At 57.7% G+C, this 56736-nt stretch carries 50 protein-coding genes, 1 tRNA gene and 5 pseudogenes (2 of these 56 running past the window's edge); 35 read left to right on the plus strand and 21 right to left on the minus strand.

Going from position 1 to position 56736, the window contains the following annotated elements; translation table 11 throughout:
• A protein-coding gene (locus ACZ1GM_RS02835; protein ID WP_472677672.1) for a TonB-dependent receptor crosses the window boundary here: on the plus strand, nt 1–1903 show its 3' portion. It extends 290 nt beyond the left edge of the window; only the last 1903 of its 2193 coding nucleotides appear in the window; its start codon lies off the left edge, out of view; the stop codon is at nt 1901–1903.
• Nucleotides 1904–1954: 51 nt separating this feature from the next.
• On the opposite strand, the gene ACZ1GM_RS02840 is transcribed toward ACZ1GM_RS02835, so the two are convergent.
• The 6 genes from ACZ1GM_RS02840 to ACZ1GM_RS02865 all read right to left on the minus strand — a co-directional run bounded on the left by ACZ1GM_RS02840 (nt 1955) and on the right by ACZ1GM_RS02865 (nt 9937).
• Nucleotides 1955–3130 (minus strand): saccharopine dehydrogenase family protein, encoded by a 1176-nt coding sequence (locus tag ACZ1GM_RS02840; protein WP_472677673.1) that lies wholly within the window; start codon nt 3128–3130, stop codon nt 1955–1957.
• A gap of 191 nt (nt 3131–3321) precedes the next feature.
• Nucleotides 3322–3876: a dCTP deaminase gene (gene dcd, locus ACZ1GM_RS02845; protein WP_472677674.1), complete on the minus strand. Its 555-nt coding sequence runs from the start codon at nt 3874–3876 to the stop codon at nt 3322–3324.
• Between the two features lie 56 nt (nt 3877–3932).
• Complete coding sequence (locus tag ACZ1GM_RS02850) at nt 3933–4466, minus strand: hypothetical protein (protein WP_472677675.1); 534 nt, start codon at nt 4464–4466, stop codon at nt 3933–3935.
• A 41-nt stretch (nt 4467–4507) separates the two neighbouring features.
• Entirely contained in the window at nt 4508–7753 is a 3246-nt protein-coding gene (gene putA / locus ACZ1GM_RS02855; RefSeq protein ID WP_472677676.1) for a bifunctional proline dehydrogenase/L-glutamate gamma-semialdehyde dehydrogenase PutA, read from the minus strand.
• A gap of 99 nt (nt 7754–7852) precedes the next feature.
• On the minus strand, nt 7853–8740 hold the full coding sequence (gene mtnP / locus ACZ1GM_RS02860) for an S-methyl-5'-thioadenosine phosphorylase (RefSeq protein WP_472677677.1): 888 nt from the start codon (nt 8738–8740) through the stop codon (nt 7853–7855).
• Nucleotides 8741–8773: 33 nt separating this feature from the next.
• A complete protein-coding gene (locus tag ACZ1GM_RS02865; RefSeq protein ID WP_472677678.1) occupies nt 8774–9937 on the minus strand; it encodes an acyl-CoA dehydrogenase family protein in 1164 nt (387 codons plus the stop codon).
• 90 nt (nt 9938–10027) lie between these two features.
• Between ACZ1GM_RS02865 and ACZ1GM_RS02870 the strand changes: the two genes are divergently transcribed.
• Both ACZ1GM_RS02870 and ACZ1GM_RS02875 read left to right on the plus strand, forming a co-directional pair.
• The gene (locus ACZ1GM_RS02870; RefSeq protein WP_472677679.1) at nt 10028–11101 is read left to right on the plus strand and encodes a Gfo/Idh/MocA family protein; all 1074 of its coding nucleotides are present in this window, start codon (nt 10028–10030) and stop codon (nt 11099–11101) included.
• 5 nt (nt 11102–11106) lie between these two features.
• Nucleotides 11107–12018 (plus strand): TauD/TfdA family dioxygenase, encoded by a 912-nt coding sequence (locus tag ACZ1GM_RS02875; RefSeq protein WP_472677680.1) that lies wholly within the window; start codon nt 11107–11109, stop codon nt 12016–12018.
• Between the two features lie 4 nt (nt 12019–12022).
• On the opposite strand, the gene ACZ1GM_RS02880 is transcribed toward ACZ1GM_RS02875, so the two are convergent.
• Nucleotides 12023–13726, minus strand: a complete 1704-nt coding sequence (locus tag ACZ1GM_RS02880) for a solute:sodium symporter family transporter (RefSeq protein ID WP_472677681.1) — start codon at nt 13724–13726, stop codon at nt 12023–12025.
• A 202-nt stretch (nt 13727–13928) separates the two neighbouring features.
• Between ACZ1GM_RS02880 and ACZ1GM_RS02885 the strand changes: the two are divergent.
• The 3 genes and pseudogenes from ACZ1GM_RS02885 to ACZ1GM_RS02895 all read left to right on the plus strand — a co-directional run.
• A pseudogene (locus tag ACZ1GM_RS02885) lies at nt 13929–14198 on the plus strand (flagellin); the annotation flags it as partial.
• A 227-nt stretch (nt 14199–14425) separates the two neighbouring features.
• Nucleotides 14426–15736, plus strand: coding sequence for a FecR family protein (locus ACZ1GM_RS02890; RefSeq protein WP_472677682.1), 1311 nt, complete (start codon nt 14426–14428; stop codon nt 15734–15736).
• A gap of 46 nt (nt 15737–15782) precedes the next feature.
• A complete protein-coding gene (locus tag ACZ1GM_RS02895; protein ID WP_472677683.1) occupies nt 15783–17966 on the plus strand; it encodes a CHASE2 domain-containing protein in 2184 nt (727 codons plus the stop codon).
• Between the two features lie 10 nt (nt 17967–17976).
• On the opposite strand, the gene ACZ1GM_RS02900 is transcribed toward ACZ1GM_RS02895, so the two are convergent.
• A complete protein-coding gene (locus ACZ1GM_RS02900; RefSeq protein ID WP_472677684.1) occupies nt 17977–18378 on the minus strand; it encodes a hypothetical protein in 402 nt (133 codons plus the stop codon).
• A 134-nt stretch (nt 18379–18512) separates the two neighbouring features.
• A complete protein-coding gene (locus ACZ1GM_RS02905) occupies nt 18513–19217 on the minus strand; it encodes a response regulator transcription factor (RefSeq protein WP_472677685.1) in 705 nt (234 codons plus the stop codon).
• 241 nt (nt 19218–19458) lie between these two features.
• On the opposite strand from ACZ1GM_RS02905, the gene ACZ1GM_RS02910 reads away from it, so the two are divergent.
• Complete coding sequence (locus ACZ1GM_RS02910) at nt 19459–20613, plus strand: hypothetical protein (protein WP_472677686.1); 1155 nt, start codon at nt 19459–19461, stop codon at nt 20611–20613.
• A gap of 48 nt (nt 20614–20661) precedes the next feature.
• Here ACZ1GM_RS02910 and ACZ1GM_RS02915 read toward each other — a convergent pair whose 3' ends face one another.
• From ACZ1GM_RS02915 to pyk, 3 genes and pseudogenes are all read right to left on the minus strand, one after another.
• Nucleotides 20662–20820, minus strand: a complete 159-nt coding sequence (locus ACZ1GM_RS02915; RefSeq protein ID WP_472677687.1) for a DM13 domain-containing protein — start codon at nt 20818–20820, stop codon at nt 20662–20664.
• A gap of 33 nt (nt 20821–20853) precedes the next feature.
• Complete coding sequence (locus tag ACZ1GM_RS02920) at nt 20854–21324, minus strand: DM13 domain-containing protein (RefSeq protein WP_472677688.1); 471 nt, start codon at nt 21322–21324, stop codon at nt 20854–20856.
• A gap of 12 nt (nt 21325–21336) precedes the next feature.
• Nucleotides 21337–22792: pseudogene (pyk, locus tag ACZ1GM_RS02925) on the minus strand (pyruvate kinase).
• Between the two features lie 53 nt (nt 22793–22845).
• Here pyk and ACZ1GM_RS02930 point away from each other — a divergent pair.
• From ACZ1GM_RS02930 to ACZ1GM_RS02940, 3 genes and pseudogenes are all read left to right on the plus strand, one after another.
• Nucleotides 22846–23148, plus strand: a complete 303-nt coding sequence (locus ACZ1GM_RS02930; protein ID WP_472678614.1) for a DUF1244 domain-containing protein — start codon at nt 22846–22848, stop codon at nt 23146–23148.
• A gap of 105 nt (nt 23149–23253) precedes the next feature.
• Nucleotides 23254–23490 carry a DUF2312 domain-containing protein gene (locus tag ACZ1GM_RS02935; RefSeq protein ID WP_152433016.1) on the plus strand — a complete coding sequence of 79 codons (237 nt, stop codon included), beginning with the start codon at nt 23254–23256 and terminating at the stop codon, nt 23488–23490.
• Nucleotides 23491–23597: 107 nt separating this feature from the next.
• A pseudogene (locus ACZ1GM_RS02940) lies at nt 23598–23916 on the plus strand (heavy metal-binding domain-containing protein).
• A 330-nt stretch (nt 23917–24246) separates the two neighbouring features.
• On the opposite strand, the gene ACZ1GM_RS02945 reads toward ACZ1GM_RS02940, so the two are convergent.
• Nucleotides 24247–24528, minus strand: a complete 282-nt coding sequence (locus tag ACZ1GM_RS02945; protein WP_472677689.1) for a hypothetical protein — start codon at nt 24526–24528, stop codon at nt 24247–24249.
• A 169-nt stretch (nt 24529–24697) separates the two neighbouring features.
• On the opposite strand from ACZ1GM_RS02945, the gene ACZ1GM_RS02950 reads away from it, so the two are divergent.
• The 5 genes from ACZ1GM_RS02950 to ACZ1GM_RS02970 all read left to right on the plus strand — a co-directional run bounded on the left by ACZ1GM_RS02950 (nt 24698) and on the right by ACZ1GM_RS02970 (nt 27431).
• Nucleotides 24698–25444: a YebC/PmpR family DNA-binding transcriptional regulator gene (locus ACZ1GM_RS02950; protein ID WP_472677690.1), complete on the plus strand. Its 747-nt coding sequence runs from the start codon at nt 24698–24700 to the stop codon at nt 25442–25444.
• A gap of 4 nt (nt 25445–25448) precedes the next feature.
• Nucleotides 25449–25931, plus strand: a complete 483-nt coding sequence (ruvC, locus tag ACZ1GM_RS02955; RefSeq protein ID WP_472677691.1) for a crossover junction endodeoxyribonuclease RuvC — start codon at nt 25449–25451, stop codon at nt 25929–25931.
• A gap of 120 nt (nt 25932–26051) precedes the next feature.
• Nucleotides 26052–26399 (plus strand): arsenate reductase, encoded by a 348-nt coding sequence (locus ACZ1GM_RS02960; RefSeq protein ID WP_472677692.1) that lies wholly within the window; start codon nt 26052–26054, stop codon nt 26397–26399.
• Nucleotides 26378–26977: a glycerophosphodiester phosphodiesterase family protein gene (locus ACZ1GM_RS02965; RefSeq protein WP_472677693.1), complete on the plus strand. Its 600-nt coding sequence runs from the start codon at nt 26378–26380 to the stop codon at nt 26975–26977. Before ACZ1GM_RS02960 ends, ACZ1GM_RS02965 begins: the two co-directional genes overlap by 22 nt.
• A gap of 34 nt (nt 26978–27011) precedes the next feature.
• Nucleotides 27012–27431 (plus strand): glycerophosphodiester phosphodiesterase family protein, encoded by a 420-nt coding sequence (locus ACZ1GM_RS02970; RefSeq protein ID WP_472677694.1) that lies wholly within the window; start codon nt 27012–27014, stop codon nt 27429–27431.
• Between the two features lie 3 nt (nt 27432–27434).
• Here the strand turns inward: ACZ1GM_RS02970 and ubiG are convergent, their stop codons facing one another.
• Nucleotides 27435–28217, minus strand: coding sequence for a bifunctional 2-polyprenyl-6-hydroxyphenol methylase/3-demethylubiquinol 3-O-methyltransferase UbiG (gene ubiG / locus ACZ1GM_RS02975; protein ID WP_472677695.1), 783 nt, complete (start codon nt 28215–28217; stop codon nt 27435–27437).
• 92 nt (nt 28218–28309) lie between these two features.
• On the opposite strand from ubiG, the gene ACZ1GM_RS02980 reads away from it, so the two are divergent.
• From ACZ1GM_RS02980 to ACZ1GM_RS02995, 4 genes are all read left to right on the plus strand, one after another.
• Nucleotides 28310–29575: an aspartate kinase gene (locus ACZ1GM_RS02980; RefSeq protein ID WP_472677696.1), complete on the plus strand. Its 1266-nt coding sequence runs from the start codon at nt 28310–28312 to the stop codon at nt 29573–29575.
• An 8-nt stretch (nt 29576–29583) separates the two neighbouring features.
• Nucleotides 29584–30765 (plus strand): formate-dependent phosphoribosylglycinamide formyltransferase, encoded by a 1182-nt coding sequence (gene purT / locus ACZ1GM_RS02985; RefSeq protein ID WP_472677697.1) that lies wholly within the window; start codon nt 29584–29586, stop codon nt 30763–30765.
• Nucleotides 30766–30930: 165 nt separating this feature from the next.
• Nucleotides 30931–31785, plus strand: coding sequence for a formyltetrahydrofolate deformylase (gene purU, locus ACZ1GM_RS02990; RefSeq protein WP_472677698.1), 855 nt, complete (start codon nt 30931–30933; stop codon nt 31783–31785).
• Nucleotides 31786–31859: 74 nt separating this feature from the next.
• Nucleotides 31860–32591 (plus strand): SDR family NAD(P)-dependent oxidoreductase, encoded by a 732-nt coding sequence (locus ACZ1GM_RS02995; protein ID WP_472677699.1) that lies wholly within the window; start codon nt 31860–31862, stop codon nt 32589–32591.
• Here ACZ1GM_RS02995 and ACZ1GM_RS03000 read toward each other — a convergent pair.
• Nucleotides 32581–33039, minus strand: a complete 459-nt coding sequence (locus tag ACZ1GM_RS03000) for a protein tyrosine phosphatase family protein (protein ID WP_472677700.1) — start codon at nt 33037–33039, stop codon at nt 32581–32583. The genes ACZ1GM_RS02995 and ACZ1GM_RS03000 overlap by 11 nt on opposite strands.
• Nucleotides 33036–35199 (minus strand): annotated as a pseudogene (locus tag ACZ1GM_RS03005) (PQQ-dependent dehydrogenase, methanol/ethanol family). The gene ACZ1GM_RS03000 and the pseudogene ACZ1GM_RS03005 overlap by 4 nt, the downstream one beginning before the upstream one ends.
• A gap of 110 nt (nt 35200–35309) precedes the next feature.
• Here ACZ1GM_RS03005 and ACZ1GM_RS03010 point away from each other — a divergent pair.
• The 3 genes from ACZ1GM_RS03010 (at nt 35310) to ACZ1GM_RS03020 (ending at nt 37805) form a co-directional block, all read left to right on the plus strand.
• Nucleotides 35310–36200, plus strand: coding sequence for a dienelactone hydrolase family protein (locus tag ACZ1GM_RS03010; RefSeq protein ID WP_472677701.1), 891 nt, complete (start codon nt 35310–35312; stop codon nt 36198–36200).
• 114 nt (nt 36201–36314) lie between these two features.
• Entirely contained in the window at nt 36315–37307 is a 993-nt protein-coding gene (locus tag ACZ1GM_RS03015) for an SPFH domain-containing protein (RefSeq protein WP_472678615.1), read from the plus strand.
• Nucleotides 37308–37319: 12 nt separating this feature from the next.
• A complete protein-coding gene (locus ACZ1GM_RS03020) occupies nt 37320–37805 on the plus strand; it encodes an NfeD family protein (protein ID WP_472677702.1) in 486 nt (161 codons plus the stop codon).
• A 54-nt stretch (nt 37806–37859) separates the two neighbouring features.
• On the opposite strand, the gene ACZ1GM_RS03025 is transcribed toward ACZ1GM_RS03020, so the two are convergent.
• Nucleotides 37860–38804 carry a complex I NDUFA9 subunit family protein gene (locus ACZ1GM_RS03025; RefSeq protein WP_472677703.1) on the minus strand — a complete coding sequence of 315 codons (945 nt, stop codon included), beginning with the start codon at nt 38802–38804 and terminating at the stop codon, nt 37860–37862.
• A gap of 200 nt (nt 38805–39004) precedes the next feature.
• On the opposite strand from ACZ1GM_RS03025, the gene ACZ1GM_RS03030 reads away from it, so the two are divergent.
• Together ACZ1GM_RS03030 and ACZ1GM_RS03035 are read left to right on the plus strand one after the other, a co-directional pair.
• Nucleotides 39005–39091 (plus strand) — tRNA-Leu (locus ACZ1GM_RS03030).
• A gap of 166 nt (nt 39092–39257) precedes the next feature.
• A pseudogene (locus tag ACZ1GM_RS03035) lies at nt 39258–40476 on the plus strand (tyrosine-type recombinase/integrase).
• A gap of 25 nt (nt 40477–40501) precedes the next feature.
• Here the strand turns inward: ACZ1GM_RS03035 and ACZ1GM_RS03040 are convergent.
• Nucleotides 40502–41074 (minus strand): lytic transglycosylase domain-containing protein, encoded by a 573-nt coding sequence (locus ACZ1GM_RS03040; protein ID WP_472677704.1) that lies wholly within the window; start codon nt 41072–41074, stop codon nt 40502–40504.
• 238 nt (nt 41075–41312) lie between these two features.
• Here ACZ1GM_RS03040 and ACZ1GM_RS03045 point away from each other — a divergent pair, with 238 nt between their 5' ends.
• The 6 genes from ACZ1GM_RS03045 to ACZ1GM_RS03070 all read left to right on the plus strand — a co-directional run bounded on the left by ACZ1GM_RS03045 (nt 41313) and on the right by ACZ1GM_RS03070 (nt 47841).
• Nucleotides 41313–42128 carry a DUF7146 domain-containing protein gene (locus tag ACZ1GM_RS03045; RefSeq protein ID WP_472677705.1) on the plus strand — a complete coding sequence of 272 codons (816 nt, stop codon included), beginning with the start codon at nt 41313–41315 and terminating at the stop codon, nt 42126–42128.
• 69 nt (nt 42129–42197) lie between these two features.
• On the plus strand, nt 42198–44168 hold the full coding sequence (locus tag ACZ1GM_RS03050) for a ParB/RepB/Spo0J family partition protein (RefSeq protein WP_472677706.1): 1971 nt from the start codon (nt 42198–42200) through the stop codon (nt 44166–44168).
• A 170-nt stretch (nt 44169–44338) separates the two neighbouring features.
• A complete protein-coding gene (locus ACZ1GM_RS03055; RefSeq protein WP_298336020.1) occupies nt 44339–45268 on the plus strand; it encodes an ArdC family protein in 930 nt (309 codons plus the stop codon).
• A 366-nt stretch (nt 45269–45634) separates the two neighbouring features.
• Entirely contained in the window at nt 45635–46567 is a 933-nt protein-coding gene (locus ACZ1GM_RS03060; RefSeq protein WP_472677707.1) for a DUF2493 domain-containing protein, read from the plus strand.
• Nucleotides 46568–46891: 324 nt separating this feature from the next.
• Nucleotides 46892–47161, plus strand: a complete 270-nt coding sequence (locus tag ACZ1GM_RS03065) for a hypothetical protein (protein ID WP_472677708.1) — start codon at nt 46892–46894, stop codon at nt 47159–47161.
• A gap of 281 nt (nt 47162–47442) precedes the next feature.
• Entirely contained in the window at nt 47443–47841 is a 399-nt protein-coding gene (locus ACZ1GM_RS03070; protein ID WP_472677709.1) for a single-stranded DNA-binding protein, read from the plus strand.
• 69 nt (nt 47842–47910) lie between these two features.
• On the opposite strand, the gene ACZ1GM_RS03075 is transcribed toward ACZ1GM_RS03070, so the two are convergent.
• Nucleotides 47911–48171 (minus strand): DUF6437 family protein, encoded by a 261-nt coding sequence (locus ACZ1GM_RS03075; protein ID WP_472677710.1) that lies wholly within the window; start codon nt 48169–48171, stop codon nt 47911–47913.
• 343 nt (nt 48172–48514) lie between these two features.
• On the opposite strand from ACZ1GM_RS03075, the gene ACZ1GM_RS03080 reads away from it, so the two are divergent.
• The 5 genes from ACZ1GM_RS03080 to ACZ1GM_RS03100 all read left to right on the plus strand — a co-directional run bounded on the left by ACZ1GM_RS03080 (nt 48515) and on the right by ACZ1GM_RS03100 (nt 55016).
• Entirely contained in the window at nt 48515–48736 is a 222-nt protein-coding gene (locus ACZ1GM_RS03080; protein WP_298336030.1) for a hypothetical protein, read from the plus strand.
• A gap of 671 nt (nt 48737–49407) precedes the next feature.
• Nucleotides 49408–49737, plus strand: coding sequence for a hypothetical protein (locus tag ACZ1GM_RS03085; protein WP_472677711.1), 330 nt, complete (start codon nt 49408–49410; stop codon nt 49735–49737).
• Nucleotides 49727–52054: a type IV secretion system DNA-binding domain-containing protein gene (locus ACZ1GM_RS03090; protein ID WP_472677712.1), complete on the plus strand. Its 2328-nt coding sequence runs from the start codon at nt 49727–49729 to the stop codon at nt 52052–52054. The genes ACZ1GM_RS03085 and ACZ1GM_RS03090 overlap by 11 nt, the downstream gene beginning before the upstream one ends.
• A 50-nt stretch (nt 52055–52104) precedes the next feature.
• On the plus strand, nt 52105–53298 hold the full coding sequence (gene mobF, locus ACZ1GM_RS03095) for a MobF family relaxase (RefSeq protein ID WP_472677713.1): 1194 nt from the start codon (nt 52105–52107) through the stop codon (nt 53296–53298).
• A gap of 227 nt (nt 53299–53525) precedes the next feature.
• Complete coding sequence (locus tag ACZ1GM_RS03100; RefSeq protein WP_472678616.1) at nt 53526–55016, plus strand: ATP-dependent DNA helicase; 1491 nt, start codon at nt 53526–53528, stop codon at nt 55014–55016.
• 107 nt (nt 55017–55123) lie between these two features.
• Here the strand turns inward: ACZ1GM_RS03100 and ACZ1GM_RS03105 are convergent, their stop codons facing one another.
• On the minus strand, nt 55124–55654 hold the full coding sequence (locus tag ACZ1GM_RS03105; protein WP_472677714.1) for a hypothetical protein: 531 nt from the start codon (nt 55652–55654) through the stop codon (nt 55124–55126).
• Between the two features lie 238 nt (nt 55655–55892).
• On the minus strand, nt 55893–56736 hold the 3' end of the coding sequence (locus ACZ1GM_RS03110; RefSeq protein ID WP_472677715.1) for a hypothetical protein. It continues 1583 nt past the right edge of the window; the window shows 844 of its 2427 coding nt (coding positions 1584–2427); the start codon falls outside the window, past its right edge — the gene reads right to left on this strand; its stop codon occupies nt 55893–55895.

Raw genomic sequence — 56736 nt, forward strand, 5'->3', positions numbered from 1 at the left:
GTTGCCGGGGGTATCCGCAACGAGCTTCTCACCCGGTGCATCGCGCCCGGTTTTGCGTGGCTTTCAAGGTGAACGCGTTCGGGTGCTGATCGACGGGCTTGGCACCGCTGACGTATCCAATACATCGGTGGACCATGCGACGACGATTGACCCTCTGACCGCCGAACGTATTGAGGTGCTGCGCGGCCCTGCCGTTCTCCTTTATGGTAGCCAGGCGATTGGCGGTGCAGTGAACGTGATCGATAAACGCATTCCGCGCCGTGTCCCTGACAAGCCTGTCCATCTTGATGCCTTGGCGGCATACAACACGGCCTATGATCTCCGCCAGGCCGGTGCGTCGATAGACATCGCGGCTTCTGAGAATTTCGTGATCCACCTCGATGGCTCATTCCGCGAAACAGACGATGTGGAGATTGGCGGCTTTCAGGTGAGCCCCGCCTTGCGACAGGCCTTGTTTGACGAGGCGAATGAAGAAGAGGCTGAGGGCGAGCTGGAGGAGGCAGACGAGCTTCGCGAGGCTGCCGAACAGCGCGGTTTTGTACCCAACAGCGCGACTGAAACCTGGACCGTGAATGGCGGCTTTGGTGTCTTTGTTGGCGAGAGTGTCTTCGGCGCTTCCATAGGATATTACGACACTAATTACGGCGTGCCCGGTCGCCCCGGCGCAGGCGAGCACCACGGCGAAGAGGGTGAGGAAGGCGAAGAAGGGGGCGAAGAGGAAGAAGGCGAAGAAATCGTTTCCATCGACCTTGAGCAAGTCCGTGCTGACTTCCTTGGCGATATCGTGCTCGGCACAGGCTTCTTCTCCGATCTGAAGCTGCGTTTCGGCTATTCCGACTACACCCACACCGAATTTGAAGGTGACGAGGTCGGGACGGTGTTCGACAGCGAGTCCATAGAGGCACGGCTGGAGCTGGTTCAGAAAGATACCGAGAGCTGGCGCGGGTCTATCGGCGCGCAGTACACCCATCGAGATTTCTTCGCAGAGGGGGCGGAGGCCTATGTTCCGCCAAACATAACCGATCAATTCGCGCTGTTCGCGCTACAGGAATTTGGCAATGGCCCGTTTCAGGTTGAGGCGATCGGACGGATCGAGCTGACCGATGTGGAGAGCCAGCCTATTGCCACTGAGCGCGATTTCGAGACGTTTTCTGGCGCGCTTGGTTTCATCTATGAAGGTGATGAGGCGTTTCGCGCTGGCATCAATCTGTCGCGGGTTGAACGTGCGCCGAGCGCGGAAGAGCTGTTCTCTGACGGCCCCCACATTGCGACACAGGCGTTTGAGATCGGTGATCCAAACCTGAGCACAGAGAGTGCATGGGGCGTTGAAGGGTTCGCGCGCGGACGTTTAGGCCGTGCGGAGTTTAGCGTCGCCGTCTTTCAGCAATGGTTTGACGATTATATCTATCTGATCGACACGGGCGATGAGGAGGATGGCCTGCCCGTCTTCCAGTATCTCCAGCAGGATGCAGATTACTTCGGCGTCGAGGGCGAGGTAACCTATCCGTTTTTCGACAATGGCGCATTCACACTGATGACCGATGTGCGCGCATCCTATGTGCGGGCAGAGCTGGATGATGGCTCTAGCCGTGCCACGGATCCCGCCATTGTCGCTGCTTGGGGCGCTGGAGGCGCAGACGCTACCGCTTTCGACATCCGCGGCGAGGTGCAATGGTTTGCGGAGCAAGACCGGGTCGCGCGTTTTGAAACCGAGACGAGCGACTTTGCGTTGGTCAATTTCTCGGTTGCATGGCGTCCGCTACCAAGTCGCGAGAACGTAACTGTGTTGGTCGGTGTAGACAATATTTTCGACGTGACGGGCCGTCGCCACGCGAGCTTCACGAAAGACTTCGTGCCGCTGGCTGGTCGCAATGGAAAGGCAAGCGTGCGTTTGAGCTTTTGATTGAGAGGGGGTCCCGGCATGCACCGGGGCCACCCTTCCCAATTGGTCTATTTACTTCTCAACTGCGAAGCTGATTTCGGCATGCTCTTGCAGTCGGTCGACCAGATCTTCGCCCAGGAAAGAGCCCGGTGTTCCGATGCCGCCAGGCCCGTCGCTGTTCGCCAGCGCGATGCCGGTTTCGGCGATCATGCGGCTGGTTGAGCCATAACCCGGATCATACTTGCCTTTGACACCATAATGCAGCGTTTCGCCATCCGGCATGTCGGCAACAAACAGCACATCGTAAAAGCCGTTTTCGCGCTCTTCCTTGCTTGGCCCTTCACCGGGCTTGGGCGGTTTTGCGCCGAACGGGTTCTTCATCATCTCAACCGCCGCATTGGCCATTTTCTTGCCTGCTTCGCCGGGGCTGGTCAGCATCATCTCATCATACTGAAAATCTTCGCCATAAGGGTGACCCAACAGGAAGTTGGTGCGGTGGACATTCTTTGTGTTGATCGGTGCCATCACAAACGGCGCCGCCCATTTGTCGAGATCCTGCTCGAGCTGCGGGACCATGCCGGTCGGTTGGCTCGGCCCGTCAAAGCCCGGCGTCAGCGCAAAGGGATCGCGCAACACATTGATCAGCGAGGGGTTCTTCGCCGCCGCCTTCATGGTTGCACCCAGGCTGGCAGCGGTCCCGCCTGAGAATGTGCCCGCCATCGCGAGTACCCGTCCGCGAATTTTGGGGGCAGGCTTACCAAACCGTTCCTGCGCGGCCTTTTGTGTCATCAGCACCCCAAGATCGAAGGGGATGGAGTCAAATCCACTGGAAAAGCAGATGCGCGCTCCGCTTGTTTTGGCATCTGCCTCATGCGCGGCAATCTTCTCAGCCATCCACCCCGGCTCACCGCAAAGATCCGTATAATGGGTGCCGGTTTTCACGCATGCCTCGAGCAGTTTGTCACCATAAAGCTGATAGGGGCCAACTGTCGTCACGATCACTTTGGCGCGGTTGCACATCGCCTCAAGGCTCGCAGGATCATCGGCGTCAGCAACGACCAGCGGTGTATCGGTTGGTGCGCCGATTTCATCGCGCACAGCCTCCAACTTTTCCTGACTGCGGCCAGCCATCGCCCAGCTGGGGCCATCGTCGCGGCTTCCATAGTGGTTGGACAGATACTCCGCGACCAGACGCCCGGTATAGCCAGTTGCGCCGTAAACGATCAGATCAAATTCGGGGGTTGCCATATATACTCTCCTTCGCCGCTGAAACTTGTGTTCACTTGGGGGCAGCAGGCGATAGAGTCAAAGCCGTTACGGTTTAGGTATTCTCGATTGATATCGAACGCCACCGGCACCCTCTATCCTTCGACCTCAATGGTGTCCCGGTCGACTCCGGATGGAAGGGTGTAGGGCGCGGGTGGTTCGGCGCGCTAATTCTATAGCTTGGGCAATGTCACACCGCGCTGGCCCATATATTTGCCCGCGCGGTCGGCATAGGTAACCTCGGGGCGTTCGTTCCCTTGCAGGAATAGAAACTGGCATGCGCCTTCGTTGGCGTAAATCTTCGCTGGCAACGGTGTGGTGTTCGAAAACTCCAGCGTTACGTGTCCTTCCCAGCCTGGCTCAAGCGGAGTGACGTTCACAATTATGCCGCAACGGGCATAGGTGCTCTTGCCCAGACAGATAACGAGCACATCGTCGGGAATGCGAAAATATTCGACGGTGCGTGCGAGGGCAAAGGAGTTGGGCGGGATGATGCACACATCGGTTTCGCGGTCGACCAGGCTTTCAGAATCGAAGCTCTTGGGATCGACCGTTGCTGAATTCACATTGGTGAAGATCTTGAATTCAGGTGCGACACGCGCGTCATATCCGAAGGATGACACACCGTAGGAGATTACCCCTTCGCGGCGCTGAGCCTCCACAAATGGCTCTATCATGCCGTGTGTCTGCGCCTGTTCCCGAATCCATTTGTCTGAAAGAATCGCCATGTGAGATTGATTCCCGAAGGTGAGTGGCGGGGCTAGTGCGCGCCATCATCTTCCCACTACTTTATCGCCCTAGCGCCCAGTTTCGGGTTCAACCCGGTGATATGGTTCAGCCACTTTTTCGGGCGACGCAGCATCTTTTGTGGGTAGGTCACTTTCAGGCCCACAATCTTGCCAATCTCACCCACGAAGTGGATGCAATTGCGAGTATCGAGATCGTAAAATTTGCCCGGCGCGTTACGCCATTCCTCGACCATCGCCTTCACACGCCAATACTGATCATCGCTGAGTGACAGTGTGAAATGGCGATTGGTTTTGGTCAGCCATTTCTCTTTTTCGATCAGGATCGTGTGCTTCACCGGGCCATTCAGAACCGCAGGCGTCGTGCGTTTTGCCGAAAAGCCGTAATTCTCTTTGACCGCTTTGCCGCTTGCCTCAAGTGTCCCCTCCATCACGATGAAGGTGTGTGGATAGCGACCCCACAAGACTGAGCCATTGAAGCTGTGAAAATGGATCTGCACATCCGCCGCAGCAGGCACGGTCCAGAGCAGCGCCATTGCGGCGAGAACCAATCGAAATACGCGTCCCGTCATGGCTTGACCGTCTATCGCAGCAACACGCTGCGTATCAAGCGCTAGCTTGCCAGCAGCGACGCATTGCCTCCGGCTGCGGTTGTATCAATGCAGACCACACGTTCGGTTGCGAAGCGCGCGACGTAATGCGGCCCGCCTGCCTTTGGCCCAGTGCCAGAGAGGCCTTCGCCGCCGAAGGGCTGGCTTTCGACGACGGCTCCGATCTGATTGCGATTGACGTAGAAATTGCCGACCCGGGCGCGGGCCTCAACCAATTCACGCGTATCCTCGATACGACTGTGGAGGCCGAGCGTCAGGCCATATCCGGTCGAGTTAATGTCGGCGACGACCTGTTCCAGCTGGTCACCGGCGAAGCGCGCCACATGTAGGACCGGGCCGAAATTCTCGCGTTTCAAGTCGAGAATGGAGTCGAGCTCTATGATAGTTGGGGCGACAAAGCAGCCCTTGGCCGCACCGCGCGGCAGTTTCAGGCGTGACACCGGTCGCCCGGCCTTTTTGCGCCGAGCGACATGCCGCTCCAACGCGGCCTTCGCATCAGGATCAATCACTGGGCCAACATCGGTGGCAAGGGCGAGTGGATCGCCAACAGTGAGCGCCTCGAACGCACCACGGATCATGGCGAGCGTGTCGTCCGCGATGTCCTCTTGCAGATAGAGCATACGCAGTGCTGAACAGCGTTGCCCCGCGCTTTGAAATGCGCTGGCCACGACATCGCGGGTGACCTGCTCGGGCAGGGCGGAGCTATCGACAATCATAGCGTTTTGCCCACCGGTTTCGGCGATGAATGTCGCAATCGGTCCTTCGCGTGCAGCAAGCGCGCGGTTAATCGCCTGCGCGGTTTCGGTGGACCCGGTGAACGCTACGCCAGCAATGCGCGGATCGCTGGTGATCATCTGCCCGACATCGCCCGCGCCGGGAAGCAATTGCAAGACTTCCTCGGGTATCCCCGCTTCGTGGCATAGCTTCACAGCGAGGGCCGCGATCAATGGCGTTTGCTCGGCAGGTTTGGTTACGACTGTATTGCCCGCGGCGAGCGCGGCTGCTGCTGGGCCGATGAAGATTGCCAGTGGGAAATTCCACGGCGATATGGTTGCGAAGACGCCGCGTCCGTGGAGTGAGAGACGGTTCTCCTCGCCCGTTGGCCCCGGCAAGGCGAAGGGTCCGCTGAACATGCTGCGCGCCTCGCTGGCATAATAGCGCAGGAAATCGACCGCTTCGCGCAGTTCAAGCACGGCATCGAGCAGCGTCTTCCCCGCCTCGCGCTGGCACAGGCTCAGGAACTCATCCGTATGCGCCTCGAACGCATCTGCGGCAGCTTCGAGCAGCAATGCGCGCTTCTCTCCGCCCAGCATGTCCCAACCGGGCTGGACTGCTTGGGCGCGTCCGATTGCCTGCTCGACTTCTTCCTCGGTTGAATCGCGACGCACGCCCACTTCGTGCGTGAGGTCTTGTGGTGCGTTGATCGGCGCTTCCTCGCCCGCTTCGGTCGCGGGGAAGGTCGGGCCAGCATACCATTGGCGTGATTTCAGCGTCTCCAGTCGCGCCAGCAAAGGCTCGCGCACCAGCGGGTCGGCAAGATCCACACCTGCGCTGTTCGCCCGGCCTGGAAAAATGTTGGTCGGCAGTGGAATATCCGGATTGCGCTTTGGCTCCAGCGCGGCGAGCTCCGCCACCGGATCGGTCGCCAGATCAACGGCGGGCACATCAGCATCAGCCATGCGATTGACGAAGCTGCTATTGGCGCCGTTTTCCAGCAGACGGCGCACGAGATACGCCAGCAAATCCTTGTGATTGCCGACCGGCGCATAAATCCGCACCGGAGTTCGCGTGTTGCCTTCCACCTTGGCAAGCGCGGCATAGACATCCTCGCCCATGCCATGCAGCCTTTGATATTCGTATCTGTGGCCTACCGCTCCGCTCCTTGAGGCCGTTTTCGTCTGGCCTACCGCTCCGCTACTTGAGGCCGGGGTGTCCATCCCATGCTCTGCGGCGAGCGCTTGGATCGCGCCAATCGTATAGGCGTTATGTGTTGCGAAAGCCGGGTAGATCACGTCTTGCGCCTTGAAGAGCGTCTCCGCGCAGGCAAGGTATGACACATCGGTCGCCACCTTGCGGGTGAACACCGGATAATCGGTGTAGCCGCCCACCTGGCTCAGCTTGATTTCTGTGTCCCAATAGGCGCCCTTGACCAGGCGGACGAACAGGCGGCGGTCATGCTTGCGGGCGAGGCGCGCCACCCAATCGCATAGTGGCACAGCACGTTTCTGATAGGCCTGAATAGCCATACCGAACCCTGTCCATCCGCGTTCGGTACCATTGTCGAACAGCGTATCGTCCGCAACCAGAGCCTCGATAATATCCATCGAGAGTTCGAGCCGTTCGGCCTCTTCGGCATCGAGGGTGAAATGAATGTCGGCATCGCGTGCCTGCATCGCGAGATCGCGCAGAATCGGTACCAGATCAGCACAGGCTTGCTCGGCATGCAGAAAATCATATTTCGGGTGAAGCGCCGACAGCTTGACCGAAATACCGGGTTTCTGGCCCAGATCAGCGCCCTTTTCCTTTGCCAGACGGGCAATAGCACTCTCATATGACTGGCGGTAGCGCTCGGCATCGGCATAGGTCATCGCCGCTTCGCCCAGCATGTCGAACGAATGGGTGAGGCCCTTGGTACGCTCAGGCGCAGCGCGTTTCATCGCTTCCTCAATCGTGCGGCCAAACACAAATTGCCCGCCCAGAATACGCATGGCCTGCAACGTGGCCTTGCGGATAACAGGCTCGCCCAACCGGTTCATTGTGCCTTTCAACGTCGCGCTCATCCCGCGCTGATGCTCTTCAGGGCGTTCCAGAACCTCGCCGGTGAGCATCAGAGAGAATGTCGCGGCGTTCACAAAGGTGGAGGAACTCGCACCAAGATGTTCTGACCAATCGATATCGCCGATCTTGTCACGGATCAGCGCGTCAGCGGTGGCATGGTCGGGCACGCGCAGCAGCGCCTCGGCCAGACACATCAGCGCAATGCCTTCCTCGGTCGCGAGGCCAAATTGCTGTAGAAAAGCGTCCAGACCGCTCGCCTTGTGCGCACGCGCTCCTTCGACGAGCGCAATCGCGGTCGCCTGTGCCTTTTCGTGGAGGTGCGACGCCTTGCTCGCCTCTGCCAGTCGCTGACTGACGCACACATCCTCTTCAAGCCGATAGGCCTTGCGCAGAGCCTCTCGGCTTAGCGGGCGCAGAGCAGTGGTTGCGGAGGATCGGGCAATGGGTGCCCGCGCAAGGGTTGTGGCCATACAGACAGCGACTCATAACGGGTTAAACAATGCGCCAACATCTGCACCCGGTTTCAATTGTAATCAAGCGAAGTCGACAGTCGCTGTCTGCGCAGCCGCTTAATCCGCCTCAAACAGGCGCCCTGCAACGGCATCCAGCTTTGCAATCAAATCCTTGTCATGTTTGTCAGGCGCGGTGATCACCGCATCGTTCAGGCACGTATCGATTGGCGAAGGTTCACGTGTGGCGGGAAGCAGCGCGAGAAACTGTTCGATAGACTTGCGGGCCAGATCCCCATTGGCCTGCATCTGCGCGATGATCTCTGCCACATCGACCGCAGCCTCTGCATCGCGCCAGCTATCCCAGTCAGTCACCATGGCGAGCAGCGCATAGGGCAGTTCAGCCTCGCGGGCGAGTTTTGCCTCGGGCATGCCGGTCATGCCGATCACATGCGCGCCCCATTGGCGGTACATTTTGCTTTCGGCACGGGTGGAAAATTGCGGCCCCTCCATCGCAAGATAGGTCGCGCCCTGCATCGGGTCACCGCCCGCCTTTTGTACTGCCTGCCCTGCCAAAGCTGACAGACGCGGACAGACCGGATCGCCCATGCCGACATGCGCGACAAAGCCATTGTCAAAGAAGGTACTGGCGCGCCCCTTGGTATTGTCGATGAACTGATCGACGGTCACGAATTGACCGGGCGGCAGGTCTTCGCTGAGCGACCCAACCGCGCTGACGGCGAGAATATCGGTGCAGCCCGCGCGTTTGAGTGCATCGATGTTGGCGCGCGCATTGAGTTTGCCAGGGAGCACGGTGTGCCCCCTGCCGTGCCGGGGCAGAAAGCGGACCTTCACATGGCCGACACGCCCGCATAGAATTTCATCGGATGGCTCACCCCATGGCGACTGGATCGACAGCCATTGCGCTTCCTCCAGCGTATCTATCTCGTATAGGCCGGACCCGCCGATTATTCCGATGGTCCATTCCTGGTTAGTTGGGGGGCTCATTGGGGGATGTCCTTAATTTAGTAAGATTTTGGCCTAGTATGATTTGGGCAGGCCGAGAATATGCTCGGCGATAAAAGCAAGGATCAAATTGGTTGAGATAGGGGCCACTTGGTACAGCCGCGTCTCGCGATATTTGCGCTCGATATCGAACTCCGCCGCAAAGCCAAATCCGCCATGCGTCTGAATGCAGGTTTCGCCCGCGGCACAGCTCGCATCGGCGGCGAGCATCTTGGCCATGTTTGCTTCGGCCCCGACATTCTCCCCCGCCTCATATTTGCGCAATCCCTCATGCACCATCAGCTCGGCGGCGCGCATGTCGGCATAGGCCTTGGCGAGGGGGAATTGAATTCCTTGGTTCCTGCCAATCGGATTGCCGAAAACGCTACGATCCTTGGCATAATCGGTGGCCCTGCCCAGAAACCATTTGGCATCGCCGACACACTCTGCCGCGATCAGCAGCCGCTCGGCATTCATGCCTGACAGGATATAGCGGAAGCCCTTGCCTTCCTCGCCGATCAAATTTGCGGCGGGCACTTTCAGATCCTCAATGAAAATCTCTGTGCTGGAATGATTCATCATCGTGTGGATCGGGCGAATGGTCAGGCCATTGCCAATCGCCTCGCGCATATCGACGAGGAATACGGAAAGCCCATCGGTGCGCTTGGCCGCCTTCTCGCGCGGGGCGGTGCGGGCTAGCAGCAGCATAAGGTCGGAATATTCCGCGCGGCTGGTCCAGATTTTCTGGCCATTAACGACGTAATGATCGCCTTTTTTCTTCGCGACGGTTTTTAGCGACAGGGTGTCTGTGCCGCTGGTCGGCTCCGTTACGCCAAAGGCTTGCAAGCGCAATTCGCCGCTCGCGATCTTTGGCAGATAGGCCGCCTTCTGTTCGTCCGATCCGTGCCTCAGCAGCGTGCCCATGATATACATTTGCGCGTGGCACGCCCCGCCGTTGCAACCCTGCATCTGTATCTCTTCCAGGATCGCCGCTGCGCCTGATAGAGACAGGCCAGCGCCGCCATATTCCTCGGGGATCAGCGCTGAGAGATAGCCCTCGCGGGTCAGCGCGTCGACGAATTCTGACGGATATTCGCGCTTCTCGTCTTTCGCGCGCCAATACTCGCCGGGATATTGCGCGCAGACCTTCGCAACACCGCGCCGGATTTCATCAAATTGATCGGTCATGGGTGAAGTCATGATGGAGTGCAGGCGCGCTGCCAATACCAAATGTGGCCCGGTGGTCAGATTGGCTTGCTTATGCGCTGATCACAGGACAGAGCGCAATGTGTGAGCAATCAACGAACATATGCGATTATCGGCTGCGGGATGATGGGCCGCGAGCATATGCGCAATATCGCGCTGGTGCCTGATGCTGAGCTGGTTGCGATTGCAGACCTGGACGCGGGGTCACGTGAGGCGGCGGCTGAACTGGCTGAGGAGCTGGGACAGCAGGTGGCGTTGTACGCAGATGCGGCTGATCTTTACGCGGCGCACTCCGTCGACGCCGTAATCATCGCATCGCCGAATTTCACCCATTTCGAAGTGGTGCGCGCGGCGATGACGAATAACGTCGCGATACTGGTCGAAAAACCGTTCTGCACAGAGGTTGCCGATGCTCAGCAGCTTGAGGCTGAGTTGGAGTGCTATGAACCACTGGTCTGGGTCGGCCTCGAATATCGCTATATGCCGCCCGTCGCGCGGTTTGTGGAGCGTGCGCATGCGGGCGAGGCGGGCGACATCCGCATGCTGTACATTCGCGAGCATCGCTTCCCATTTCTGGAGAAAGTCGGCGACTGGAACCGCTTTAACCGTAACACCGGCGGAACTTTGGTGGAGAAATGCTGTCACTTCTTCGATCTGATGCGACATATTTTGCGCGATGAGCCGGTGCGGATTTTTGCCAGCGGTGGGCAGGACGTGAACCATCTCGACGAACGCTATGATGGCGAGACCCCCGACATCATCGACAATGCTTATGTCATGGCCGACTTTGCCGGCGGCGCGCGCGCAGTGCTTGATCTGTGCATGTTTGCGGAAGGGGCCGAGCAGCAGGAAGAGATTTATGTCGTGGGCGAGAAGGGCCGTCTGGATGTGGCCATTCCGGCGGCCACGGTTACCTGGTCTCCGCGTGACAAAAGCGGCGTGACAGTCGAGCATATCGAGACACCTGAGGAGGCGTTGGCCGCTGGCGATCATCACGGCGCGACGTATTTCCAGCTGCGCGACTTTCACGATGCGCTGGTGAATGGCGCGGCACCAAAACTGAGCGCACAGGATGGCACGCGATCGGTTGAAATGGGCGCGGCGGCACAACAATCGATTGCCACCGGACTGCCGATAGAGCTGAACTTTGCGGATTAACGAGTATGTCTGAGAGCACGCCGAATATTATCGAAGGCAAGGGCAGCCTGCCTGCTTTCCTCGCAATGCATAAAGACGCGGTTGATGCCGGGTTAGGCGGCGGCGGTGCGGTGCTGATGCGCGGATTCAATGTGCCCGATGCTGAGGCTTTTGATGCCGTGGTGGAGGCGTATGGCGAGCCGGGTTTTACCTATGAGGAATCGCTATCCAATGCCATGCGGGTGAATGTCACCCCGCGTGTCTTCACCGCCAATGAAGCGCCGCCGACAACCGAAATTCATCTACATCACGAGATGGCACAAACGCCGCTCTATCCCAGCAAGCTGTTCTTTTATTGTGAGATTGCCGCGAAAGAGGGCGGAGCGACCCCGCTGTGCCGATCAGACTTGTTGTTCGCCCGCTTGGTTGAGCAGGATACGCAACTGGCGGAGCAATTTGAGACGCGCGGCGTGCGTTATACCAACACCATGCCCGCCAGCGATGATGCCGGATCGGGGCAGGGACGAAGCTGGCGCAGCACGCTGGGTGTGACGACGCGTGAAGAGGGCGAGGCAAGGCTGAGCGACCTCGGCTATTCGTGGGAATGGCAGGATGACGAGAGCCTGCGTGTTACCACCGCGACGCTGCACGCGGTCCGCGACCTCGGTGATGGGCGGAAGAGCTTTTTCAATCAGCTGATCGCTGCCTTTCGTGGGTGGTCAGACAGCCGCAATGATCCCTCGCGCGCGCTGACATTTGGCGATGGCGAGACGATTGCCGAGGCGCATATGGCACCGGTGATCGCTCTGGCGGAAGAGCTGACGCATGATCATATGTGGCAAGCGGGCGATGTCGTGCTGGTCGATAACTTTGCCATGATGCATGGGCGCAGGCCGTTTGCGGGCAAACGCCGGGTCTTGGCCTCGCTGATTAGTTGAGTGATCAGCTAAGTGCGAGTTTGCGGGCAGACATCGCCCATACGATACCATTCACCAGTGCCAGCCCGGCGATAAGCGTCGCGAGCACCGCACCAGCCCCGCCAATCTGCGCCACCCCGATGGGCGAGAACAGCAGATACAGCGCCACCACGCAGCTAAACAGCGTGAACGCGGTTGGCCGGGCAAAGCGCCACGGTGTCATGTCCACTTCGCTTCTATTTGGCGGCACATAAGCTTGCTCGCGCGGGCGCCAATATCCCGCCGCCAGCATGATCGCGATCTCAATCACAAAAAGTACCGCGTAAAGATGGATGAAGTGCAGCGTGATCACGTCATCGAACACAAATCGGATCAGGCCATAGGCTGTCACGTGGAAGATGATGACCATCTTCGCACCCAATGCTGGCACGCGCCGGGTAAACAGGCCGATGATGACAATCGCGACCGTCGGAATGTTGTAGAAGCCGGTGAAGACGCGCACGACCTGCCATAACCCTTCCTCAGCAAAATAGAGCAATGGCGTGACCCCGAAAGAAAACAGCGCGATAATGACGCTGACGATCTTTGCCGTGCGCACAAGTTGCGCATCGGACAGATTGCCGCCGCGCGCGGGCGCATAGATATCGAGCGTGAAGAGTGTCGCGGCGCTATTCAGCAGCGAGTTGAATGAACTGAACACTGCACCGAGCAACACCGCCAGAAATAGCCCAGTCAGATAGGTCGGCAGAACATCGCGGATCAGGCGCGGATAGGCCTCGTCAATCGAACCCATGCCGGGTCCGTACAGATGGAACGCGATCACGCCGGGGATCATCATCATGAATGGCACCATGATCTTGAAAAACCCGCTGGCAAGGATGCCCTTCTGCCCCTCTGCCAAAGACCGCGCACCCAGCGTGCGTTGAATGACATATTGATTGGTGCACCAGTAAAACAGATTGGCGAAAATCATGCCGGTAAAGATGGTGCCAAACGGTGTTGGATCGTCCGCGCTGCCGATGGCGTTTAGCTTGTCAGGATGGTCGCTGGTTAGCCGGTCAAAGCCCGCGCCAAAACTGCCATCGCCCAACAGCATGATGCCCAGAACAGGCACCAGCATGCCGATAAACAGCAGGCCAATGCCATTGAGCGTGTCGGACACCGCAACGGCTTTTAGCCCGCCAAGGACTGCATACGCCGCCCCGGTCAGGCCGATCACAATCACGGTTAGCAGCAGCGCAGGAAACGTGCTCAACCCGGTCAGCTGGGGCACGTCGAAGAACTGCATCACCGCGAGCGATCCGGAATAGAGGACTGACGGTATCGTCACCAATCCATAGCCGAGCATAAACAGCAGCACGGACATACGCCGGACGGTCGGATCGAACCGATCATTCAGGAACTCAGGCAGAGTGGTGAAAGCCCCCGCGAGGTATCGCGGCAGGAACAGAAACGCCATGGCGATGGTCGCGATGGCGGCAGTGACTTCCCACGCCATGCTCGACAAATTGTGGCCATAGGCCGACCCATTGAGGCCGATCAGCTGCTCTGCCGACAGGTTTGTTAGCAGCAGTGACCCGGCAATAAAAGTTGCGCCAAGCCCTCTGCCGGCGAGGAAATAGCCATCTTTCGTTTCTGTTTGCCCACGCGTTTTGAGCCAGCTGACCCAGGCGACCAGCGCCATCGCAGCGACACAGCTCAGTGCGGTAAAGAGTAACGACCCGTCCATATTCCCCCGACTTTGCAAGGAGGATGGACCAGCGGGCGGTGCGGATCAATCCTCAAGAATGATCGAGACCCCGACAGTGACAATCCAGACTGGGTCAAACTCAGCCGATACGGTCGCTTTGACGATGGCTAACCTCACCACGCTCGCGGCAAACGGCGGCGCAGCCGGATCGTATGACGTATCAACAGCGGCTGCAGCCAACACGCTGCTGGGCACGATCGGGACAGAGATCGACGCGATCTCAACCGCCCGAGCGACGCTGGGCGCCGGTCAGAGCCGGCTGGATTCAGCCGTCAATAACCTGACAAGCACAGTGACAAATCTGTCCGACGCACGTTCGCGGATCATGGATACGGATTACTCCGCCGAAACTACCGCTTTGGCGAAGTCCCAAATTCTGAGCCAGGCTTCTACGGCGATGCTCGCTCAGGCGAACCAGAGCCAGCAGAATGTACTCTCACTGCTGCGGTAAGACCGCCTCGGTCAACATTGGCGTACAAGCAAGCCCGTCTCGCATAATGCGGGGCGGGCTTTTGCATGTGCATGTGTGGGCGCAGGTCCATCGCGATGGGCGCATCGATGGATGATGTTACCGACCAAGAGAAATTTCTGTAAAATCACGTTGCCCAAGGGGTTAAAGTGCTGGGCGAACGGACGACAAATAGACTAGCGTAGCGCACGATGATGGGAGATTGACCGATGCAGCCACGTTCACATGCTCTGAAAGCGCTCGCTTTGGGCGTCGGGTTTGGCTTCGCAAGCGCGCCAGCCTTAGCCGCACCAGAAGGTTCGATAAGTTACACGGTGGAGCGTGGCGACACGCTCTATGCGCTGTCACAGGACTATTTCATCAACGCATCCGCAATCCGCCAAATCCAGACTATCAACCGCATTCGCGAACCGCGCCGCCTGCAAATCGGCAAAGTGCTCACCATCCCTCGCCGACTGCTCAAGCATGAAGATGTCGGCTTGGAGCTTCAGAGTTTTTCTGGCCCCGTCGCGCTGAGCCTCAATGGGCGTACTATCGCGCCCCAGATTGGCCTCACCATGCGCGAAGGTGTTGAGATTTCGACCGGCCGACGCGGCTTCGTCTCCATCGGCGGCGAGGGGGATTCGCGGGTTTCCATCCCGTCCAATTCGCGCGCCAGATTGGTCGACGCACGCCGCTATCTCATCAATGGCAAGATCGACATTCAGCTGCGCGTGTTAAAAGGGCGCGGCGAGGTGGTTGCACCCAAAATCGATGGCGATGGCCGATATCGTGTCGGTACACCTGTTGCAGTAACAGCCGTGCGCGGCACAGAGTTTCGTGTTGGTTTTGATCCCGACAAAGAAGTGAGCCTTGCCGAAGTTGTCGAGGGGCAAGTCGCGGTATCTGTAGGCGAAACAGAAAGTCTGACACCTGCGGGCTTTGGCATTGCGGCATTGCCCGGGGCGTTGGGCGAGCAGGAACAGCTGCTGCCAGCGCCTGAAATTATCGATGCCGGGCGCATCCAGACAGACGAGGCGGTAGAGTTCGCAATCACGCCGCTAGAGGGCGCTGACCGATACCGCACCCAGATCGCGCGCGACGCTGGCTTTATCGAGATAATCGAAGAGCAGGTCGTGGATGACAGCGATGTGAGTTTCGAAGGGCTGGACGATGGCCGTTATTTCGTGCGCGCTCGCGCAGCATCGGCATCGGGTCTCGAAGGGCTTTCCAAGGCTACCACATTCCGCCGGAAGCGTCTGAGCGCAGAAGGCGGTATTGAGGAGTCGCCACTGGCTGATGCATTCAAATTTGCGTGGCGTTCGACCGGTGCGGGCAAAACGTTTAATGCATTCCAGCTCTGGCGCACCGATGCGCCGGGATCTCTTTTGATTGACGAGGTGGGTGTGGAGAATACCGCAATACTTGTCTCCAACCTCGCTCCTGACGACTACAAATGGCGTGTTGCCGCCTTTCAGATTGATGAGGGCGAAACGATAAAGGTATGGGGTCCAGCCCAAGAGCTATCGGTCACGGACTAAGGCTGGCAGCCGAGTTCGTCGTGGCTGATCGAATCGTTGGAGGCGCATGACAAAGTTCCGTCTGCTGAGCGAATGGGCGCTGTTACTTCTAGCCAGCGTCGCTCTGGTGCTGATCGCTCATCAGCAGCAATGGACACATCGAATTGATGCAGCGTTGCTTGATTTTGCCACTGAGCAACGTCTGGGCGAGCCCTCAGAAGAGATCGTTCTGGTCGAAATTGATGACCGTTCGTTAAGCGAGGTCGGCAATTGGCCATGGGATCGGCGACGACATGCCGAACTGATTGATGGTCTTGCCAGCCTCGATGCCGGACTGGTGGTGATGGATGTCCTGTTTATCGAGCCCACCGAGCCCGAGGCGGATGCCCAACTGGCCAGCGCAATTGATCGCGCTGGAAATGTGGTTGTCCCGCATACATTTGCCCCGCGTCCGGGCGCCCTTAGCGGGACGATCGCGATCCTGCCGATTGGTGAAATTGAGCGCGCTGCGCTCAATCTGGGTCATGTCGCCGTATTCCCTGATCGGGATGGCATTGTCAGGCGCTATGAGCCGCTGATTGAAAGTGAGGAAAGACCTTATCCGCATCTGGCGGTTGTTACAGCGGCGGGCGGCAAGGTAGATGGCCTGCAGATCGGCGGTGCTGATCAAAGTCCGATCGCCCCGATGCACGCCGCAGGATCATATACCAGCGTGTCCGCCGCAGATGTTATTGAACGACGTGTGCCTGCGGCCTTCCTTTCCGGCAAGACTGTGATCGTCGGGGCAACTGCGCAAGGTTTGGGTGACCGTTATGCCGTGCCCTCCCATGCGGGCCGGATTATGCCCGGCGTCGAGATCCAGGCAAACTTTCTCGACGCAGTCCGGCAAGATTTGCTTGTCTATGATCTCACCGACTGGATCAGGACACTGGTGTTCCTTGCAGCGATGGCGGCGCTTTTTCTGGCCTTTTGGCGGCTGACACCGCGCGCTGCTCTTTACGTTTCTCTTGGCCTGATCGTGTTGCTGATCGGTCTGTCTGTCGCGCTGGTTATAGGGGCGGGGCTATGGCTTCCCATTGGGCCTGCCGTTCTGGGAATTGTGGTGGCCTATCCTCTCTGGGGCTGGCGCAGATTGGCATCGGTCAGCCGGTTTCTCGAGGCGGAGGCGCGTAGCCTCGATGGCGTTATCCGCGGGTATGATAGCGAAACCGGCTCGGGCTTTGATACGATCGCGCAACAGGTCTCGCGTATTCGCGGGCTTATTGGCGCAACTAGCGAGCGTCTGACCTTTTTGCGCCAAGTTCTCGCCACTTCACCCGACGCGATGTTGGTGTTTGACAAGGGCGGCGCGCTGTCTTTGATGAATGAGCGGGCGCAATCGATCTTTCATGCGCACGAACAGGACACCTTCCAAACGTTTCGGGAAATGGTCGACGAGGTTGGCGCCGTCTGTGACATGCAAAAGGGCGAGTTGACCTTTGATGACGGGCGCGTTTTCCTGATCGCGCGATCTCCGCTTGATCTGGGGGAAGAAAGCGAGGTTGTAGCGCTGAGAGATATTACAGGGATCAGGGCGAGCGAAAATCAGCGCCGCGAAATGCTGGAGTTTCTTTCGCACGATATGCGGTCACCGCAGGTCGCGATCATCGGCCTTGCAGGGCAGATGGGTAACACCATGCCGCAAACCGACCGGTTTGATCGGATTGAAAACCAGGCGCGGCGAACGCTCAAATTGACGGATGATTTCGTGCAGATAGCCCGGCTTGAATATGAAGGGATTGAGCGCGAGGATACTGATATTGGCGCTTTGCTGCACGAGGCAAATGATCGGGCGTACCCTTTGGCTAAGCGCAAGAATATCGTTTTGGCCACGCATCTGCCGGAAGAGCCGGAATTCTGTCTGGTTGACCCGTCGGCGCTATCGCGAGCGGTCGATAATCTGATTGGTAATGCCATCAAGTTCTCGCCCGACGGGAAAACTGTCTCTGTGACTATGCGACGACGAGATTCCGGCTCTATCGAAATCGAAGTGAGCGATGAGGGGCCTGGCCTTCCGACAGAGCGGATGGATAACACCTTCGCCCGTTTCGGGGCCCATAATAACAAGGCCGGGCCAAGTGCAGGGCTGGGCCTTGCCTATGTGAAGAAGGTTGTTGATGAGCATGGCGGAACGATTGATGTGCGATCGGGCAAAGATGCCGGAACGCGCTTTTTGATCAGCCTGCCGTGCTCAGGCGGAGCGGGTTGCTAGGTTCCAGGATTCACTGGGGAAGAAGGTCAGCGATGAGAGTACTGGCCATTTCCTGATAAGGCGGATCACCACCGGCACAGATAGTCGCATGTGCTGTGCTATTTTGTCTTAGGGCACCACTGGCGCGATCAAACAGGGCCAGCGTTGCCCGCACGCGCACGGCTTCGCACCCGTCAGTCCATTGCGGCTTTCGCGGATCGGCGATGGGGCGCGGGGGGTCGTCAGCCTTGCCGGCCTCACTCGCGAGCAATGCGACATCTGCCGGACTGGTCGAGATTGAGAATTCCGCGATAGCGGGGGCAGTGTCTGCAATGGCCACCCGGCGCGCGGCAAATTCATCAGAAAGCGCACTATGAAACGCGACGCGGTTCGTCTGCGTCTCGTCCGGAGCGGTGAGACTAACAGATGGCACTGTCTGAGGGGCCCCTTGGCTCGATTGGATCGCTGGCGGCTCGTAAACAGCGCAAGCAGATACCATCGCGGCGGCCAATAATGGCATCATATGCCTGGGGTGAAAGGCGTGCCTTTCCGGGGACATTTAGGATCCTAACCGTTATCGCTAGGGCCCTCTATATATTCATCCATGCGATAACCAAACCCGAAAACGGTTCTGATCACAAAACCGTTTTCTGGCTTCAGGTCCAATTTGGCCCGCAAACGCGAGACATGAACGTCGATGGTGCGTGTTTCCAGGTCGACCTGACTGCCCCATACCTTGGAAAACAGATAGCCACGCGACAAAGGACGCCCGAGATTTTGAAAGAGCAGATCGATCAGGTCAAATTCCTTGGCGGTCAGGTGGACCGCGTCGCCGGATAATGTGATCGCTTTCTCTCGCCGATCGAGAGTGTATGTTCCGAATTCCGCGTCATTCGGCAAAGTGTCCGCCCGTGTGCGGCGACCGGCTGCTTCAACCCTCGCTCTGATCACTTCGTCGGATTCAGGCTTAACGATGTAGTCAATCGCGCCAGCTTCGAGGCCGCGAACAATATCACCTTTGTCGTGACGGCTCGTAAGCAGAATAAACGGGGGCAATGGTGACAAGTTATCGCGCGCCCAGTTTACTACGTCGAGCCCGGATCTGTTGGGCATATTCCAGTCTAGAAGAACAACGTCATAGGTCTCTCGCTGCAGGGCATTCTGCAAATCCATGCCATTGCGAAAACCGTCGACCTCGTGACCTGCGGATAGGATGACAGATGAGACCTGTTCGAGCAGTTCCTGCTCATCATCTGCGATAGCTACCCTCATTGTCACGGTCTCCTTCTCAACCCACCCACCACTCAGGATGTTCGTATGTTACATTTAAACCTGCGCGTTTCCAGTTTGCGGCCCCAATTTCATGTAGTTTTTGCAAGTCTTTACAAGCGCTGACAGGCTTTCATGGCTGTCTTGCTCGCCTCGGCTCTCGCACGACACTGTCGGTCTCACGGCATTGGGTGAAATCGTTTGCCACGATTATGGTCTATGGCACTATGGAGGAACAGAAACGGTGACTATTCTTCACAAGGTTTTCACGATTTCGCTCAGTACGGCATTGTTCGCGGGATGTGCTCAGGCCTCTCCGCCTGCGGGTTGGACAGAAACGACCAACAATGACGTCGGATCGGTTTACTCTGGGCCAGACCGGGCAGTGATGCGGGTTGCCTACCGCGCTGAACTTGAAAAGGGTTGTAGCTGTTCCCTGGGTGAATGGAATGAAGACGCTGTTCTTCAAGCGCTATCTGTCATGTGGATCGACGTTGGTGATTATCGCACGTCTGGTAGCGGGGGCTCGACCGCATTGCGCGGCGAAGGAATGACCGAGAACGGCGATGTATATTTTTCAGCGAAAATTGTCGGAGACGGGTTAAATGTGCTGTTAGCGCGCAGTGCCGGTGGTCTTACCCAGGCAAACACTCTCTTGGCGGCAAACTGGGACGGCGGTACCAAGCGGTCAACTGTCGCGGCTGTCGCGAAATCGCAGAGCCGAAATGCCGAAAAACCTCAGCGGCGCGTCAGCCCTGGAAAGTATTCTCCGCCTGCAAGCCTTAGCGTGGCGGGCAAATGGCCTAAGAAAGGGCAGTGGTGGGCTGTCCAAAATCATGACGACCCTGCGTCACCACGTTTTACGGTCGGGCAAACCGGACCAAAATATGATGTGCGCGATTTCAGCGGTGCCGTTGGTGCGATTGAGAAGTATTTCGGCGTCCAATTCACGGGCAGGCCACAGTTGGAAAAGATCGAAGCTTGGCAAAGCCTCGATGGCAGCGATTTCAGGATATCCTTCGCGCGAACCAACCTCGGCGGCGCAAAGGGTGTTGCATTCATTATCATAAAGAGATCGCGCGGCAGCGACCAGTTTGTAATTAACGTTTTCGAGATGCCGGAACAGTCATTTGTTGAGTGGGGTGGCGCGGCCAGAATGATCGTGTTGCGTGGTCTCTTGCCGAACATGGATGTCTTCCCCAAAGCCGAACGCAACAGGATTGCCCGCGGCTCAATGAAGTCTCAAACTGCTTTCTATGAAGCCGCTGCGACGAAATATTTCGAGATGAAATCGGTCGAAATGATGGCCATGACGCAATCCAATCTGCTGCTTGGTATGCAGGAACTCAATTATGACCTGCTATTCGGCAATGATATTGGAACGTCGGTGATCTACTGACGATTGGGCGGGCACGCCCGCAGTGATCGCGACTGGCTTTGTGCCGAGCTAGCGATATTGGGCAGCGGTGATAAACTCGCCAAAGGTTTCGCACCACACGACGACCGTGGTGTATTCAGCGACATTCACGCCTTCTGGTACGTCCAGCAGGAATCCGTCAAAGCTCTTCACATCACCGATGACAACGGACCGGTCTTTGACGGGCACGCCCGCAGTGATCGCGACTGGCTTTGTGCCGAGCTAGCGATATTGGGCAGCGGTGATAAACTCGCCAAAGGTTTCGCACCACACGACGACCGTGGTGTATTCAGCGACATTCACGCCTTCTGGTACGTCCAGCAGGAATCCGTCAAAGCTCTTCACATCACCGATGACAACGGACCGGTCTTTGACGGGCTCAAACTCGTCCTCATGCTCAACAAAGTCCTTTGTCAGATAGACCTTGTAGTCTGGTCCAGGAGCTAATTCGCCCTGATGCACGATAGTGTCAGTGGTGATGCTGATCGTGCCTTCGCCCCAGTGCAGCGTGTCGCTGCCGCGTAGATCGCGGGTCAGCTGCGCAGTGAATTCCGCTTGCGCGGCCTCTGCTTGCAGGGTCGCGGTGTCGGGCGCGGGCTGGGCGGTTATGATGGGCAAGAAATACACGCCCAACCCGAAGCCCACTGCAATTGCGCCAAGATGCGTCACAGCCAAGACTATCAAACGCTTCATCGGTGCAGCTCCCTATCCATCATACTTTTCGAGTTCATCACCGCTGAGTGTGACAACATGTAGCAAGTTCGTGCTGCCCGGCGTGCCAAAGGGCACCCCAGCGAGCGCGATCAGCTTGCTACCACCCTGACCAAGCCCATGACGCAGACACATGCGTTTGCCCTTGGCAATCATCTCTTCGAAACTGCCAATATCCTTAGTCGCCACCGCATGTGTTCCCCATAATAAGGCGACGCGGCGTGCGGTCGTAATTGATGGCGTCAGCACCATAACCGGCACGCTTGGCCGTTCACGAACTACGCGGCGCGCGGTTGAGCCAGAGCCTGTAAAGACGGTAATTGCGCTGATTGAAACGGTGTCGGCAATCGTCATGCAGCTATGTGCAAGCGCGTCAGCTGTCGTTGCATCTGGCGGTGTGTCGAGAAAGCGCACGCGGTCAAGATAGGCGTCATCGGCCTCTACCTGAGCGGCGATTTTGTCCATAATCGTTACCGCTTCTTGCGGCCAATCGCCAGCGTACCGTTTCCGCCGAAAGCATCACCGCGTCTGCGCCGTCATAAACAGCGTTAGCGACATCAGACACCTCGGCACGGGTCGGTGCAGGGCTTTCAATCATGCTTTCGAGCATCTGCGTCGCAACGATAACCGGCTTGCCAGCCATGCGGGTTGCGTTGACGATCTTTTTCTGCAGAGGCGGGACCTCTTGCGGTTCCAGTTCGACGCCCAAATCGCCGCGCGCGACCATGATCCCATCGGACATCTCGATGATCTCATTGAGGCGCCGTACCGCCATGGGTTTCTCGATCTTTGCGCATAGAGCGCCTTTGCCATCCATCAGACGACGGGCCTCAGACAAATCCTCTGGACGCTGGACAAAGCTGAGACCAATCCAGTCGACGCCTTGCGCGGTCGCGAAAGCGAGATCACGCCGGTCTTTATCGGTCAGGGCGGGGATTGGTACCTCAGCGTCCGGCACATTGACGCCCTTGCGATCGCTGATCACGCCGCCGACCTCGGCTGAGCACAGTATCTCGTTTTCGTCCGCCTTGATGACGCGCAACCGGATCTTGCCATCATTGATGAGCAGACGCTGTCCCTTGTCGAGCAGTCCGAACAGTTCCGGATGCGGCAGTTCAACCCGGTTTTCGTCCCCCGGTTCGGTGTTGCGATCAAGCGTGAAATGTCCGCCATGGCGGATCACTGCCTTGCCATCCTTGAACTTGCCGACGCGCAGTTTGGGGCCCTGCAAATCGGCCAGGATCGCGATTGGGCGCGCATACTTCGCCTCAAGGTCACGGATCGCCGAGATCGTCGCTGCGTGATCTTCGTGCTCACCATGGCTCATATTGACGCGGAACGCGTCCGCGCCTGCCTTGAACAGGCGTTCGAGCATCTCTGGTGAACGGCTGGCGGGGCCGATAGTGGCGAGAATTTTGACCTTGCGATCGCGGGGCGTGAATTTTGTCATTGGCGGCGCTATGGCAGAGGTCCACGACAAGTTGAAGAAAGAAGCGCGTAATGATGCAAGAAAATGATGCGGTCGATCAAATACCTGATGCCGTAGCGGCACAGGCCTTTCGTCGTCTGGTTCGCCATTTGCAGCATCGTCATGATGCGCAGAACATCGATCTGATGGGATTATCGGGGTTTTGTCGCAATTGCTTGGCGGACTGGATCCGCGATGCCGGCTTTGATGGTGACAAGGCGGCGGCGCGGGAAGTCATTCACGGTATGCCCATGGATGAATGGAAAGCGACGCGACAGAGCCCGGCTACTAAGGAGCAACTCCAGCGTATGGAAGAGAGCCTGAAGTTAAATAAATGAAGCGTCGAAAAATCGCGTGGATTGATCACGCACCACCTTCACCCTCCATTCCGGGTTGGCTATCGCGTGCCTAACTGATTCTCTCACAACTGGAGCTAACACCACATGGCTGAAGCCACTGATGACCGCCTGCGTCTTTTGATTGAGCGCATTGAACGCCTTGAAGAAGAAAAGAAGGGTATCGCGGATGATATTCGCGATGTTTATGCCGAGGCGAAGGCGGTGGGTTATGACACCAAGATCATGCGCCAGATCGTGCGGTTGCGCAAAATGAAGCCAGATGATCGCAGCGAGCAAGAGACTATTCTTGAAACCTATAAGGCTGCGCTCGGCATGGGCTGATCTGGACGCTTTTCCTTGATAAATCCACTGTATTATGCCAATAATACGGCATAGTAAGGTTGTAAGGAGAAATCGGCATGGCCAACCCATGGAAAGACGCGCGCGGGATTATCGTAACAACCACCCCGACGATTGAAGGGCATCCTATTCAGGAATATGCGGGCATCGTCACCGGAGAGGTGATCGTCGGCGCGAACCTGTTCCGCGATCTGTTCGCCAATATACGCGACATTGTGGGTGGCCGTTCAGGCAGCTATGAGCGCATTCTTTCTGACGCCCGCAATCAGGCGATTGAGGAATTGCAGGCCGAAGCTGCACAGCGTGGCTGCAATGCGGTTGTCGGTATCGACCTGGACTATGAAGTGATCGGCGACACCGGCTCGATGTTGATGGTGTCTCGCCAGTGGCACGGCAGTTAAAGTCTAGATCCAACCGATAACCGTGATGACGGCATTAAACGCCGCGTGCTGCAGCGTGGCGGCACGCAAGCCAAGTCGCGTTCGGGTATAACACAAAACTAGGCCACCAAGGGTTTGAGACAGCACAAGGATCAGATCGAGAGGTCCTGTAAACGCATCAAAGTTTGCCAGATGCACAAGGCCGAACGCGATCGAGCTGCCCCAAATACAGCAATGATAATTTGCTTTGAACCATGCAGGAATAGCTGTGTCTTGGTTGCGCCTTACGAGCCACCAGACACCTGCCGCAAACCAGAGTACGAAAGCGGTGGCTGTAGCTCCAACCAGCGCCTCATCGTCAAAAATTGCTGATGCGACGAGGAGGATGATCAGGCCGATCCACGCTATTGCGGCGGACCAAAGAGCGGCACTGCGACCGCTGAGCCAACCCCCGGAAGAGTATCTCTTCAAAGATTGGAGCGAGCACGATGGCGAAGAAGATTTCTTCGCCAATAGACCAGTCCTCATCACTGTAGTTCGGAAAGTCATAGCCGGCTGATGCAACTGCTTGCTCGATCCCATAGGCGCCACAGGAAATCGCAAGATCAAGAATCAACAGTAGGCCGATCACCACCAGCATTGGTTTGCCCCAGCTGAGCCGGTGTGAGGACGGCTGCGGATCGGTAACGAATGCCCAGAGGTCGCTAAAAACCTGCTTGGCCGTGCTGGTTATGACTACAGCCCTTGCTTCCCCGTTTCCCATGAGGGTAAGGCCTAGAGGATGTCTATTCTAACAAACAAGTGAAACCATGGCAGGCCATTCCAAATTTAAGAACATCATGCACCGCAAGGGTGCGCAGGACAAAAAACGTTCCAATCTGTTTTCCAAGCTTAGCCGCGAAATTACCGTCGCTGCGAAAATGGGTGCGCCCGATCCTGACATGAACCCGCGCCTGCGGCTGGCGGTCAACACGGCCAAATCGCAGTCGATGCCCAAGGATAATATCCAGCGGGCGATTGATAAGGCGACTGCGGGCGATGACGAGAGTTACGAAGAGGTCCGTTATGAAGGTTACGGCCCTGGCGGTAGCGCCATCATCGTCGAAACTTTGACGGATAACCGGAACCGTACCGCCACGGCGGTGCGCACCGCGTTCAGTAAAAATGGCGGAAATCTTGGTACAGAAGGCTCGGTCGCGCATGGGTTTGAGCGGTTGGGCTATATCGAATATGGCGCGGACGCTGGTGATGAGGAAAAGATTCTGGAAGCGGCCATGGAAGCGGGCGCGGAGGATATCCAGTCAAGCGATGATAGCCACGAAATCTGGACGGCGGCAGAGGATCTGCATGAGGTAGCCTCTGCATTGGAGAAGTCGCTGGGCGAGGCGAAGGAAGTGAAGCTTGCCTGGAAGCCGAACCTGACAGTTGAACTGGACGAGAAAGGCGCGGGCACCTTGCTCAAGCTGATCGATACACTTGACGATGATGACGATGTTCAAACCGTCTGGGGCAATTATGAAATCTCTGATGAGGTCATGGCGAAGTTAGACGCCTGATCGGGTGCTTATTCTTGGTCTTGACCCTTCGCTCAGCTGCACCGGCTGGGGCGTTATCCGCGCGGAGGGTTCGCGTCTCATTCATATTGCCAATGGCCAGATCAAAACGGACGCGAAGGCAGAGATGCCGCAACGATTGCACCACCTCCATGACGCGATAGCGGCGGTGATAGGTGCCTATCTGCCCGACCGTGCGGCGTGTGAAGAGGTTTTCGTCAACAAGAACCCGCAGAGCACCTTGAAGCTGGCTCAGGCGCGCGGAGCGGTGCTTGCGGCATGTGGCCAGCGAAACCTGACGGTACATGAGCACTCAGCGAGACTGGTGAAGAAGTCAGTCGTTGGCACTGGCGGCGCGGATAAAAACCAGGTTCAGGCGATGCTTAAGGTGCTGCTGCCAACTGCGCAGATTTCGGGTGCAGATGCCGCCGATGCACTGGCGGTTGCCATCGCGGACGCGCATCTGTCCTACAGGCCGGGCGCGAGCTAGAACATCATTCATGGCACCGAAATTCTCATATTTTACGGCTTTACCCACATCGCTTTGCGGTGATTGGGTTTTGTCTATCAGGACCGTGTTCCATGTGTTCCATCCAATAGGAACCAGCATATGACAATCCAACTCTATGGCATCCCTAATTGCGACACCGTGAAGAAGGCACGTAAATGGCTGGATGCGAATGATCTCGACTACGCCTTTCATGACTACAAGAAAGAAGGCGCAGATGCGGGTAACCTAGCCGAATGGATTGATGCACATGGCGTCGATATTGTGCTCAATCGCCGGGGCACGACCTTTCGCAAGCTGAGCGATGCAGACAAATCGGATATTGACGCAGCCAAGGCTGTCACATTGCTGAAAGAGCACCCGTCCATGATCAAGCGGCCCGTGGCTGAGTATGGCTCTGGGACATTGGTTGGCTTTAAGGAAGATGAATGGTCCGCTGCCTTGTTGTGATCGTGTTGATGACGCTAAGCTCTGTCGCTGGAACTTCCGCTGCCATAGCAGCAGAACCATTGATCATTGCGCATCGTGGGGCGAGTGGTGACCGACCAGAGCACACTCTGGCGGCTTATGAGCTGGCGATTGAGCAGGGTGCCGACTATATAGAGCCGGATTTGGTGGTGACGAAGGATCTGGTGCTTGTTTCGCGTCACGAAAACGAGCTTTCTGAAACGACCGATGTCGCGAGCCGCGAAGAATTTGAAGATCGCCGCCGCGACAAGACAATTGATGGGCAACTGGTCGCGGGATGGTTTGCGGAGGACTTCACGCTTGCCGAATTACGTACCTTGCGGGCCAAGGAACGCATCCCGAATTTGCGCCCTGAGAACGCCCGCTATGATGGGCTGTATCAAGTGCCGACTTTTGCCGAGGTGGTGAAGCTGGTCCGCGCCAAGGAGCAGGAAACTGGTCGCAAAATCGGCCTCTATCCCGAGCTGAAGCATCCCAACTTCCTGTTGCAGGATGCCGGGATCGATATGGTCGATCTGCTACTAAAGCGAGCTGCGCGAGCTGGGCGTTTCAGCGGATGACCCGATCTACATCCAGTGTTTTGAAGTGGGCGCGTTGCGCCGTTTGAACCAGCGCAGCGATTACAAGCTTGTGCAATTGATCCACCCGCGTGGCGGACCAGCCGATGAGCCCGCCATGCGTTATGCGGACATGATAAGCCCCAGCGGCCTTGATGAGATTGCGCAATATTCTGATGGTATCGGGCCGAACATCAGCGCGGTCTTGAATGCCGACGGGACCCCGACTTCCTTGGTAAGCGACGCTAATGAGGCCGGTCTGAAAGTGCATGTCTGGACCTTGCGACGCGAAAATGCGTTTATGCCGTCTGCGCTAGCGACGAATGACAATCCGCGCGGTCTAGGGGGTTTGCCACCGCTGATGGGGCTGCTGGTCAAGGCGGGCGTGGACGGAATCTTTACCGACCATCCTGGCGCGGCGGTTATGCTGCGGGAGAGTGGCGACTACGCGCCCTAAACGCTAAGCATGTGTCACGGTGACGATATAGTTCAGCGCCATATCGTCTGACAGGTGGAGGCCTTTTGTCGGTGAGAACGCAATGCCCTGCGGCTCGCCCATGATCAGGTTTGCGTCGGTGAGGATATCGCGGAGTTCGTCGGGCGTCACAAAATCATCCCAGTGATGCGTTCCGCGCGGGATCATGCCGACCAGCTCGGCGCCCTCGACTAACAAGACGCGCGACTGCATCGTTCGGTTTGGCGTTGAGAGGATCATCAGGCCATCTGGAGCAAGTCGGTTTGCGAGCGCACGCACAAACGCCCCCTTTTCTGCGACGTGTTCGATGACTTCCATGCTGGTAACGAGGTCAAACTGACCCAGATTCAGTCCCGCCACATCGCCAGCTATATAACGGATATCGAGCCGCGCACTTTCCGCATGGGCCGCCGCAGCCTGAACGTTTTCTGGCGCTGCATCCACGCCCGTCACCTCTGCGCCTAGCCGCGCCAATGGCTCGCACAGCAACCCCGCGCCGCAACCGACATCCAGCGCGCTCTTGTCCGCCAGCGGTGCGCGCAGGTCAACATCGCCGCCCCAATGCACATCGACCGCGTCACGGACAAAAGCCATTCGCACTGGATTAAGCCGGTGCAGCATCGCGCTTGAGCCCTTCGGATCCCACCATTCCTTGGCCAAGGCACCAAAATGCGCGGCTTCTTCGGGCCGGATTGTCGCCACCGCAGCACTGCCCGCATTTGAAGCCCGCGAAGATTTCATTTTGTCTGCGCTGGTTGCATCGCTCATAGGGCGCTCGTAACACCGCCGTCCTGTTCTGACTAGCAAAAGGCCCAAATCCCTTGCAGCAAGATGCGCCGAGCGCGAACAAACGAATTGTGATGAAATTTGGCGGGACCTCGATGGCGGGGACTGAACGCATTCGCCGTGTCGCCAATATCGTCCGCAAACAGGCCGCCGGGGGCAATGAAGTCGCCGTGGTGGTCAGCGCGATGGCGGGCGAGACTGATCGTCTCGTCAATTTTTGCCGCGAGGCCAATGCGCTTTATGACCCGGCGGAATATGACGTTGTGGTGTCATCGGGCGAGCAAGTCACCAGCGGATTGCTCGCGCTGACCCTGCAATCGCTCGGCAGCAAGGCACGCAGCTGGCTGGGTTGGCAGCTGCCGATCAATACAATTGAAGCACATGCAAAAGCGCGGGTGTCGACAATTGAGAGCGATACCCTTGCTGCATCCATGAAGGATGGCGACATCGCCGTGATCCCGGGTTTTCAGGGCGTTTCCGACCAAGGACGTATCACGACCATGGGGCGGGGCGGGTCAGATACATCCGCCGTGGCTATAGCCGCCGCGGTCAAGGCAGATCGCTGCGATATCTACACCGATGTTGATGGGGTCTACACCACCGACCCGCGCATTGTCGCGAAGGCGCGCAAGCTGAAAGCTGTTACCTATGAAGAGATGCTGGAGCTAGCGAGCGTCGGGGCCAAGGTCTTGCAGACCCGCTCAGTGGGTCTGGCGATGAAGGCGGGTGTGCGAATTCAGGTGCTGTCGAGCTTTGTCGATGACAATGCGACACCGGCAGATGATCACCCGGGCACAATGATCGTATCCGAAGAAGAAATGAACGAGTTAGTGGAGAAGGGCGAAATGGAACGCCAGCACGTCACCGGAATTGCGCATGACAAGAATGAGGCGAAAGTCACGCTGACCCGCGTGCCTGATACGCCCGGTTCGGTTGCGCATATCTTTGAACCGCTCGCTGCCGCAGGCATCAATGTCGACATGATCATTCAGAACGTTGGCCGCGATAAAGGTGAAACCGATGTGACCTTTACCGTGCCGCTAGCCGATCTGGCGCGCGCGCAAGTGATGCTGGATGACAAGCATGACGACATCGGCTTCAACCGCATAATTACTGACAGCAAAGTCGCCAAAATCAGCGTTGTCGGTGTGGGCATGAAAAGCCATGCGGGCGTCGCTAGCACAATGTTCAGTGCGTTGGCTGATCGCGGGATCAACATTCAGGCGATCACCACGTCGGAGATTAAAGTCAGCGTGCTGATTGACGAGGATGAGACCGAGCTTGCGGTGAGGGTGTTGCACACCGCCTACGGGCTTGATGCGGAAGACGAGGTCGCCTGAACGAGCCAATGAGTTACACCGCCAAAATCCTGTTGCTTGGTTCGGGAGAGTTGGGCCGCGAATTTGTCATCTCGGCCAAGCGGTTGGGTGCTTACGTGATCGCATGCGATGCGTATGAAGGTGCGCCAGCGATGCAGGTGGCGGATGCATGTGAGGTGTTCTCCATGCTGGACGGAGAGCGGCTGCGGGCGATTGTCGAAGAACATAAACCTGATCTGATCGTGCCAGAGGTAGAGGCGATCCGTACTGAAGTATTGGCCGATCTGGAGAACGAAGGCTTCAACGTGGTTCCCTCTGCGCGGGCGGCGCAGATGACCATGAACCGCGACGGTATTCGGGATTTGGCTGCGCGGGAGCTTGGCCTTACCACGTCGAAATACCGTTATGCCAAGAACCTCGAAGAGGTGACCGCGGCGGCGGAGCACACCGGTTTTCCCTGCGTGATCAAGCCGGTAATGTCATCCAGCGGCAAAGGACAAACCACGGTTCGTGTTCGTGATGAGCTGGAGACCGCGTGGGATTATGCTGTGGCCAATATGCGCGGTGATCGACAGCGGGTGATTGTCGAAGAGTTTATCGACTTCGACTATGAGATCACCCTTCTCACTGTACGGCACGCGGGTGGTATTACGTTTTGCCCACCTATAGGCCATCGACAAGAGCGGGGGGACTATCAGGAAAGCTGGCAGCCCGCGCCGATGTCTGATGCCGCGATTGCGACAGCTCAGGACATGGCCGCTAAGGTGGTCGACAACCTCGCTCAAGGTGGCAAAGGCTGGGGCCTGTTCGGGGTCGAATTCTTCGTGAAGGGGGAAGAAGTTATCTTCTCTGAATTGTCCCCACGCCCGCATGACACCGGAATGGTCACCTCTATCGGCCAGAACCTCACGGAGTTTGATTTGCACGCACGCGCGATAATGGAGCTGCCCATCCCTTCATTTATTCGCGCGCGGCCATCCGCATCTGCAGTGATCTTGGCAGATCGGGATAGCGAGAATTTCCGCTTTGATGGCATAAGCGATGCCTTGGCGGTCGAGGGCGGCGCGATCGACGTGCGTATCTTTGGTAAGCCTACCACACGGCCCTATCGCCGGATGGGTGTCGCGCTTGCGAGCGCCGGTTCGATTGAAGAGTCTCGCCACCTCGCGAGCGAAGCAGCTGGCCGTGTGGCGATCAGGTATCGCGCCTAAATCGTCGGGAGGCGCGGGGCGCCGCCACACGCGTGAAACGTGGCGGTCTTGAGGCCCCGGTTAGTCGCGCCCATATCGGTGTTTTGAAGGAAGCAGGCTGGCTTTAGCGGGCCGCATTATTGCTAGGCTTGCGAGTGCTGCGCCTGCACCGTATCCGGTTGTCGCATGACGCAACCGCTTATTCTCACACTGTCCTGCGCTGATAAACCGGGCATCACTGCGCGCGTGACGAACTTTTTGTTCGAACGCGGCGGCAACGTGCTGGAGGCGCAGCAATTCAATGACCGGACGAGCAATGCGTTCTTTATGCGCGTCGCCTTTGATCCTGCGGGCGTGACGCGTGAACAGCTGCGCAGCGATTTTGCCAGTATGGCCGCCGAATATGCAATGGAATGGAAGCTCACGCTTCGGGATCGCCCGCGCCGGGCAATCCTGATGGTCAGCAAGTTTGATCATTGCCTTGCCAGCCTGCTGTATCGCTGGCGGATTGGCGAACTGGCGATTGATCCGGTGGCGATCATTTCAAATCACCCGCGCGAAGCGATCAGCCATACCGATATTGGCGATGTGCCGTTCCATCATTTGCCGGTCAATAAGGACACCAAGGCAAAGCAAGAGGCACAAGTTCGCGCGATTGCGGAGGAAACGGACGCAGAGTTGGTTATTCTGGCCCGCTACATGCAGATTCTATCGGACGAGCAGGCGCGTCATTTTGCGGGCCGTTGCATCAATATTCATCACAGCTTTCTGCCCGGCTTCAAAGGGGCAAAACCCTATCATCAGGCGCATGCCCGCGGCGTAAAAATGATTGGTGCGACTGCGCACTATGTCACGACCGACCTAGATGAGGGGCCGATCATCCATCAGGACGCAGAGGCAATCACTCATGCTGATGACCCCGATGTTCTTGTGCGGAAAGGTCGCGATATTGAAAGCCGCGTACTAGCTGAGGCCGTGCGATTGCATATCGAAGAGCGTATTCTCCTCAATGGACAGCGAACTGTGGTGTTCAGGGGCTAATATTGGAGGCTGAGCCATGCATCATTATGATCTGCCGAATGATTCCAGCGATCTAACCGGTACGGGTCGCGCTGGTGACGGGCGCATCATCTGGATTTGGAGAGCGCTTTGCCCGTGTTCTGGCAGCCAAAGGTGCTGCGGTTGGCCTCGCGGCGCGGCGGATTGACCGACTTCAGAAGCTTGCTGAAGAGATTGAGGCGGCTGGCGGCAAAGCCATTCCTGTGGCCATGGATGCGACCGATTCTGATGCGCTTGTTGCAGCTGTCGAAGCGACCGAGCAAGCGTTTGGAACGGTCGATATACTCGTCAACAATGCGGGTGTTCCTGATGCTCAGCGGGCGCACAAAATGCCGATTGACCTGATTGATCAAGTCATTGGCGTGAACTTGCGGGCACCCTGGATACTCTCGTGTGAGGTTGCGCGTAGGCTGATCGCGGCGGAGAAACCCGACCGGATCGTGAATATCAGTTCAACCGCGCATTATCGCTATGATGGTGGTGGTGCAGCTCTTTATGCAGTCACCAAGACGGCAATCGCGCGCATGACAGAGGCGCTCAGCGTCGAGTGGGCCTATGCCAATATCAACGTCAATGCGATCGCACCCGGCATGTTTGTGACCGAAATGACTGACGGAATGTTTGCGCGGATCGGCGACCCGAGCGATCGTGTAGCTCGCAAGCGCATCCCTGTGCCCGCGCAGCTCGATTCGAGCCTGCTCTATCTGGTCGGACCGGCTAGCGAATGCGTGACCGGCGCTGTGATCAAAGTCGATGACGGCCAAAGCGCGCAAATGACTATGAAGTGAGCAGTGCTTTCCATGGTTCGATCCGCGGGTCATCACTCTCAAGCGGATCCCAAACCTTGGCCATCAATGCGCGTGCTTCCCGCTCATCCATGCCGCTTTTCTGGTCGATAAGATAGAAAAACGCGGTGACGCGATAGTTCATGATGCAATGAACATGCGTCGGCCCGTCTGAATTGGTCAGCGCAGATTCCAGCGCGCTCACATGATCGTGAGTAGGCGCGTCGAAGGGCACCGGGATATGAGTGTAGGCAATATCCCGTTCAGACAGCAAAGCGCCTTCGTTGGTAAGCGCCTCCGGATGCTCATCCAGCGCCAGATTGATCACATGCTTGACGCCGATTTTCATCAACGCGTCCAGATCTATCTCGATAAGCTTGCCCGACGTTGTGATCCCATCCGGGCGGCGTTGCCAGTTACGAATTGCTGCGCCTTCGACAGTGTCGCTCATCGTTGGGCGACTTGCTCCGGCTCCGCTGCGGGCTCGATGACCTTATCCTGATTAGCGCGGAAGATCACATATTCGCGCACTGCATCGATCTGATCGCGGGTCAATGACCCCTCAAAGCCAACCATACCGCTATCTTTCAAAGCGCCATCGTGAACGATGCTCATCCAAGCATTCCGGTTCGATAGAGTTCCGCTGCGGCGCAGGTCTGGCAAGACGGTCGACCCGACAGCTGCGGGCGCATGGCAGACAGCGCAATAGCGGGCATAGTGTTTGCCGCCGTGCTGCGATTGTATCCGCACTGGCCCGACTAGGTGGTGGGTCGAGCGGGAGAGCAGCCAGCGCTGGCTCCTCTGGCAATTGGCTATCTGCCCCGAGTTTGAAAACGAGCAGACGAGAGATGTTTCGCACTGGCTTGTCCTTAGCGATCAGGCCGCCGTCCGCTGTAATGGCGAGCGCGCCGCCCCATCCGGCCAGCACAGCCACATATTGTTCGCCATCAACGGTATAGGTAATTGGAGGTGCGACTACGCCGGTTTGTGCGCCAAAGCTCCACAGCCTGTCGCCACTTGACGCATCATAGGCGTTAAACTCGCTGTCTTGCGTGCCCTGAAACACCAGTCCGCCACCGGTGGCCAGCAGGCCGCCATTCCACGCGCCATTATGCTCAACGGTCCAGCGTGCCTCTTGCTTCACCGGATCCCAGGCGAGCAGCTTGCCTTTGACTGTGCCGTAAACCTGACGCCGGATGCCCATGTCCGGTGGCAAGTCACCAGCGTCCAATTCAAATCCGACATTGAACCCGCGCGCTCGGTCAGGTTTCCAATCGGCTTCAGGCGCGTAAATTGTCGCGGCCTCAAAGGCAGGGATGTAGACCAGACCTTCATCAGGGTGGAACGCCATGGGGTGCCAGTTATGGCCACCAAGAGGGCCAGGCATCACCAGAGCAGGCTCGCCGGTCTTGTCCACCCGCGTTTCTGGATTTTCAATGGGACGACCATTCTCATCAATTCCGGTTGACCAGTTGAGCGGGATATAGGGCTCCGCGCTAATCAGCTCACCGGTCGCGCGGTCGAGCACATAGAAATAGCCGTTCTTGGGTGCCTGCATCAGCACCTGACGCTGTTCACCCTCGACATCCATGTCAGCGAGAATGATGTGCTGAGTGGCGGTGTAGTCCCACGTCTCGCCCGGCGTGGTCTGATAATGCCAGACATATTCGCCGGTGTCCGGGCGGATCGCGACAATGCTGGAGAGGTAGAGATTGTCGCCCTCGCCAGTGCCGTCTTCGCCGGGGGAGCGATAGGCGCGGTTCCAAGGGCTACCGTTGCCCACGCCGATATAGAGAAGGTTTAGGTCTGGGTCGTAGGCCATGGAATCCCAGACCGTGCCACCGCCGCCAATGCCGCTTTCGCTGCCGAGCACGTCGCCGCTCCAGGTTTCCGCGGCGGCTTTCATATATTCGGGCGCATCATCGCCTTCATCGCCGCCCGGAACGGTGTAGAACCGCCACAGCTCATCGCCGTTATCCGCGTCATAGGCGGCGACATAGCCGCGCACGCCAAACTCGGCACCGCCATTGCCGATGATCACCTTGCCATCGATGATCCGCGGCGCGCCGGTAACGGTATAGGCTTGATCCTGATCGACGGTCACCTTTTCCCACTTCACAGATCCCGTGTCGCGATCCAGCGCGACCAAGCGTCCGTCTAGCGTGCCGAGATAAAGTGTATCGCCCCAAGTCGCGAGGCCCCGATTGACCACGTCGCAGCAGGCTTTCACGCCGGTCTCGCCGGGAACTTCGGGATCATAGTCCCACAGAGGTTCACCGGTGGCTGCGTCGTACGCCTTCACTTTGCTCCATGCAGTCGTGAGGTAAAGTTTGCCGTCGATCACCAGCGGCGTGGCTTCCTGCCCGCGCGCCGTGTCCATATCGGCAAACCAAGCAAGGCCCAGCTCGTTCACATTGTCGCGGTTGACCTGATTGAGTGGCGAATATCTCTGCTCTGAATAGGTGCGACCATGCGTAATCCAATTGGCGTCGTCTGCGCCCGCATTGACCAACTGCTCTTGGCCAATCGTGCCTTCATCCGTGTCAAACGTAGCAATGTCACAAGCGCTCAGCGCGAACGCCATCGAGATTGCCAAACAGACTTTTTTCATACCCACTCTCTCCCTGATCGACATGTTGCCTTGTCAGAGCGCACTTGTCCATTCGCCACATCTTGCCATACTCATGCAACGAAACGTACAGGCGCAATGGAGATGGCGAGATGTGTGATGAAAAGAAGCTGGAGAAATGGGCGCAAGACACCTTGAGCCGCCGCGAATTTGGCGCGCTGGCAGGTGCCGCGTCAGTCGCCGCCTGCACACCGGCGGAGACTGTCGCTGCGCAAGACGGGGAGGGTGAGACAGCGATGGGTATCTCAGGCTTGCCTGGACAATCCGTTAGTTTTGCCACTGAAGATGGAACGATGGATGCCCGTTTTTTTGCGGCGCCTGAAGGCCCGGCTCCGGCTGTAATCCACTGGCCAGATATCGCAGGTATCCGCAAATCCCATTTGGACATGGCGCAGCGTACAGCCAATGCGGGCTACTCGGTGCTGATCGTCAATCCCTATTACCGCGATGAAAGCGGGGTGATCTGGCCAGACTTCGCGACTTTCGCCGATGGTGGATGGGACCGTGCCCGCGAGTTTCGTGAGAAACTATCCTCCTTCGCCATTAAAAGCGACACGCAAGCGATTGTCGAATGGCTCGATGGGCAGGATGCAGTTGATACGGCACGCGGCATCGGAGCTGAGGGATATTGCATGGGTGGGCCGTTCACCGTCTACTCAACGCATGCAGTGCCGGACCGGGTGAAGGCGGCGGCCAGCTTCCATGGCGGCGGTCTGGTGCGCGATGATGAGGAAAGCCCGCATCAGTTGCTCGCGGCGACACAGGCACATTATCTGTTCGCGATTGCCAAGGATGACGATGCCGACGCGCCAGACGACAAAGTCGCGTTGAAAGAAGCCACAGAAGCCGCTGGTCGCCCTGCGGTGACGAAAGTCTATGATGGCGACCATGGCTGGACGGTTCCGGACAGCCCAGCCTATGCCGAGGCTGCCGCGGAACTGGCATTTGCTGACAAGCTGGCGCTCTACAAGTCAGCATTATAGGCCAAGTTAGCTTCGGCGGTTTCGCTTTGCGATAACCGCTCCGCACGCTACCGTCACAATCTACAGGTTGGAACGAAGGGCAATACCATGGACGTCTTTATCTTTTTGGCACTGATGCTGTTTGTGTTGGTGTTGATCCTTTTTACGACAGTAAGGACTGTCCGCCAAGGGTATGTGTACACGATTGAGCGGCTTGGCAAATTTACCAAGGCCGCTGAACCAGGTCTCCACATTATCGCGCCTTTCATTGATCGGGTTGGTCGGAAGATCAATATGATGGAGCAGGTGCTGGATATTCCCGGGCAGGAAATCATCACCAAGGATAACGCGATGGTCGGCGTTGATGCGGTGGTGTTCTTTCAAGTGCTTGATGCAGCCAAGGCAGCTTACGAAGTGTCTGGCCTGCACAATGCAATTATGGCTCTGACCACGACGAATTTGCGCACAGTTATGGGCTCGATGGATCTGGACGAGACTCTGTCGAAGCGTGACGAAATCAACGCGCGCCTTTTGTCGGTTGTGGATCACGCGACCTCGCCGTGGGGCATCAAGATTACCCGCGTTGAGATTAAGGACATTCGCCCACCGGTCGACATTTCAGAAGCGATGGCTCGCCAGATGAAGGCAGAGCGCGTGAAGCGTGCTGAAATCCTGGAAGCAGAGGGTGACCGCGCTTCCAACATCTTGCGCGCGGAAGGCGACAAACAGTCCGCCATTCTTAAAGCGGAGGGAAAGCGCGAAGCAGCGTTCCGCGACGCCGAGGCGCGCGAGCGTGGCGCAGAGGCAGAGGCGAAAGCCACGCAAATGGTGTCTGATGCGATAGCCGGTTCTGGTAACCAAGCGATCAACTACTTCATCGCTCAGGAGTATACGAAAGCAGTCGGCAAATTTGCGGACAGCCCCAATGCGAAGACAATCCTGTTCCCGGTAGAGGCGACGCAATTGATCGGATCGCTTGGCGGCATTGGGGAGCTGGTAAAAGGAAACTTTGCCGATGTGCAGGGCACGGTTGATGCGGGCACCGCGATCCCACGAGAAAAGCCGCGCGAGCGTGTACGTCGCCCCAGTACGGCCCGGCCAAGCGTTCCTCGGTCAGGCGATAGTTGATAGGAGCACGTGATGGATGGGGTTGACGGCTTCGAATTGTATTGGGCCTGGTTCGTCGCCGGGCTCGCCTTGGCCGCGCTCGAAATGGTGGTGCCCGGGGTCTACTTGATCTGGCTGGCATTGGCGGCTTTGGCAACGGGCGTGCTTGTATTCGTCGCCGCTCCGCCGCTTGCTCTACAGGTGGTGTGTTTCGTCTTCCTCGCTCTGATCGCGGTGTTTTCCGCCAAGCGTTTTTTGCGCGACAAGCCTATCGAGAGCAGCGACCCATTACTCAACAACCGTGGCGGGCGTCTTGTGGGTCAGGTCGCGACAGTCACTGAGGCAATTGAGCATGGGAGCTACCGCATCCATGTCGGCGATGGCGACTGGATCGCGCGCGGACCCGATATGGCGGTCGGAGAACGAGTGCGCATCACAGGCAATGACGGCGCGCAATTACTGGTTGAGCCGCTCAACCTTATTGAGGGTGATGCGGTCGAAGAGCCCGAGCAGGGCTAAATCGGACCTTGCCACTCGCACCTGACATTGGGCGCGCGAAGATGTCTACCAAGTTTAAGCGCTAAGGCGGTTTTCGAACCGTCCGTGCTTGCGATAACGCACCATCCACTTGTCGAGGAATAAACCCAAAGGTTTCGGGTCTATGCCGAGTTGCTTCAGGCCGAGCGCGTCATCCGCGGCGGTATTGCCTGACTTGAGCAAGCTCCACTGATCGCTCGACATTGGTGTCAGAGGCATCATCGCAAACGCTGCCGACGCTGCATCAGGCACAGGGATGAACAGCCGCTTTCGCTGTTGCCCCTCGGCGATGGCTTCGTTGATGTCCATCATGGTCATGACTTCCGGCCCACCAAGCTCAAACACCTTGCCACCAAATTTGCTGGGGCTGGACGCGGCCTTGCAAATCGCTTCCGCTACTTCGTCTACGTAGACAGGCTGCAATTCAGCATCGGGCCCGAAAACGGGCAGCACCGGGATCATGGAAATCAACGCGGCAAACATATTGAGGAAATTGTCATCCTCGCCAAACACGATTGACGGGCGCAGGATGGTCGCTTTGGGGAAGGCCGCCATAACCTCTTTTTCGCCGAGCAGTTTCGCTTGCGCATAGCCGCTTTGCGCGTCTGGATCGCGGGCAATGGCGCTCACATGGACGAAAGCGCTCGCGCCTGTTTTAGTGGCAGCTTCCGCCATCCAGCCTGCGCTCTGGCCCATTACCTGATCGAGATTGCCATCAAACGTGCCGACCAGATTGACGACTGCGTCGGCGCCTTCAATAACCTGCTCAACGCTCGCACGGTTTGTGACGTTGCAGCGCACCAGTTGTAGCTGTCCAAGATTGGCAAGAGGCTTCAACCTATGCGCCCGCTCTGGGTTGCGGCTTGCAATGCGCAGCCGTGCTCCGCTCTCCAGCAGAGCCTGAGCAGCATAATTGCCAATGAAACCACTACCGCCCATCAGGACGACGAGTTTGCCGTTCAGCGGGTTATTCTTAGCCATATATACTCACGTCAAAGGAAGCACTGATGCTGTCCCTTGCCGGAAGCGGTGCTGGCTCGCAAGACTTCTTGGCAGCGAACGTGCTGTAGCATCTTGTGGTGACGTGTAGATCTGCCTTTATGGCGTTGACTTAGCCGAGGGCGAAGGCTAACCGCGCCAACCTATTACCCGGCGGCTATGATTGCTTAGCCGGTTGGTGTGCCCAGATGGCGGAATTGGTAGACGCGCCGTCTTCAGGTGGCGGTGGGGGCAACCCCGTGGAGGTTCGAGTCCTCTTCTGGGCACCATTTGTTCTTCCCTTGTTCTCTCAGATAATCTATAAAAACCGCAGAAATCCAAGGGGTTTGGCCCTTGGATCGTTCCGGATCGTCCCACCTGTTCTCTACCGATCCAGACATTTTTGCGGGCCTTTTGTGGGCCTTTTGCAAAAGGCCCAAATGAAAAGGCCCACACATGCCTCTGACGGATACCAGACTCCGAGCCCTCAAACCGAAGGCAAAGCCTTACAAGGTCGCTGACGAGCGTGGCCTATATATCGAGGTCACACCCGCTGGTGGCAAACATTGGCGGTTTCGATATCGAATTGGAAAAGCGCAAAAGAAGGTGTCGCTCGGCGGCTACCCTGTGGTTAGCCTCAAGGATGCGCGAGAAGCAGCAATGGAAGCGAGGCAGACCATAGCTTCTGGCGGCGACCCAGCGGTGGAGAAGCGCAAACAGAAGATTAGGGATGAGTTTCTTTCGGCGAGTACTTTCGAGGCGGTCGCCCGCGAGTACATAGAGCAGATCATGGTTCAGAATGGCCGCGCTGAAGCGACTATCGTCAAGGCGAACTACTTTCTTGATAAGCTGACACCAGCGATCGGAAATCTAGCCGATCCACGAGATCGAACCTTTCGAAGTGCTCGCGCCTTTGAAGCGTCTTGAAGCTACTGGGAAGCACGAGACGGCAAAAAAATGTCGATCATTTGCAGGACGGGTATTTCGGTATGGGGTGGCGACAACTCGGTGCAAATCTGATCCAACTTCGCTGTTGAAGGGAGCGCTCATCACGCCAAAGCCGACGCACTACGCCGCCATTCTTGATCCAGAGAAGCTAGGCGGGCTGTTGAGAGCTATCGACGACTTTGAAGGTTACGCTCTCACAAAGTTTGCGTTGAAGATTGCCCCGCATGTTTTTGTGCGTCCTGGTGAACTGAGGCATGCTGATTGGGCGGAGTTTGACCTTGATGAAGGCGTCTGGCGGATCCCAGCAGGCAAGATGAAAGCGCGGCGCGCGCACGCGGTTCCGCTCTCAAAGCAGGTCATCAGCCTTTTCGAAGAGCTCGGCACCATGATGGGTAAATCAGGTTATGTGTTTCCATCAGCCCGGTCCGGTCTACGTCCCATGAGTGAAAACGCTTTGAACGCAGCCTTTAGAAGGATGGGGTTTAGCAAGGAGGAGGTCACCGCGCATGGGTTGAGGGCGACCGCATCCACCCTGCTCAATGAAAGCGGAAAATGGAGCTCAGACGCGATTGAGCGCGCGCTTGCGCACGGAGACAGTAATGCGATCCGCGGTGTTTATCATCGAGGTAAGCACTGGTCTGAGCGCGTAAAGATGTCGCAGTGGTGGAGTGACTATCTTGATAGCCTCAAGTTGGGCGGTGACTTGGTATTTCTGAAAGCGAGCTAACTCTTGAGCTTCTTCAAGATCGCGCTCATTGTTTGGCGTATGCCATCCATCGCCGGATAACGTTTCTCACATATCCTGGGGTTTCTCGATTTTTCGGAATGCCTCCTGCTCGCGATACGGCACCTGGGCCAGCATTGTAGGCTGCCAATGCGAGATGGATCGCACCGAACTGATCGAGCATCTGCCGCAAATATCTTGCGCCGCCATCGATGTTTTGAGCGGGGTCATGCCGATTGGTAACCCCGAGCTCCTGTGCTGTTGCTGGCATGAGCTGGGCTAATCCAGCCGCCCCTGCTGGGCTGATTGCCATCGGATTGAACCGTGATTCTTGCCAGACTAACGCTTGGAGGAGCCTTGGCGGCAAGCGGTGACGAGCTTCTGCTTGACGGATCAGAGGCTCGTAGAGCGCCTCTTTGAAGCTTCGTTCAATCTGCGATTTCTGACTTCTAGGATCGTATTGAACGTCCGCTCGTCGGTCTGACGCGCTTTCAACCGACCCCATAACGTGATCGAAAATCTGGAATTCTTGCGCGATGGCGCAGCTTGGGACTGCCAGTCCTAGCGTACCTATCCCGATCGCTATTTTCGAGCTTTTCACTGCGCAATCTCTCAATCTTGATAATTCTGGCGTGAGAACATATTATGAACGTATGGGTGTAGGAAACCATATGATTGGTTGCACCAACAAGAGGAGAGGGAAGCGACAGAAGGGGCAATTGAGCAACTAAGGAGCTCGCATGTCCTTTTCGAATTCCCATCAGTCTCGCGCGTCGTTTGAGGAAACCGCTCGCAAGCTCTGCGAGAGCCGCGGCGGGAAGTGGTCTGGCACCAAGGGCATGGCCCGTTGTCCAGCGCACGATGACCGCACGCCTTCGCTCGGTGTCACGCTTGGCCGAAAGGCGATCCTCCTACATTGTTTCGCAGGGTGTGATCAGGCGAGCGTGCTCGCTGCCCTCGCCCGTGAAGGGATCGAGACCTCAGCTCTATTCTCAGGTTCTTCTGACGAATTTCCGTTCCAGCCGAGCTATTCCAGCAAGCCATCAGCTGCAGCACTCCGCATCTGGCGCGATGCCCGACCGCTGCAGCGAAGTCCTGCCAAGGCATATCTCGAAGAGCGCGGCATCCTCGCAACCTCCCATGCGCTGAGGTTTCATCCGCGCACACCGCTTGGACCGAAAGGTCGCGCGCGCTTTTTGCCGGCGATGATCGCTTCGGTCAGCCTCGACGAGGGGCCGATTGCCGTTCACCGGACTTTCCTGTCGCATTCCGGCAATACGCAGGCATCGTTTGCCAAGCCGAAACGTGCTCTGGGGTCTCTCGGCAAGGCGGCAGTCCGTCTGTTCGCACCCGCCGAGGGAAGGCTTGGTCTCGCCGAAGGCATTGAAAGCGCGATGTCGGCCTATGCGCTTACCGGGATCCCAACATGGGCAACGCTGGGCAATGAACGCTTCGGCCTGGTTGCCATCCCCGAGAGCGTGAGCGAGCTACATCTCTTCGTCGATCACGACGCAGGTGGAGAACTCGCGGCAACTCGCGGACTGGAAGCCTACGTTTCACCCAATCGCAAAATCCTGATCCGCAAGGTCAGATCGCGAGGCGAAGACTGGAACGATGAACTGCAGACGTGGCTGCTCCGAAAGAGCAAAACTTAGAGGAGAGAGAGCTCCTGGGTCTTTGGCCGCACGGTTGTCGTGAGGCGCAACAAAGACAGGAGACTACTCATGATCCAATCCATTCCTCTCAAGAAACTAATCTCAAGCCCTCGCAACGTACGCAAAACAACCGACGTTCTTGCCGATTTGCAATTGCGGGCTGATATCGCGGCACGCGGGCTTCTCCAAAATCTGGTAGTTCGCAAAGCCACCCGAGGGAAATTTGAAGTCGAAGCTGGCGGGCGCCGCCTCGCTGCATTGCAAGCGTTGGTCGAGGAAGGCACGCTTCCCAAGAACCATGAAGTCACTTGCCTTGTCATCGAAGGTGAGGAAAGCGAAGTGCGCGAAGCGAGCCTTGCCGAGAACTTCCAGCGCCTCGCAATGAACCCGGCCGACGAGGCGCAGGCTTTCGCTGCGATTGTCGAGGCGGGAGCTAGCACCGAAGACGTGGCTCGCCGGTTCGGTCTCACAGTCCGCTTTGTCGAGGGCCGTCTGCGCTTGGCGGGCCTCGCACCTTGTGTCTTCGAAGCGCTCGCCGAAGGCGCGATCACGCTCGATATGGCCAAGGCCTATGGAGCGATCTCAGACATTGACCGCCAAGCACACGTCTATGCCGAACTGCAGGACGCCTGGCACCAGGTCACGCCTGACACGATCCGTCGCATGGTGCTCGATGCCACTGTTCGTGGCTCCGATCCGCGCGCGGTTCTGGTCGGGCGCGAGGCCTACCTCGCAGCAGGTGGTCGGATCGAACGCGAACTCTTCGACGACGAAGCCAGCGAAAGCTGGATCGATGTCGCGCTGCTCGAAGACCTTGCCCAGAAAGCGATGGATGACGCTGCGAAGAGGGTCGCTGAAGAACACGGACTTGCCTGGGTGCGACCCACGCTTGGCAACTATGTAAGCCACGATCTCGTCGAGGGCCTCAATCGGCTTCCATGCGAACCGGCTCCGCTCAGTGAGCAGGAAGCCCGCGAGCTCAGCGACCTTGAAGCCGACTACGACCGGACAGCGGCCATCCTCGAGGATGAGGACAGCGACGAAAGCGAGATCGCCAAGGCGGAAGAAGAGCTGGTCTCGATCGACCGCGCGATGCGCGATCTGCACGATCGTCCGCCAGTGCTTGCCGACGAGCTAAAGTCAGAGGCTGGAGCGTTCCTTGTGCTCTCACGGAATGGCGAACCTGCAATGGTGCCGCAGTTTTACACTGATGCTGAAGTCATCGACACTGATGACGGAGCTGTCGAACCGGTGGATGCAGGTGCTGATACCAAGCGCAAGAGCGGGGCGCTTTCGCAGCGTCTGCTCGACGAGCTCGCGATGCAGCGTCGCGATATCCTGGCGATCCACCTGGCCAACGATCCTGCGCTCGCGCTTGATTTCATGGTCTTCACGCTCGCAGATGCTGATGGGCATGACTGGCGCGCGAAAAAGGCGTCGACGCTCGTCGGCTCGGTCGCATCGGGGCCGGTGGCCGGATTCGAGGCGAAGGATGCCCCCGCAAGTGCTGCGCTCGCCGAGTTCGCCGCTTCGCTCGACGAGAGCTGGCGCGCCGGCGAGACTGACGTCGAACGGTTCGAACGCTTCCGCGCATTGAGCGATGAAGCACGTTCGGCCTGGCTCGGCCATGTCGTATCCCGCACACTGGTCGCGAGCCTTGCCTGCGAAGGCGATCGCTCGGCGCCGCTGCACGAGATACTCGGGTCGCTGCTCGAGATCGAAACCGCGCATTGGTGGCGGCCGACGGCGGCGAACTTCTTCGATCGTGTGGCCAAGGCGCGCACGCTTGAAGCGCTCGACGCTGCAGGCGGTCCCGAACTCGTCAGCCGCTATGCAGGTTCGAAGAAGGCAGAACTAGCGAGCGCAGCCGAGCGTATCTTCTCCGGCAATTTCATTGGCGAAGCGGATGTGAAGACGCGCGCGGGAGCGTGGGTGCCCGAGATCATGTGCTTCGGTTCTCCTGAGGAACCGGTCGAGGATGAAACTGCGGCCCCGGTTGAGGACGAGACCGCGAACGAAATTGCCGAGCAGGCTGCCTGACCCCTCCTGACAGGTCCAGGTGACTCGGCGGGCGGTCCGTCCCTCTCGGGATGGGCCGCCTTATTCGCGTTTCCGTCCGAAGGTCGCCTACGATGGTGAGTCTTAGAGGGGAGGACGCTTTGTTCATCCTGAACCCGGACACGTCCGTTCCGGCGATCAGGAGACCATCGATGACAAAGTCCCGCCGCACTGCTTCAGTTTCTCCAGCTGCGCGTATCACCGCCGCCATTATCGAAAAGCTAGAGCAAGGCACCAAGCCTTGGGTCAAGCCGTGGCGTGGCTTGCCGCTTTCTCGCCCGCTGCGATCATGCGGGACGCCGTATCGCGGCATGAATACCTTCTGGCTCTGGATGGTTGCTGATGCCTGCGGCTACGCCTCACCATACTGGATGACATATCGCCAGTGCCAGAAACTCGGCGGCCAAGTCCGCAAAGGAGAAAAATCGACCATCGCGATTTTCTACAAAAACTACACCAAGGAAGTCGAAAACGCTGAAGGTGGGCAGGATACGGAGAGCCGGCGCGTGCTGAAGACCTATTCAGTCTTCAATGCCGACCAGTGCGATGGCCTCCCCGAATTCTACCATCCCAAGCCACTGGTTGCCGCGCTTGAGCCCGAAGGCCGCGAGGAGCGGCTAGATGCCTTCTTCGCTGAGATCGACGCAGAGCTACGCCATCATGGCGCGCAAGCCTACTACGAGCCACTGCGTGATCGCGTCACCATGCCGCCGGCCGAACTCTTCGAAGCCTATGACCATTACTACGCAACACTTGCGCATGAGCTATCGCACTGGACTGGACATTCTTCGCGACTCGATCGAGGCCTCAAGAACCGCTTCGGCAGTGATGCCTATGCCGTCGAAGAACTTATCGCCGAGCTGTCCTCCGCCATTCTTGGTGCCGAACTGGGATTGCCCGTCTCGCATCTCGATCATCATGCTAGCTATATCGCGTCCTGGCTCAAGATCCTTAAACAGGACGAGCGCGCGATCCTGACCGCGGCCGCAAAGGCCGAGGAGGCAGCCACCTTGCTGCTCGAAATGGGCGGTCACCAATCGAGTGCCAATGAGGCTGATGCCGAACTTTCTGACGCAGCCTGAATAAGAGACTTAACTTGAGCAACTCTGTCAGCCAGCCCGCACGTACTGGCACTTGCCTTCACACCGAGTCAATTCGGTCTGGCCGAGCGCTCCCGGACCGATCCTGGATCACTCCCAGACAACTCCTGCGCCACTCCGACACGATCCCGCACAGCCTGTTCGCTGGTCCTCGTGCCCTGGACCGGTCAGGTCCCACAGCAACCCGCGCAAGGCTGCGGCCCGTGTGGCCCACGCCAGCCTTGCCTTGCGGGGTTTCCCGCTGACGCGGTGCGGTGGTCCCTTGTCCCGGTCCTTTTCGGACACGGCGAACGGGCCCGCGCGGAACTTCCTCCGTCGGCATTCGCCGGTCTCAGGAGGACTAAAGATATGTATGACAATTTCGCCACCCAGCTTGCCGGCCTCGATCTATCCGGCTTCTCGATCACGCCTGCCCCATTCAACGGATCCGACTTCCCTTGCGAGGACGCCATGTCTCACACGCTCGGAGCAGTCTGGTCCGATCTGTTCGCGCTGTTTGCCGACACCGCGCTCGAGGCCGACGCCGAGGATCTCGCTTGGGGCTTCGTCAATCTCTTTCACCGTGCAGCCAGCCGCAAGTCGACCCAAGTAGATCGGGCCTCGGATGAAATCCGCGCCCTATTGGCATCCGCCGACGGGTCCGAAGTGCATTCGTCAAACCTCCAGGAACAAACCCTGCGTGCCCAGTCTGCTGAAGCCAGCATGCAGGTGTTCGAGCAGATGCGTGAGGTTGCAGCAGGTCTCTATCGCGACGAAACCGGTTCCTCGTGGAAGCCCGTATCGGGATCGCGTGCGCGCCACTCGAAGAACATGACATCGGCCGTGATTGATGCCCGCGACTTTTTGCGCGTACGCAAGGAGCGTCGTCAGGCTGCACATTCTCCCGAGGGTACTCCGGTGGTCTTTGCCGGTGGTCGCAACCGTTTCGAATGCGAGGCCGACGCCAAGACTTACGCGGCGAACATCTGGGCTACACTCGACAGGGTGCGCGAGGTCGTTCCTGACATGTTTCTCGTACATGGCGGAGACAGCAAGGGAGCCGACAGACTGGCCGCATCGTGGGCCGAGCGCAATGAGGTGCAGCAGCTGACATTCGGGCTTGAGCGTCGTTTGGGTGCTCGTGCAGGGTTCAAGCGCAACGAGCAAATGCTTGGTCTCAGCCCTCGCTATGTGGTGGCATTTCCGGGCAACGGCGTGACCGAACGCCTCGTGATCGAAGCCAAGAAGCAGCGCATCACGGTTGTTGATCGTCGCGGGCCGTTGGGCACTAGTCCCGCTTGACGGGGAAAGAGCAACTAGACCTCTTGGATGATCAATTCCCAATCGCCGAAGACGGGCGGCCCTGTTCAAGGCCGCCCACGAGGCAAAGAACTCATTGTTGCTCCGAGGCCTACGGGTCGCAATGGCAGGGGAGTACCGAACGCAATCAATTCGATTGTAGGGTTATGAAATGCCCGAATAGATACGCCTCTGAACAGCTTCATTGCTCATCGCGCGTAACCAGCGCGCCTGTGCAGCAATCTTCCGGGACGGACGCGGTTGCTGAAAACTGCGGCGCGGCACTTATCGTTCCCGCATCCGATTTTCCAAGCTACAAGATCGGCAATGCAACTCGATGATCTTCTTCTTCGCTACTTTGCCTCGACAAATCTGGCTGAGATAGCACCCGACACTTTGGCAGCCGGCATCGAGCATTGCCGGGTCGACCTCGGTCTCGAGCAAGACAGGGGCAAGCGCTTTGCACTGTGGTCGTTCCTGCACATGTTGGGGGCCGCCCCCGACCTCGACGTGGCGTTCGACGACGAGGAAGACCGGGAAGCAGCTCGCAACTTCATGGATCTCCTGGCGGCATCGGGAGGCGATGGTGTAGATTGATTGTAGCGGGATCACGCGAGCCTTCAGACCCGCACCCGATACCCATCCGGCTTTCTTCGCGAACAGTCCTGAACCAGGTCAGCTGAGGAGCCGCAACCCGTTCCTTTCCGGCCGTGTTGGCAGCTGCGCTGCCTGCCCGCACCACCCGTCATGAACAGGTTTCCCTTGACCCCCAGACGATGTCTGTTGGCCTGCGGTGCAGTCCTCCCATGCCCTGCTTCTTTCAGATGTTCGCAAGCCGGAGATGGTCTCCGGTTTGAGGAACTGAAGGAACTTACATCATGACCAATATCGCAATCCTAACCGGCCGCATCGCCCGCGAGCCCGACACCCGCGAGACCAAGGGCGGCACCAATGTCACCGGGATCACCGTCGTCACCGATCGCCCCGCACGAGACAAGGATGGCAAGACCTACAAGGATGAGAACGGCTACACCGCCAAGGAAAGCGAGTTCCACCGGGTGACCTGCTTCAACGGCCTCGCCAAGACCGTCGGCCAGTACTGCACCAAGGGCCAGCTAGTCAGCGTCCAGGGCCGCATCCACTACACCCAATGGGAAGACAAGGACGGGGTCACACGCTACGGCACAGAGATCCTCGCCGACAAGGTCGACTTCCTCTCAAGGGGCAATGGCTCCGGCGAGAACGACGAGAACAAGGATGCTCCCGAAATCGACTGATCTCAGCTATCCAGCCTCCCAAGAAAGGGCTCTGTCCAAACCGGATAGGGCCCTTTCTCGTATTCACTATCAGTGGCTTTGAGCTGTGCGTGATGCGGAGGCTTGCTTTTGAACAAGCCGCTTTATGGCTTCCTCTTCGCCGAGTTTTCCGAGCTCATTTGCAACTTCGGATAGGCCCCTCTTTGAGAAGGTTTCTAACCCCGTTCCAAGAATAACCTGGCCCAGTTCAATGGCAGCCTGTTTCTCGAGTTCTTTCTGACGTTGGTCGAGTGCCAGCCTGTCGGCCTCCAGTTTCTGGAGTGCGGCTACAGCGCTTCGTTTCGATGGCATTGAGGGTACTTCTTTCTTCCCCTCCGATGACCCTCTCCTCGGCTGACGTGCACTATCACCCGCCCTGTAGGAAAGCGATTTCCCCTTGGTTTTCGCGAACACCTGAGATCGAACGGGAGGGGAGTTTGGCTCACGGACTTTCAAGGATGATGGGCGTGCAGCTGGCGCGTCAAGGACGGCGGGGCCCCACCATTTTGCCGTCCCTTCGCTTCGCTGCAGTCCGACAAAATCGTTGCCCCCACCGCCGCTTGGCGGTCGCCCAGCCGGGCGATCCCTGACCCGCCAGCCACACACCCATCTGCCTTCCTCCTGTCGTCTTACCGACAGATATCAGGAGGATTTCATGACTGCGCTTGCATCGATTCAATCAAACTCGAACAGCTACTTCGAAGCACTGGCCACTGCCGAACGGCGGGCCTTGCACAGCTTCTTCGACCAGCACGTCGTGGAAGATAATGACCTAGGATACTTCGCCCTGGACGAGGGTGACTACAACGCCTTGCCGGCGCATCTGGCCAGCCGGGTTGTGCACACGGTGCACGGCGCAATGCTCGACGAGTTCTGAACGTCCGATGGGGCGGGAGCCGGTGACGGTTCCTGCCCCTTTTTTGTGTTCGCTGCTGGAAGAAGAGAGAGTAGTAAGGAGCGGTGCTGGTGACGCGCTCGGTCCCGCACCACCTGCGGCGGCGCTCCTGCGGGCGCGGCGTATTTGGTCCGGGCCCCGCATGCACTCCTGAGCGCCAACGGGTCGAAGCGGCGCGAGGCTGACGGGAGCGACAAACCCCGCTCCCTTATCTCGCACGCGCTTCTTTTGCCGTCAGCTTATCAGGGGTGCGTCTTGGTTGGGATGCTTGCTTCCGAACTGGCGCTTGCGGTTCGCTTCAGCGTCCCGGGCTGTTGCTTTCGCTCGATCGGCACGGCTGCCAATGCCCGTTCAAAACCCATTCCCTGTCGTTTCTGGATTTAGACCTCGCAGTGGGAAAACGGTAGCACACCGTACGCAGCGGGGCTGGCAAGTAAGATCATGAAGTTTGTCATGAATTTGGCAATGTCCACTTCTGTGCCAGTCGTGTGCCAATGGCTTTATCGACTGTGCCAGAGTGTGCTGAATTCACTTAGCACATTGAATTTCTGTCCTAATTTTTCGGTTTCCTACACCCTATTGCCCGTGCCAGAGTGGCACTCGCTTTTCCGAAGAGTGAACCAGGTTCTTTTTAGCAAAAGGAACTTGGATTCATGCAAAGACATCATCGTTTTGTGACCTATGTCACGCCTCTCATTGCCGAGTGGATTAAAGCTCAGGCCGATGAGCGGCGGGTAAGTTCAAGCATCGTGATTGGCGATTGCATTTTTGATGCCTGGCAGCGTGACACGGAAGCCGATTTGAGGACGCCAGCGACCGATCCGGTTCGCCAGAACATCTTCATCACCGTAGCTTTGGATGCGCTGCTCACGCACCATTCTGTGCCCAATCTGCGCGAGCAGGCGGTCGCGGCCTATCAGCGCCGGCTGGAGCGTTTGGGGCTCGTTGCGCCGCGCCCGCAAGGGGGCGGCGATGAAGCATAAACTCGTCAACTTCACTCGCGGAAGCCAGCTCCTTGGGCACTTTGGTTTCATGTTTGCAGCCGGGCTCAAAGGCCCGCTGATCATCACCCTGCTGGTGATATTTGGACTTATCTATTGGGAGGTAACAAGCAGCCTCACTGACCACCAAACCTACCTTGTCTGGATGCACATCTACTCATCCTTTTATGCGTTTATGGAGTTCGATCCTGACAAGCTTGTGAACCTCACCTTGGCTGATGGAAGCATGGTCGCGTTTCCAATCAGCGTAGTGACCGACTACCCGCCCATGAAGGAAGCAATCACCGCATTTGAGGGGGCAGTTGAGGCTGCGCTTGTCATGTCGGCGTGGGGTCTTGTTCCTGCCTTCATTGCCTTTTGGTGGGTTGCTGAACACTTCGGTTGGCGCTCCAAGCAAAGGAAGCATGTGCGCGGCGCATCGCTTGCAAGCCTTGCTGAACTGGAAGGCGAAATCGACGATCACAATCGCCATGAACGCGCTCGCGAATATGGCAGCAATTTGGGATGGAGGTGGCGGCTTGCCGGCAGCAGCGCGCTCGCTTCAGCCGGTCTCTATAGCCCCGCGCACCTTGCAGGCGTGAGCTGGCCCTGGCGGAAAGAGCAAAGCCACACCATGCTGGTCGGCACGACAGGCACGGGCAAAACGGTCGCCCTTTTCGAGCTCCTTTCCGAGATCAAACAAAGAGGCGAACGTGCGGTCATTTTCGACCTGACCGGCGCCTTTATCGAAACCTTCTTCGATCCCGAATGCGATATCATTTTGAACCCTCTGGATACGCGCTGCCCAAGCTGGAGTGTGTTCGATGATTGCACATCGCGCGCGGAGTTCCATGCAGCCGCGGAGTCGCTTGTGCCTCATGATGGAGGCGGCTCGGAACAGTTCTGGGTGCTCGCTGCGCGAACCCTATTTGTTGAAACATGTATCAAGCTGAAAGAAGCAGGGCGCGGGACCAATGCCGCGCTTGCCGATGAATTGATGAACGCAGATCTCTCGGATCTGCACCGCCTGGTAGAGGACACAATGGCTGGACCGATCAGCACGCCTGCCGCTGCTCGCATGGCGGAATCGGTCCGCGCCGTCTTCAATGTGAACGCAAAAGCGATGCAAATGCTGCCTCAATCAGGGGACGCTTTTTCGGTGCGGCAGTGGGTGACTGGCGAAGGAAAACCGGGCTCCTTTCTGTTCCTATCCGCGCGCTATGTAGACATGAGCGTGCTCTCACAATTGCTGACGCTGTGGCTTGATACAGCGATCAACACGCTGATGACGGGTCGCCGGACGCGTGACCTGCAACTGTGGTTTCTGATTGATGAGCTCGGCGCGCTTCACCGCCTGCCGTCGCTCGAAAAAGGTCTGCAGACTGCGCGCAATTTTGGCGGTGCTATCGTGACGGGCGTCCATACCTTCGCGAAGCTCAAGGAGGTCTACGGCGAGAACATGGCAATGACCTTGTCCTCACTTGCCAGAACCAAACTGATTCTCGCCACTGCCGATCGCGAGACCGCCACATGGTGCTCCGACATTATCGGCCACCGCGAGGTTCGCGAGATGGAAGAAGGGTACAGCTATGGCTACAACAATGCGCGCGATGCGGTCAGTCTGACGCCGCGTCGGCAGGTGGTTCCGCTGCTTTTGCCTGATGAGTTTATGGGCCTTCCAAGCCTTGAGGGCTTCATCAAGTTCCCTGATGGTTTTCCGGCGGCGCCTGTCTCTTTGCAACCCCGAGATTGGCCGCGCCGGGTCGAAGGTTTTATCCCGTACGAGGATGCCAAAGGACCAACGTCAAAGGCAAAGGCTGAAACTCTCAAGGAAGGCGAGGAGACTTCCGAGGCTACGGCGAATAAGGGCGGAGAGGAAGGAGAAGACGGCGGCGATCCGCGCAAGATGAAGGAGGCCACGGATCGCAAGCGTGAGCCAGCGAAGCGTCCTAAAGCGCAGTTTCGCGCGCGTGACAAGAAGGTAAAGACTGACAAGCGAGAACGTTCGGAGTCTCGCTCTAAGACAACCCTCAAACAAGCTGTTGAAGCCCCGCGCAAAAGCGAAAGAGCAGCCTCTTTAGGCAAAGTACAAGGCGAGCTTCCGCTTAGGGAGCAGCAAGTCGATCACCGTGAATCAGACGCTCTGAAGAAGCCTTCGCCTCGCACTGATCGGCCCGATCCTGACGCCGCGCAGCGTGAAGGTGAGCAACTCGCCAAGACGGATAAGACGCTTCAAGAAGAGCAGCAGCGCTCGCTCTTGGGCGGCGCGGCACGCGAAGAATATGATCACGATCTCGGCGACTTCGACGCTGAGATGTGATTGCGATGATCGGGGAGGACAGAGGGACTTGAATTGTGTGAGGCCTGCCCATGCTCTCCGTTGCCAATGTCCGCTCGTCCTCCGCAGCGGCCAACTACTTCGCATCCGACAATTATTACGCCAAAGCTGATGCTGATCGCTCAGGCGAATGGCTCGGTGAAGCCGCAAAGCGGCTTGGTCTAGAGGGGAAGGTGGACGCCAAAGCCTTCGACGCTTTGTTGCGCGGCGAACTCCCCGATGGAACGCAAGTTGGCAACCTTGGGCAGGCCCATAGGCCGGGCACCGACCTTACATTCTCTGTTCCCAAGAGTTGGTCGCTTCTTGCCCTTGTGGGCAAAGATGAGCGTATCATCAGCGCTTATCGTGAGGCGGTTGTTGAAGCGCTTCAATGGGCGGAAAAGAACGCTTCCGAGACCCGCATCATGGCGCAGGGCAAGGTTCAGACCCAAAAGACAGGCAATCTGGCGATTGGGCTTTTTCAGCACGATACCAATCGCAATCAGGATCCCAATCTGCATTTCCACGCCGTGATCGCCAATTTGACACAAGGCAAGGATGGTAAGTGGCGGACGCTCAAGAATGATCGTCTATGGCAGCTCAACACCACGCTCAACTCCATCGCGATGGCGCGCTTCCGAATGGAAGTCGAGAAGCTTGGCTATGAAACCGGACCAACTCTCAAGCATGGCAATTTCGAAGCGCGCGGGATTTCGCGCGAGGATGTCATGGCCTTCTCTTCGCGGCGCCAAGAAGTGCTTGCAGCGAGGCAAGGTCCAGGCCTTGAAGCTGGGCGCATCGCTGCGCTTGATACCCGCTCTGCCAAAGCGCCGGTCGAGGATCGCGATACGCTTGCAGGCATGTGGCAGGAAACCGCGCAGTCCATTGGTCTCGATCTAACTCCCATTGTCGAGCGTGCGCGTGTGCGTTCAGCCATGCCTGAAAAGCCTCATTCGGGTTTCGCGACACTGGTGGAACGGGGCCGAGCTTTGCTTGGAAAGTTTGCCAGCCATGTTCGAGGGGTTCCTGAAGATCCATTGGTGCCGGCCTCGGTCCTTAAACAGGACAAGCAAACGATCGCGGTACGCGCAAGCGGTTGCGTCGTACCGTGCGGCATTTGTCGCAGCGCGAGGCCGCTTTTGAACGCGAAGCGCTCTACAAGGCGGCTTTGGATTTTGGGTTACCAACGACCATCGGTGAGATCGAAACGAGAACCCGCGCCTTGGTCAATTCTGGTCATCTTGTAGCGGGACGCGGCGAGCATATTGGCTGGCTCGCATCGCGAGAAGCGATTGAAACCGAGGAGCGCATCATCGCCGCAGTTCAGGCGGGAAAAGGAGAATCCGCGTTTGATCTCAACGCTGAAGAGGCCGAAACTCGTGTGCAGGCCTCAGCCGAGATCGGGCACGGCTTTAGACTGAATGAGGGGCAACTCTCGGCTGCGCGTCTCATCCTTGCTTCGTCGGATCGAACTGTGGCGGTTCAAGGCGTAGCAGGTGCTGGCAAAAGCAGCGTGCTTGGGCCGGTCGCCAAAGTGCTGGGGGAAGAGGGACGGCCTGTCATCGGCCTCGCTATCCAGAATACACTCGTCCAAATGCTGGAACGCGATACGGGGATTGAATCGCAGACGCTTGCCCGCTTTCTGGGGGGCTGGAAGTCGCTGCTTGATGATCCCTCTAATCGCAGCCTCAAGGCCGAAGCGAAGCAGGCGCTCGGAGGCAGCGTTCTCATTGTGGACGAGGCTTCGATGGTGGCCAACGACGACAAGGAGAGGCTCGTTGCGCTCGCAAACCTAGCCAGCATCCATCGCTTGGTGCTTATGGGCGACCGCAAACAACTTGGCGCTGTCGATGCCGGCAAGCCCTTTGCGCTTCTGCAAAAGGCCGGGATTGCGCAGGCCCAAATGAACACCAATCTGCGCGCGCGTAATCCTGTTGTTCGCGAAGCCCAAGCCGCTGCACAGAAAGGTGATGTGCGAACCGCATTGGCGAAGCTCAAACCCGATACGATTGAGGCCAAAGGCGATGGTGCGATTGTTGCTGCCGAGCAGTGGCTTTCGCTGAAGCCAGAGGACCGAGAGCGCACATCAATCTATGCCTCGGGGCGAAGGATCCGCTCAGCTGTCAATGAGGCTGTGCAAACAGGTCTTCTTGCTAGCGGGCAGATCGGGCCGGAGAAAGCTCGGTTGGCCGTGCTTGAGCGCTTGAACACCACTTATGAAGAGCTGCGCCACGTTGCAGCCTATCAGACCGGCCGCATTCTTGAGGTTTCAAAGAGACAAAAGGCGCTTGGCCTTATGCCGGGACAATACCGCATCTTGGGCAGCGATCCGAAATGCAAAAGGGTCACTTTGGAGAATGCTCGCGGAAAAAAGTTCAGCTTCGATCCTTCGCGGATAAGGGCAGACAAGGCCAATGACAGTCTGGCTCTTTTCAACGACCGACGGCTCGAAATCCATCGTGGCGACAAAATTCGCTGGACACGAAATGATCACAAACGCGGTCTGTTCAACGCTGGCCAGGCAAAGGTCATTGCCATCGACAAGAGCAAGGTCACAGTCGAGACCTCAAAGGGAGAGGAAGTGACGCTTGGAAAGGACGATCCTATGCTGAAACGCATCGATCTCGCCTACGCGCTAAACGCTCACATGGCTCAGGGCCTCACCTCGGATCGCGGGATTGCTGTTATGGACAGTAGAGAACGCAATCTCTCGAACCAGAAGACGTTTTTGGTGACGGTGACCCGACTGCGCGATCATCTGACTTTGGTCTTGGACAATACTCAGAGACTGACTGCTGCTGTTGCTCACAACAAGGGAGAGAAAGCCTCTGGGCTCCAAGTTACATCGCGCCTGCAAGCAGCTGCAGCGAGAGGTGGCGATGGCCAGAAGCAGACTACAAGCGAGAAAAACGCGGGTCAGGAATTGGAGCGCATCAAGAACAAAACGCTAGGTCGGGGGATTTAGTAACGGCTTTGCGCCCTAATTTTGGTCATTGAACTATGCCAGCCGATTTTCCGAACGCAGCCATTCCCTCGCTTTCAGATACATCAGCTCTTCAGCCGAGCCTGCTGTTAGGGTGTGAAGTTTCTCAGTCCGTAACGCCGATAACACTCTGCGAGGACCAGACCGGCCTCCTTCTCCGCCAGCCAAGTGCACTGTGCTACTGTGCCGATGGTGTAAGATGCGATCGCCTTCGAGCGGTGCAAACGATGCCAGCTGAAGAACTTGTCGGTAAACACGTAGTCCAGACGACCGGGCTCGTGGCTCAGAGAATGCGATAGTTCGTGAGCCATCGAGTTGATCGCAAGCGAGCGCGTGCGCGGATCATCTGATTGCCAACTCGATTGAACCTGGGCCGTCAAGTTGATCATTGATCCCCCAGCGAAACCGTTGTTCGAGTTGCCCCCACTGGTGGCCCAGCGGATTTGTGTCGGCACGTAGGAGTACGCGGGATCCCTCCCAAGCAGCAGCGTCAGCACGGTGGACGAGTCTACTCGAGGCCCAAATGGGGAAAGCGCGATTGGCTGATCGATGGATGTCAGGTTGCGGGCGAATGCGTCGGACAACACAACCCGCGTCGTGTCATCGATAAGAGATTGCATTTCCTGCGCGTCCGCGGTCCCCGTGCTTGCTTCAGGCTGCGCCACGACGAATGACGGAGCGTCGCGGAACGAGGACGAGGCTGAGAGCGGAGCGGGTTTCCCTGCGCATGCCGAAAGCGAGATCGCTACCGCGACGATTCCCAGATAACCCCAAAGTCTCTTTCCATGCGAAATTACCATGTCCCATGCCCTCTCTTCTATGCCCCAAGTGTTCTTGAGCAGTTCTCTCCTGCTGAGCCTATCCCAAGGCGTCGAGCAGGTCGGCAGTATCGAAGTTCAGCAGAAACTGCGCATACGATGACTTGAACAGGTCCGACACGTAATCGGCCAGCTGAACGTCGCTGCGACTATGTTCGTCGCCCTTGGTCAATTCGTAGCTGCGCGACTTGGTCGTCGCGAAGAGAAACAGCGTGTGGAAATAAACCGCGCTGATATACCGGCGCTCAGCCAGCTCGCTTGCTTCAGTAGATTTTGCTCCGCCTCTGAAATCCTTTAAAACTTTGCTGTCGATATTGACGATGATTTCCGAGAGCTTGTCGTCTTCTAGCATCGGATAGACCACTTCGGAATAATCCATCCCGACACCTAAAGCCTCGATGTCGTCCCACGACTTGACCCCATCGCCGCCCTCTTTGGAGCACAGCACAAGCTCTGGAATCCCAAGCGGTGGAGGCGCTTCGTCTTTCTTTCGCGGGGGCTTGCGATCCGAATCTGTGATTTTCACCAGGACCGTTTCTGTGAGCGGCCCACGGGGCGACGATAGGCTTGCCGTCATTTCGACAGCATCGCCGACCTGCATCTCTTTGGAAGCACGCAGCCCGATCTTGATCGTTCCATCCTTTGGGCTCGAACGCGAGATGTCGATCTCATCGCCATCACTCCCCGGTAGAGGATCGGGTTTATCACCTCTCCCGCCTTCACCAGGCTTTGCCAGGTTGATGGTCAGCGAGCCTGGATCATCGCTGCGATCGAAATACTCGTTTTCCACGTCGGTCGCGAAAGCGATGGTCCGTGTGCCCCCTTTGGGCAGTTTGAAGAGCTTTACACCGCCCTTTCCATCCTTTCCGCCTTTCACGTTGAAA

Source organism: Qipengyuania sp. JB2-7, from assembly GCF_055693485.1.

Excerpts from the sequence above, each read along its gene's own strand:
- mtnP (WP_472677677.1), bottom strand. The coding sequence starts at position 8,740 with ATGAGCCCCCCAACTAACCAGGAATGGACCATCGGAATAATCGGCGGG.
- ACZ1GM_RS02980 (WP_472677696.1), top strand. The coding sequence starts at position 28,310 with ATGAAATTTGGCGGGACCTCGATGGCGGGGACTGAACGCATTCGCCGT.
- ACZ1GM_RS02905 (WP_472677685.1), bottom strand. The coding sequence starts at position 19,217 with ATGAGGGTAGCTATCGCAGATGATGAGCAGGAACTGCTCGAACAGGTC.
- ACZ1GM_RS02840 (WP_472677673.1), bottom strand. The coding sequence starts at position 3,130 with ATGGCAACCCCCGAATTTGATCTGATCGTTTACGGCGCAACTGGCTAT.
- mobF (WP_472677713.1), top strand. The coding sequence starts at position 52,105 with ATGCTCTCCGTTGCCAATGTCCGCTCGTCCTCCGCAGCGGCCAACTAC.
- ACZ1GM_RS02880 (WP_472677681.1), bottom strand. The coding sequence starts at position 13,726 with ATGGACGGGTCGTTACTCTTTACCGCACTGAGCTGTGTCGCTGCGATG.
- ACZ1GM_RS03065 (WP_472677708.1), top strand. The coding sequence starts at position 46,892 with ATGCAACTCGATGATCTTCTTCTTCGCTACTTTGCCTCGACAAATCTG.
- ACZ1GM_RS03090 (WP_472677712.1), top strand. The coding sequence starts at position 49,727 with ATGAAGCATAAACTCGTCAACTTCACTCGCGGAAGCCAGCTCCTTGGG.
- ACZ1GM_RS02865 (WP_472677678.1), bottom strand. The coding sequence starts at position 9,937 with ATGACTTCACCCATGACCGATCAATTTGATGAAATCCGGCGCGGTGTT.
- ACZ1GM_RS02950 (WP_472677690.1), top strand. The coding sequence starts at position 24,698 with ATGGCAGGCCATTCCAAATTTAAGAACATCATGCACCGCAAGGGTGCG.
- ACZ1GM_RS02890 (WP_472677682.1), top strand. The coding sequence starts at position 14,426 with ATGCAGCCACGTTCACATGCTCTGAAAGCGCTCGCTTTGGGCGTCGGG.
- ACZ1GM_RS03070 (WP_472677709.1), top strand. The coding sequence starts at position 47,443 with ATGACCAATATCGCAATCCTAACCGGCCGCATCGCCCGCGAGCCCGAC.
- ACZ1GM_RS03025 (WP_472677703.1), bottom strand. The coding sequence starts at position 38,804 with ATGGCTAAGAATAACCCGCTGAACGGCAAACTCGTCGTCCTGATGGGC.
- purU (WP_472677698.1), top strand. The coding sequence starts at position 30,931 with ATGACGCAACCGCTTATTCTCACACTGTCCTGCGCTGATAAACCGGGC.
- ACZ1GM_RS02920 (WP_472677688.1), bottom strand. The coding sequence starts at position 21,324 with ATGAAGCGTTTGATAGTCTTGGCTGTGACGCATCTTGGCGCAATTGCA.
- ACZ1GM_RS03000 (WP_472677700.1), bottom strand. The coding sequence starts at position 33,039 with ATGAGCGACACTGTCGAAGGCGCAGCAATTCGTAACTGGCAACGCCGC.
- ACZ1GM_RS03085 (WP_472677711.1), top strand. The coding sequence starts at position 49,408 with ATGCAAAGACATCATCGTTTTGTGACCTATGTCACGCCTCTCATTGCC.
- ACZ1GM_RS03020 (WP_472677702.1), top strand. The coding sequence starts at position 37,320 with ATGGATGGGGTTGACGGCTTCGAATTGTATTGGGCCTGGTTCGTCGCC.
- putA (WP_472677676.1), bottom strand. The coding sequence starts at position 7,753 with ATGGCCACAACCCTTGCGCGGGCACCCATTGCCCGATCCTCCGCAACC.
- ACZ1GM_RS03080 (WP_298336030.1), top strand. The coding sequence starts at position 48,515 with ATGACTGCGCTTGCATCGATTCAATCAAACTCGAACAGCTACTTCGAA.
- ACZ1GM_RS03075 (WP_472677710.1), bottom strand. The coding sequence starts at position 48,171 with ATGCCATCGAAACGAAGCGCTGTAGCCGCACTCCAGAAACTGGAGGCC.
- dcd (WP_472677674.1), bottom strand. The coding sequence starts at position 3,876 with ATGGCGATTCTTTCAGACAAATGGATTCGGGAACAGGCGCAGACACAC.
- ACZ1GM_RS03105 (WP_472677714.1), bottom strand. The coding sequence starts at position 55,654 with ATGCAATCTCTTATCGATGACACGACGCGGGTTGTGTTGTCCGACGCA.
- ACZ1GM_RS02935 (WP_152433016.1), top strand. The coding sequence starts at position 23,254 with ATGGCTGAAGCCACTGATGACCGCCTGCGTCTTTTGATTGAGCGCATT.
- ACZ1GM_RS02875 (WP_472677680.1), top strand. The coding sequence starts at position 11,107 with ATGTCTGAGAGCACGCCGAATATTATCGAAGGCAAGGGCAGCCTGCCT.
- ACZ1GM_RS03050 (WP_472677706.1), top strand. The coding sequence starts at position 42,198 with ATGATCCAATCCATTCCTCTCAAGAAACTAATCTCAAGCCCTCGCAAC.
- ACZ1GM_RS02945 (WP_472677689.1), bottom strand. The coding sequence starts at position 24,528 with ATGCTGGTGGTGATCGGCCTACTGTTGATTCTTGATCTTGCGATTTCC.
- ACZ1GM_RS03055 (WP_298336020.1), top strand. The coding sequence starts at position 44,339 with ATGACAAAGTCCCGCCGCACTGCTTCAGTTTCTCCAGCTGCGCGTATC.
- ACZ1GM_RS02895 (WP_472677683.1), top strand. The coding sequence starts at position 15,783 with ATGACAAAGTTCCGTCTGCTGAGCGAATGGGCGCTGTTACTTCTAGCC.
- ACZ1GM_RS02930 (WP_472678614.1), top strand. The coding sequence starts at position 22,846 with ATGCAAGAAAATGATGCGGTCGATCAAATACCTGATGCCGTAGCGGCA.
- ACZ1GM_RS03010 (WP_472677701.1), top strand. The coding sequence starts at position 35,310 with ATGTGTGATGAAAAGAAGCTGGAGAAATGGGCGCAAGACACCTTGAGC.
- ACZ1GM_RS02960 (WP_472677692.1), top strand. The coding sequence starts at position 26,052 with ATGACAATCCAACTCTATGGCATCCCTAATTGCGACACCGTGAAGAAG.
- ACZ1GM_RS03060 (WP_472677707.1), top strand. The coding sequence starts at position 45,635 with ATGTATGACAATTTCGCCACCCAGCTTGCCGGCCTCGATCTATCCGGC.
- ACZ1GM_RS03015 (WP_472678615.1), top strand. The coding sequence starts at position 36,315 with ATGCTGTTTGTGTTGGTGTTGATCCTTTTTACGACAGTAAGGACTGTC.
- ubiG (WP_472677695.1), bottom strand. The coding sequence starts at position 28,217 with ATGAGCGATGCAACCAGCGCAGACAAAATGAAATCTTCGCGGGCTTCA.
- ACZ1GM_RS03045 (WP_472677705.1), top strand. The coding sequence starts at position 41,313 with ATGGCCCGTTGTCCAGCGCACGATGACCGCACGCCTTCGCTCGGTGTC.
- ACZ1GM_RS02965 (WP_472677693.1), top strand. The coding sequence starts at position 26,378 with ATGGTCCGCTGCCTTGTTGTGATCGTGTTGATGACGCTAAGCTCTGTC.
- purT (WP_472677697.1), top strand. The coding sequence starts at position 29,584 with ATGAGTTACACCGCCAAAATCCTGTTGCTTGGTTCGGGAGAGTTGGGC.
- ACZ1GM_RS02850 (WP_472677675.1), bottom strand. The coding sequence starts at position 4,466 with ATGACGGGACGCGTATTTCGATTGGTTCTCGCCGCAATGGCGCTGCTC.